This is a genomic window from Vibrio sp. 10N.286.48.F5 (assembly GCF_041469785.1).
Lineage (GTDB): Bacteria > Pseudomonadota > Gammaproteobacteria > Enterobacterales > Vibrionaceae > Vibrio > Vibrio crassostreae_C.
The window spans coordinates 1-57,671 of the sequence record NZ_JBFRLG010000032.1 but is presented as its reverse complement, the minus strand read 5'-3'; the positions used below and the strand labels follow the sequence as shown (position 1 = coordinate 57,671).

Below are 57,671 nucleotides of genomic sequence, written 5' to 3'. Positions count from 1 at the left end.
CTCGTTGAGCAGTTTTTAGATGCTATGTGGATGGAGCGAGGATTATCGGAGAATACGCTTGTCTCGTACCGTACCGATTTGTCCAAGTTATTAGCGTGGATGGAAAAGAACAATTACCGCCTCGACTTCATTAGCCTTTCAGGTTTACAGGATTATCAAGGCTGGTTAGCCGACGCCGATTTTAAGCAGACCTCTCGTGCCCGTATGTTGTCGGCGATTCGTCGCTTGTTCCAATATTTGCACCGCGAGAAAATCAGAGGCGATGATCCAAGTGCCTTGTTGATCAGCCCGAAGCTGCCGCAACGCTTGCCGAAAGATTTGAGCGAAGAACAGGTTGATGCTTTGCTCGATGCGCCAGATCCGAACGATCCGATTGAGCTTCGCGATAAGGCGATGCTTGAGTTACTCTATGCAACCGGTTTGCGTGTGACAGAACTGGTTAGCTTGACGATGGAAAACATCAGCCTAAGACAGGGCGTGGTGCGTGTTATTGGTAAGGGTGGCAAAGAGCGCTTAGTACCAATGGGCGAAAATGCGGTGGATTGGATAGAGACTTTTATTGAACAAGGTCGTCCACATCTACTTGGCGAAAACAGTTCTGATGTGGTTTTTCCGAGTAAACGCGCCAAGCAAATGACCCGTCAGACGTTCTGGTATCGTATTAAGCACTACTCGGTCGTCGCTGGGATCGATACAGAGCTGTTGTCACCACACGTATTGAGACACGCTTTTGCGACGCATTTACTGAACTATGGCGCAGATCTCAGGGTCGTACAGATGTTACTTGGGCATAGTGACTTATCGACAACCCAAATTTATACTCACGTGGCGACTGAAAGGCTGAAGCAAATTCACGCACAGCATCACCCACGTGCTTAAATCCATTTATTTTTAAGGTGAACTTAATGAGCGTATTACGCCGTCTTCCTCTACTAGCGCTTCCTCTTATGATTACTGCATGTAATGCATCAGAAGCGAAAGTAGAAACAACATCAACAGCCGTAGAAGCTGCTCCAGCTCAAGCTATTGATACAGCTGCGTTAACTAAGCGTTTTGAAAAAATCGGTATTAAGGTCGATAAGATTGTGCCTTCGGATATCGATGGTCTTTTAGAAGTTCAAACCAACAGCGGCATTATCTTTTCTTCTCCAGAGGGCGATCACTTTCTAGCCGGCACTCTTTACTCTTTGGATGAAAACGGAAAGTTCAGTGATGTTTTGGCTGAGCGTCAAGCTCCGCTGAATGCTGAAAAAGTGGCAGCGATGTCGGATACGGTTATTGAATACAAAGCCGATAACGAAAAGTATGTTGTGACGGTATTTACTGACATTACGTGCGGCTACTGTGTTCGTCTGCACAGCCAAATGCAAGGCTACAACGATTTGGGTATCACCGTTCGTTACATGGCTTACCCACGCCAAGGTGCGACAGGGCAAGTTGCCGATCAAATGGCAGCAATCTGGGCGTCAGATGATCCAAAAACAGCGATGCATGACGCTAAAGTAAACCGTCAAATGCCAGCGTCTGGTAAAGACCTAGCAGAGCAAAAGCAGATCATTGCTAAACAATACCAACTGGGTCGTGAGCTTGGCATCAATGGCACACCGGCTATCGTGCTAGCAAGTGGTGAGTTGGTGAGTGGTTACTTACCGCCAGCACAACTTCTTCAACGTTTAGAGCAATAATCTCGTTTTCTGTATTGCCAATTTATCCCCCATGTTTTTGATTTAAGGAGTGGCCTGATTGATATCGGGCCCATTTTTATATGATAGAGATCCAACGCCGTCCTGAGGTCGACATTTCAGTCTTACCTGCTCACTTACCTGACTTGTTAAAGCGCATTTATGTGAGTCGTGGAATCGACAGTGCCGACCAACTAGAGACAGCAGCGAAAGGCTTGCACTCTTATCAAAAACTGGGCGGCATTGATGCTGCGGTTGAGCTGTTGTTCAAAGCTATTCAGCAGCAAAAACGCATCATCATTGTTGGTGACTTTGATGCCGATGGCGCGACCAGCTCGGCGCTGTCTGTTTTAGCGTTACGTATGCTCGGCAGCTCTAACGTCGACTATCTGGTACCAAACCGTTTTGAAGATGGTTATGGCTTGAGCCCTGAGGTTGTTGAACAGGCAATCGAGCTTGGTGCTGAAGTGATCATGACGGTCGACAACGGTGTATCTTCAATTGAAGGTGTTCGCTTTGCTAAAGAGAAAGGGCTAGAGGTTCTGGTTACCGATCATCACTTGCCGGGCAATGAACTGCCAATGGTCGATGCTATGGTTAACCCAAACCTTGAAAGTTGTGCTTTTCCTTCGAAAGCCCTAGCGGGGGTTGGTGTCGCTTTTTACCTGATGATGGCATTGTGTGTTCACATGCGTAAATTGGGTTGGTTTGCAGAGCGCGGCATGACAGAACCTAAGTTGATGGAACTGATTGACCTTGTGGCGCTGGGTACGGTTGCCGACGTGGTTCCACTCGATGAAAACAACCGAATTTTAGTTCATCAAGGTTTGCAACGTATTCGTGCGGGTAAAGCTCGTCCGGGCATTCAAGCCTTGATCGAAATTGCTAAGCGAGACGCTAAGCGTTTGGTGGCGTCTGACTTTGGCTTTGCTCTTGGTCCTCGTATCAATGCAGCTGGTCGATTAGACGACATGTCTTTTGGTGTTGAGCTGCTAATGAGTAACAACATCCATGCGGCTCGTCGAATGGCGAGTGAGTTAGATGGCTTGAACCAAACACGTAAAGAGATCGAAGAGGGTATGAAGCAAGAAGCGATGGCTTTTTGTGAGCGCCTTGAATTTGGTAAAGACGACCTACCTTCTGGCTTAGCCCTGTTCCAACGTGATTGGCACCAAGGTGTGATTGGTATTTTGGCTTCGCGTATCAAAGACAAATACCACCGCCCAGTGATTGCGTTTGCAGATGGCGGCGAAGGCAGTATCAAAGGTTCATGTCGTTCAATTCCGGGTCTGCACATGCGTGACGCATTGGACCGAATTGATACTCAAAACCCTGGCTTGATTCTTAAATTTGGTGGCCACGCAATGGCGGCTGGTTTAACCATCATGGAAAAGGACTTTGAACGCTTCAGCAAGCTGTTCAATGATGTGGTGAAGAATGAACTTGGAGAAACAGCACTGAAGGGCATTATCTTGTCTGATGGTGAGCTGTTACCAGAAGAGTTCTCGATGCACACCGCTGAAACGCTGCGTTCAGGTGGCCCGTGGGGACAAGCTTTCCCTGAGCCAATCTTCGATGGTGAGTTTAAAGTGCTGCACCAAAAGCTGGTGGGTGAAAAGCACCTTAAGCTGATGCTTGAGCCGCTCTACAAAGGCCACCCAACCAATGTGATGATTGATGGTATTGCCTTTAACGTCGACCTACGTCGCTGGCCTGATGCATCAGTAAAAACCGTTCATCTTGCATTTAAGCTCGATATCAACGAATTTCGCGGCAACCAATCGTTGCAGCTGATGATTGATCATATCGAAGCCAAATAGTGATTTTGGGCTCAATAATGCTCATCATATAGTGCCAAATTCAACAAGCTCTGTTCAAAAACAGGGCTTGTTTTCCTTCCTGCCCTTACAAAATTTACGTGTTTTTTATGCCTGTCAATTTTATATCCCATTAAGTTGTTGAATCTTGGTTCACCACTCTAAAAAATTCTGTATCTCCGTCACACTTTTGAGTACAATTCTTCGGTTAAATTCTACTCATAAATGATGAGCTAAAATGTTTGAAATCAATCCTATAAAAAACCGTCTGCAGGATGTGTCTGAGCGCACAAATATCCTGAGGGGGTATCTTTGACTATGACGCTAAGAAAGAGCGTCTAGAAGAAGTAAACGCAGAATTAGAACAACCGGATGTATGGAACGAACCTGAGCGTGCTCAAGCGCTAGGTAAAGAACGTTCTGCATTGGAAGCGGTAGTAGAAACGATCGACCAACTTGACCAAGGTGTTGAGGATGTTGATGGCCTATTAGAGCTTGCGGTTGAAGAAGAAGATCAAGAAACGTTCGATGAAATTGAACCAGAACTGGCCGAGCTTGAAGCTAAGCTAGAGAAGCTGGAATTCCGTCGTATGTTCTCTGGTGATCACGATGCATCAGATTGCTACATCGATTTACAGTCAGGTTCGGGCGGTACAGAAGCTCAAGACTGGACTTCAATGATGTTGCGCATGTACTTACGTTGGGCAGATTCGAAAGGCTTCAAGACTGAAGTTATCGAAGTGTCGGATGGTGATGTTGCTGGCCTTAAAGGCGCAACGGTACGTATTTCTGGTGAGTATGCTTACGGTTGGTTACGCACAGAGACTGGTGTTCACCGTCTAGTTCGTAAGTCACCATTTGATTCAAGTGGTCGTCGTCATACTTCATTTGCATCTGCGTTTATCTATCCTGAGATTGATGACAACATTACGATCGACATTAATCCTTCTGACCTACGTATTGACGTATACCGTGCCTCTGGCGCTGGTGGTCAGCACGTAAACACCACGGAATCAGCGGTACGTATTACTCACGTTCCGACTAACACTGTGGTTCAGTGTCAGAATGACCGTTCGCAGCATAAGAACAAAGATCAAGCGATGAAGCAGCTACGTGCTAAGCTTTTTGAACTTGAGATTCAAAAACAAAATGCTGAAAAACAAGCGAGCGAAGAGACGAAATCAGACATCGGTTGGGGCAGTCAAATCCGCTCTTACGTGCTGGATGATTCTCGTATCAAAGATTTACGCACCGGCATCGAAAACCGTAATACTCAAGCGGTTCTTGACGGTGACTTAGACAAGTTTATTGAAGCTAGCCTGAAATCAGGTCTGTAAGCTTTATCAACTATTAAGCTTTACCAATAATATTGGTAAAAATGCCTATATTTGCAAAAATATAGCGGTCCAAATTTTAAAAGCAGGGTACATCTCTAATGACTGATGCTGTTCAAAACGAAAACGCACAAGAAGCTTCTTCACCTGAAGAGAACAAACTAATCGCTGAGCGCCGCAGCAAGCTGGATCACATCCGCCAAAACTGCAAAGCTAACGGTCACCCAAATGACTTCCGTCGTGAGCACCTAGCTGGCGATCTTCAAGCGGAATTCGGTGAGAAGACTAAGGAAGAGCTAGAAGAGCTTAACCACATCGTTGCGATCGCTGGTCGTGTTATGGCGAAGCGTGGTCCATTCCTTGCGATTCAAGAAACTTCTGGTCGTATCCAAGCATACGCAGCGAAAGACGTTCAAAAAGTACTGAAAGAGAAGTACCAAGGCCTAGATATCGGTGACATCATCGGTGTTAAAGGTGCGCTTCACAAATCAGGTAAAGGCGACCTTTACGTGAACATGGAAGAGTTTGAACTGCTGACTAAAGCACTTCGTCCTCTACCAGAGAAGTTCCACGGTCTAACTGATCAAGAAATGCGTTACCGTCAGCGTTACGTTGACCTAATCGTGAACGAAGATTCTCGCAATGCATTCATCGTGCGTTCTAAGCTTGTATCTTCAATCCGTAACTTCATGAGCGCGAAAGGCTACCTAGAAGTTGAAACGCCAATGATGCACGTGATCCCGGGTGGCGCAACTGCACGTCCGTTCATCACTCATCACAATGCACTAGACATCGACATGTACCTACGTGTTGCACCAGAGCTTTACCTTAAGCGTCTAGTGGTGGGTGGTTTTGACCGTGTATTCGAGATCAACCGTAACTTCCGTAACGAAGGTCTATCTCCACGTCACAACCCAGAATTCACAATGATGGAATTCTACCAAGCGTACTCTGACTACAAAGACCTTATGGATCTGACAGAAGAGATGTTAAGCACGGCAGCAATGGACGTTCTTGGTTCTACTTCTATGCCTTACGGTGACGAAACGGTTGAGTTCGGTGGCACTTACGCTCGCATGAGCATGTTCGATGCAATCAAACACTACAACCCTGAGCACGCTGAGATTCAAGCGCTAACAGAAGCAGACCTACAAGACCGTGAAAAGATGGTTGCTATCGCAAAATCTGTACACGTAGACGTAGAAACGTTCTGGACATGTGGTCAGCTTCTAGAAGAGATCTTTGGTGAAACGGCTGAGCCTCAGCTAATTCAACCAACGTTCATCACTGGCTACCCAGCGGACATCTCTCCTCTAGCTCGTCGTAGCGATGACAACCCGTTCTTCACAGACCGTTTTGAGTTCTTCATCGGTGGCCGTGAAGTTGCGAATGGTTTCTCTGAGCTTAACGATGCACAAGACCAAGACGAGCGTTTCAAAGCGCAAGTTAACGCGAAAGACGCGGGTGATGACGAAGCGATGTACTACGATGCAGACTACATTACTGCACTAGAGCACGGCCTACCGCCAACAGCGGGTCAAGGTATCGGTATCGACCGTCTAGCAATGCTATTTACAAACACGCACACAATCCGTGACGTGATCTTGTTCCCGGCAATGCGTCCACAGGCGTAATTCTCGCTTATAGGGCGTAACAGCCTATGTAATTAAAAAGCCACCTTCGGGTGGCTTTTTCTGTTTTGGGGCTTCAAAACCTAGTCTGTACCGCACTCTTGATTCGAAAAATCGTTATTTCTGACATAGTCTTACTATTGAGACATAAAATCTAAGATAGTCTCACTACTATACGTCTCTGCGCTGAATACGCTCTCGCGGCATTTTGTCGAACGATGAAGCAGTGACTCGTATTAGTCTGATTTAAATAAAAATAGAATAAGGAAGAAGGATGGGAACTCAATTTAAGATGGATTCCTTACCAGGTTCTCTTATCGTCGTTGGTGGTGCGTACGAACCCTGGTTATCAGTGTTAGAACAAGTGGGTTGGCAGTGTACCCAGTGTGCAGATTTACGAAAAGCCGATGCCTTGATTGCTGATATTGGCCCATGTATTGGTATTGTCGATCTTAGTCATGATGAGTTCAGTCTCAACGGTATTGCTAACCTTGTGAGCAATAACAAGCAGGTGAGATGGCTCGCCTTTATCCGTGAATCTCAATTAAGCTCTGATACGATCTGCCAGTTTATCGTCAACTTCTGTATCGACTTTTTCACGGCACCAATCCCAGATGCTCAATTGCTGAGTACCATTGGTCACCAACTGGGTATGCTTAAGCTTGAGCAGAAGGTATGGCCAAACTACGGCATCAATAACAACATGGGACTGCTAGGCGATTCTGTGGCCGTGAAGCGCTTGAGAGACCAAGTAAAGCGTATTGGGCCGACTGATGTCAGTATCTTGATTTATGGCGAGAGTGGGGCTGGTAAAGAGACGATTGCACGCTCGATTCATCAAAATTCGTCGCGAGCACAGAAACCATTTTTAACGGTTAACTGTCGTGCCTTGTCTGAAATGAGAATAGAGGCCGAGGTGTTTGGCATATCAGCACAGTCAGCGACTGCGCCTTGTATGTTGGAAGAAGCCGATGGCGGAACCATCTTGCTTAATGATGTTTTAGCGATGCCACGCAATCAACAACTGAACCTGTTGCGCTTTCTACAAGAAGGTAAGATTGAAACTGCGAATGGACCTAAATCTGTCGATGTGCGTATTCTGGCCGCGAACTCCTCTGATATCGAGAAGGCGTTGATCGAGGGCGACTTCAATGAAGAGCTTTATCACTATATCAATGTTCTGCGTATTCATGTTCCAAGCTTAAAAGAACGTGTGAGCGATATTTCAGTACTGGCGAATCATTTTCTGCGTGAGTACTCGAAAGAGTTTAATGCTCAAGCGAAGAGCTTCTCAGACGATGCTATCCGTTCGATGAATCGATACCATTGGCCTGGAAATGTGCGTGAGCTGATGAATCAGATTAAGCGTGTTGTGTTGATGTCTGATGCTGTGATCATTGAGGATCACCAACTGGATTTACCGAAGCAGAATGATGAACGCCGAAGCTTGAAGAGTATTCGAGAGCGCTCAGAGCGCGATGCGTTGTTAATTGTTTTGGAATCTTACGGTGGTCAGGTTTCGTTGGCAGCTAAGGAGCTCGGTGTATCACGAGCGACGATGTACCGCTTGCTGAATAAACACAGCCTAATCTCTGAAGGGGTTGTTTAGACTCTTTTCTAAGTAGATTTATTCAGTCACCGTAAATTAAAGGCCACGTATCTACGTGGCTTTTTTGTTTCTGAGGGATAGTCCGTTGTTTTCTAGCTCAGCACTAAGAGAGATATGCTGTGATTTTATATAATCATAGTGAATATGTTATATGTAAATGAATATGCAACTGATATTTCAGGCGAATGCATTGTTTTAAAAATGTTAACCAATTATCGGTTGAATAATATACTCACTTGGTTAGACTTTAACCGTGAAAGCAACGATTTAACAAAGACTTGTCTGCTTTTACTTCCCCATTTCTTTTTGGATTTTTTAGTTAGCTTGGAGGCGCAAATGAAACATTTCGATTTTATACAGCATATTTGCGCGTCGTTTGATCCGTGTACTGACATGGTGACTGATATGTCACATACATCAGCCATGGCCGATCGAAACACCCAAGATAAACCTAACTAATAGATCCGTACCCTTATTTGGCTGCGGAAAAATAGCAGCTAAGTGAGAAGCCCTCATACTATTTAACACGCTATTTTTCCTCAGTTTATTTTACAACTGGAGAGTTATTATGCGTCACTCAGTATACTTAAAACTAGCAACAGTCCTTATCCGTGCAGACCTTCGTCGTGAAGAACGTGAATGGCAACGAAAAGTTCGTCGTAGTTCATACGATCTACCATGGAACAATACTCATTTATTGAGAGATATTGGCCTTGAAGCCGATGGTCGACCAATTGGTTTTTCTGAACCTGAAGTCGTTACGATTGAACGTCGAGTTCGTCACCTTCGTCGAGTCTTAAGCGCGCGAATACCGACGTAATCTTGTGGGGTGATAGCGCCTTTCACCCCTTAAGATAAATATCAGCGATAGTTGTGGCGTCGGAAGTGCAAGCTTTTGAACTAGAACTGGCCAAAAAAGAGAAGCACTTGCTTCTCTTTTTTGCTTTTTTAAGCCGTTATGTGTGCTTTTTTAAGTCGTTATCTAGTAAAGAAAAAGAGTTCTACTACGCTTTATAGAGCAAGGGAGGCTGGCTATGCAAAAGCATCAATTAGACATGTGGTTACATGGAGAGCACAAAGACTCGTATCAAACACCAAAGGTATACGTTATTGGCTGTTCCGATATCTCGGAATATCTATTAGCAGTGGAATATAAACACAAGCTAGAACCGGTAAAGCAAGACGGTGAGCCGCTTCACTTTGGATCCTTGGATCAAGTGAAAGAAGAGTTACTCCGGCTCGGCTTTGAAAAGGCGTATCTTCGCTTACACAACGCCTATGATGAGTTTGGTAATGAGCCAAGCCAAAGCTACTGTGATATTGAACTGGCGCTCAAACCTCATTAGAACTCGTTTCTTACTACCGACGGTTGATAACACACTGATCATCCTATCTTTGAAGTGCGTTAAGCGACCTATGCGTAGTGTGTCGTCAGCAATTTGTGGGTGAATTGAGTTCTTAGGTAAAAACCACGCGGTTTAGTCTTGATGGGCTTTCCACTTGCACCGTAGGCTTCCGTTAACACTCGGCTGTTGGCGGCTTTTGGTCGTAGATGCAGCGCTTCACCGTGCCTTGCTGTTATTTGTTCAACATTGCCTAACACGATCAATTCCATCAGTTCTTCCCAATCCCTTTTTAGAAGCTCGTTTTCAGCCTCGCTTGGTGTCCATAGCAAAGGGGATCCTACATGCCTCTCTGCTAGCGGGATCTCTCTTTCTCCCTCGACAGGGATCCACAACACCTTAGACAGCTTGTTTCGAACGTGGCTGGTTTCCCAAGTTATGCCTTGCACACCCATCAAAGGAGCAACACACACAAAGGTGGTTTCGAGTGGCTTGCCAGAGTAGCTAATCGGAATGCTTTTTAGCTCGATACCGAGCTTGGCAAAATCTTGTTCTGGCTTACTGCCTGCAGGTGCACCCAAGTGCCATTCCAATAGCTGCCCAACCCAGCCTTTATCACGCTTAAGGTCGTTTGGCATCACCATCTCAGCTTCGTCAGCGAGCTCTTTAAAGGTCATTCCGGCGATGGCATACGCGCGCTCTAACAGCTCTTGTTGTGTTTGTGGTTCTGGTTTCATAATAAAAGGCATGATCAAAAAAATGATTTTATCAGAAGTTATCACCAAATGACGACTGGTTAAGAAATGATCTCCTTGCGAGAGAAGGGATCAAATTCAGGGTTATCCACAGGACATAAAGGTAATTAATTGAAATATTAATTTAGTGGATAAATAAACAGGGGTTTATGGTGGATAAAATGCTTGCCAAATGGGGTTCAAAATGAATCTTTCACTTAGTAGTGTGGATAAACATCGGAGTGGTTGATCTTTAACCATGTCAGGTTTTTGAAAGATCTTTTACATTTCTAATGTTTTTTAAAACTAGAATGTTATTTTAATTTACTGATTTATATAATAATAAAATTATTTTGACTGATTTGTTGTTTTTGGTGTTGATGAATCTATGGATTAAAAAAAACGATTGCGGGTAATTCTTCACATAGTTATTCACAGAAAAGGTGAATAAATGTGGTCTATGTCTCACTATTGTGTGGGTAACTAGAATTTGAGCAAAACTTATCCATATTCCTAGTTATTATTCATAAATATAGCGCTTATCACGTCACTAAGTTTGCTCCGATTGGGGATATGTGGAAAAATCAGAGTAATTAAAAATTTAGATAGAGGTTGGCCAGTGATAGATGGCGATGGTTACCGATTAAATGTTGGTATTGTAATCTGTAACAACCATGGTCAGGTCTTCTGGGCTAAACGATACGGGCAACATTCATGGCAATTCCCTCAAGGGGGAATAGATGAAGGTGAGACTCCGGAACAGGCAATGTACCGCGAGTTGTATGAAGAGGTTGGCCTTACTAAAAAGGATGTAAAGATCGTCGCGACAAGTCGTCATTGGTTACGCTACAAGCTACCCAAACGACTGGTTCGGTGGGATTCTAAACCTGTCTGTATTGGACAAAAACAGAAGTGGTTCCTTTTGCGCTTAGATTGCGATGAATCGCATATCAATATGCAGCGTGGAAGTACACCTGAGTTTGATGGTTGGCGTTGGGTGAGTTACTGGTACCCTGTTCGACAAGTTGTTTCTTTCAAGCGAGATGTTTACCGTCGAGCGATGAAAGAGTTCGCATCTTTAGCAATGCCGTTTAAAGAGCGAAAAATAAAAGGAAAGCGCAAATTGCGTAGAGGTTAAGCATGCTCAGTCAACTAAGGGAAATAGTTGAACACGTATCAAGAGTTGAAGATGTGTCGACGGCTCTTGATATTTTGGTTAAAGAGACATGCAGTGCGATGCAGACGGAATGTTGCACCGTGTATTTGGCAAATAATGATATGCAGCGCCTTGAGTTGATGGCAACTCAAGGCCTGATCTTCAAAGGCAATAGCATTCACATTGGTTTTGACGAAGGTCTGGTTGGCCTTGTTAAAAGAAGTGCTGAACCTATCAACCTTGCACAAGCGTCTGCTCACCCTGCTTATAAGTTTTTTCCAGAGCTTGGAGAAAACGTCTATCACTCTTTTCTCGGTACTCCGATTATCCACCGCAAGCAAGTGCTCGGTGTATTGGTCATTCAACAGAAGACCCCACGTTTATTTAGTGAGATGGAAGAATCCTTCCTTGTCACGCTCTCTGCACAACTTGCCGTTATTGTGGCGCACGCCCAAACTCAAGGCCATTGGCTGTTAGAGCAACAGAAGCTACCGGCTACTAAAGGTATTGCAGCTTCATCGGGCGTGGCGATTGGTGACTTATGGTGGGACAACACTCAGCCTGAACTCACCGATGTTTATCCTGCTTCGACGCTCAATATAGAGAGAGAGCATGAGTTGTTGGCGGTAGCGGTTGAAAACGCCCTCAATGACTTTAAGCGCATGCGAAAGCGCTTAGATAGCGAAATCAATAAAGATGCGTTGGCGATCTTTGACCTGTTTACTCACTTACTCAACGATCCTATGCTGCGTAAGGATCTAAAAAGCCAAATCCAGAAAGGCGATAAAGCCGATTGGGCACTAAGACAGGTTGTAGAGAGTTATTCTAATCGCTTTGCTCGTATGTCGGACGTGTATCTTCGTGAGAGAGCACAAGACATCCGAGAGCTCGGACAAAGGCTGCTCTATTTCCTCCACAACTCTGAACATGAACTTCGCACGTTAGATAAGCCGATTATCCTAGTGGTTCGTGAGTTAACCGCTTCGGTATTAGCGTCTATTCCCAAAGAAAAGCTCTTAGCGGTGATTTCCTTGGAAGGGGCGGCGAACTCGCACGCAGCGATTTTATCTCGAGCGCTTGGCATACCTTCCGTCATGGGGGTAAACCTCAACCTAGCTCAAGCTAATGGCAAGCGAGCGATTGTTGATGGGTATAGCGGTGAGATCTTTATTGAGCCGACTAAAAGCCTGCTCAAAGAGTATCGAGGGCTGATTCTAGAAGAGAGTGAGCTCTCCTCTATGGTCAATCGCGAGCTGTACCTACCGGCAAAAACGCAAGACAACAAGCAAGTCGAGATTCTGCTTAATGCGGGTTTAAGTGCAGACACTAACATCGCTATCAACCAAGGCGTTGATGGCGTAGGGCTGTATCGAACTGAAATTTCTTTCTTGTTGCAGCAAAGATTCCCGTCAGAGGATGAACAATTCAAGCAGTATCGTTCTGTACTGGCAAGCTACCCAGAGAAACAAGTGGTGATGCGTACACTCGATATCGGTGGTGATAAGGCCTTACCGTATTTTCCTATCGAAGAGGACAATCCATTCCTTGGTTGGCGTGGTATTCGGTTTACGCTCGATCATCCTGACATCTTTATTATTCAGTTACGTGCCATGCTACGTGCGAGCTGTGAAAGCCATAACTTGAGTATTTTGCTGCCGATGATCTCTGGTGCACAGGAGTTGGATGACGCGCTACAGTTGATTGAACAAGCGTATGATGAAGTGCATGAGCTTGATAACCGAGTGCGTATGCCTCGCGTTGGTATCATGATTGAAGTGCCATCCATGCTGTACATACTGCCGCTGATTGCGCATAAGGTCGACTTTGTTTCAGTCGGTACCAACGACTTAACCCAATATTTATTAGCGGTTGATCGGAACAATTCACGAGTATCCGATGTCTATGAATCAATGCACCCTGCGGTGATCATGGCATTAAAACAAATTCATGATACTTGTAAGCAATATCAATTACCTGTTTGTATTTGTGGCGAGTTAGCCGGTGACCCGATGGGCGCGCTGCTATTGATTGGATTGGGGTATGAGACGTTAAGTATGAATACCTCGAATGTCGCAAGAACCAAATATTTGATTCGTCAATCGAACTTGGCTGAATTACAGGATTTGGCAAATAAGGCACTTTCAAAACCGTATGGTAGTGACATCTATAGTATGATGCTGAACTATTTCGAAGAGCGTGAATTTACAGGCTTCATTCGAGCAGGTAAAAAATAGGATTTAACGTGTCATATGAACTGATAGGCTTGTTAGCGGGCCTTGGTGCTATTGTTGGTGTTTTAGCAGGCTTGCTAGGCATTGGTGGTGGTTTGCTGGTTGTTCCTGCCTTACTGTTTTTGCTTCCTAAAGCGGGTATCCCCCAAGAGTTTGCGATGCAAATGGCATTGGCTACTTCGCTATCAACCATCATCGTTACGTCGGGATCGTCTGCGATTAACCATCTAAAGTTGGGTAACGTAGAGATGTTTGTCGTTAAATGGTTGATGCCAGGTGTGGTGATAGGTGGCTTCCTCGGCTCTTTCGTGGCCGATGTAATTCCAGCTCAATACTTACCAAAAGTCTTTGGTGTGATTGTTTTGGTGTTGGCGTTGCAAATGCTATTGTCGATTCGCTCCAAGAGCCAAAAATCGATGCCGGGTTCAGCTAAAACCGTGTTGTGTGGCGGCGGGATTGGTTTGGTATCAAGCTTAGCGGGCATTGGCGGTGGGTCTTTATCGGTACCTTTCCTTAACCATCACGGTGTGGAAATGCGTAAAGCCGTCGGCTCATCTTCGGTATGCGGTTGTGTTATCGCGATTTCGGGAATGCTAGGTTTCATTTGGCATGGATCTTCTGTCGATGATCTTCCTGCGTATAGCTTGGGTTATGTTTATCTACCGGCTTTGATCGCGATATCTTGTACCTCAGTTTTGACCACTCGAGTGGGTGCGAAACTGGCCACTCAATTGCCAACCCCTGTGCTGAAGAAATTCTTTGCGGTATTTTTAATGTTTATAGCAGCCACAATGCTGCTGTAGTGTCTTTTCTGTTAGTCATTGAGCTAACCGTTAATCAATTTAGATAGAGAGCCAAGTATGTCTCAGGGTTTTATCGAATTCCCAAATATCGATCCTGTTCTTATTGAACTAGGACCAATCTCAGTTCGTTGGTACGGCCTAATGTACCTTGTCGGTTTTATGTTTGCTCTTTGGTTAGCAAATCGCCGAGCTGATCAACCGGGTAGTGGTTGGACTCGAGAGCAAGTATCAGACTTACTGTTTGCTGGCTTTCTAGGTGTGGTGTTGGGTGGTCGTATTGGCTACGTACTTTTCTACAACTTTGACCTTTTCCTAGCAGACCCACTGTACCTATTTAAGGTATGGACTGGCGGTATGTCTTTCCACGGTGGCTTGCTGGGTGTTATCACCGCAATGTTCTGGTATGCGAAAAAGAATGGTCGCACCTTCTTTGGCGTGGCAGACATGATTGCACCACTCGTCCCATTTGGTTTAGGTATGGGCCGTCTAGGTAACTTCATGAACAGCGAGCTTTGGGGCCGTGTGACTGATGTGCCATGGGCGATTGTGTTCCCTAACGGTGGTCCACTTCCTCGTCACCCATCTCAACTTTACGAGATGGCGCTTGAAGGTATCGTGCTGTTCTTCATCTTGAACTGGTTTATCAAAAAGCCGCGTCCTCTTGGTTCTGTATCAGGGTTATTCCTAGCTGGATATGGTACATTCCGCTTCTTAGTAGAATACGTACGTGAACCTGATGCTCACCTAGGTTTGTTCGGTGGGTTTATCTCTATGGGACAAATTTTGTCACTGCCAATGGTTATCATCGGTGTGCTGATGATGGTGTGGGCATACAAGCGTGGTCACTACAAAGACGAATTACCACAACAAACGAAGTAAGGAATTGGTGTGAAACAGTATTTAGATCTCTGTCAGCGTATCGTTGATGACGGTACTTGGATTGAAAATGAACGCACGGGCAAGCGTTGCCTAACCGTGATCAATGCTGACCTTGAATATGATGTTGGTAATAACCAATTCCCACTGGTAACAACGCGTAAGAGTTTTTGGAAAGCCGCAGTTGCTGAGCTGCTTGGCTATATCCGTGGTTACGACAATGCTGAAGATTTTCGTAAGCTAGGGACTAAAACTTGGGATGCGAATTCTAACCTGAATGAAGCATGGCTGAATAACCCTTACCGCAAGGGTGAAGATGACATGGGCCGTGTTTATGGCGTTCAAGGACGTGCATGGGCAAAACCTGACGGCGGTCATATCGACCAACTGAAGAAGATTGTTGATGATCTAACTAACGGTATTGATGACCGCGGCGAGATCTTAAACTTCTACAACCCAGGTGAGTTCCACATGGGATGTTTGCGTCCGTGTATGTACAGCCATCACTTCTCACTACTTGGTGATACTCTGTACCTAAACAGCACTCAGCGCTCTTGCGATGTACCCCTAGGCCTGAACTTCAACATGGTTCAAGTGTATGTCTTCCTAGCTATCATGGCGCAAATCACGGGTAAGAAAGCTGGCGTGGCTTACCATAAGCTAGTAAATGCTCATATTTACGAAGATCAACTTGCACCTATGCGTGATATCCAGTTAAAGCGTGAGCCGTTAGCTGGCCCAACATTCCATATCAATCCTCAGATTAAGTCTCTAGAAGATTTGGAAACATGGGTAACGATGGATGACTTCTGGGTTGAAGGTTACGAATGCCACGAAGCGATTAAGTACCCATTCTCGGTTTAATCTCACTCGCTTTGTTTGATTGAAAGGCTGCCTCTGTGCAGCCTTTTTTGTATCTAAGTTACAGTGACGAGTAATCGAGATTCGAAGAGCAGAGAAATCATATGCTGTGTGATGCTTTATGTTACTCGTATACTCTCAACGCGCATTGGCTCTTTCTCTTCGATACTCGCTTACACGAATCCCGTATCTGCTCTTAAAAAGAAAAAGCCCGCAACCTAGGAGGTAGCGGGCTTTGCTATAAGCGATGTTTATTTTGCTATTAAGCGGTAAGAGCTAACACGCTACCAGGCAGTACAAGGAATACCGCAACAAGGTAACCAGCCACTACAGCTTTGTTCTTCACAGCCATGTCTGAAATCATGTCTGCCGCTTTAACTGGAAGTTCACGTAGGAACGGGATACCGAAGATGAATACCGTTGACATGATGTTGAACACCAAGTGTACTAGAGCAATTTGTAGTGCGAATACTGCGAACTCACCAGACACTGCTGTAGCTGCAAGTAGAGCCGTAATACATGTACCGATGTTTGCACCCAGAGTGAATGGGTAAACGTCACGTACTTTAAGAACACCTGAACCTACTAGTGGAACCATCAAGCTTGTTGTCGTAGAAGAAGACTGAACAAGGATAGTCACGATAGAGCCAGAAGCGATACCGTGGATTGGACCACGACCGATTGCGTTCTTTAGAATCTCACGAGCACGACCAACCATTAGGCTCTTCATCAGCTTACCCATTACAGTAATAGCTACGAAGATAGTTGCGATACCTAGAGCGATAAGCATGATGCCGCCAACAGTGTCGCCAAACGTTGATAGTGGTTCTTTAATCGCACTTACAACAGGCTTAGTGATTGGCTTGATGAAGTTAAGACCACCCATGCTCATATCACCTGTTGCTAGCATCGGTGATACTAACCAGTGAGAAATTTTCTCTAGAATTCCAAACGCCATCTCTAGTGGTAGGAAGATAGCAACGGCTAATAGGTTAAAGAAGTCGTGGATTGTCGCACTTGCGAATGCACGTTTGAACTCTTCTTTACAACGAACGTGACCAAGGCTAACTAGCGTATTGGTTACCGTAGTACCAATGTTAGCACCCATGATCATAGGAATTGCTAGCTCAACAGGTAAACCACCTGCCACAAGGCCAACGATAATTGAAGTAACTGTACTTGATGATTGAATAAGCGCTGTTGCTACTAAACCAATCATTAAGCCTGCAACTGGGTGTGAAGCAAATTCGAAAAGAACCTTTGCTTGCTCGCCTGTTGCCCATTTGAAGCCTGTACCAACCATTGAAACTGAAAGTAATAGTAGGTAAAGCATGAATGCCAAGTTAGCCCAGCGTAGCCAACGAGTAGTGCTCGAGATAGGCGCTGCTGCAGTAGTAGCTTGGTTCATAATGTTTTCTCCATTGGACCGTTTAAGTCTGTGTTTGGTCTGTTTGTTTAATCTGAGCGTGATGTTAGAGGGGAAATATTTCAGTAATATTACATTTTGGTTTAGGTGCGACTTTTTTGTGATGATTTACTCTTTAAATATTCCAATTGCTAATGTGGTTGTTTTAAGTTGTTGTTTTAAATTGTTTTTTAATGGAAATTCTATAGGTGATATAGATCTTAAAAGTTAGAAAAAAATTGAAAATAATCGATGAAATATTACATTATGAAATCAGACACTTCGAAAAAATAAGTGGTAAATCTATGTTTGGTTAGGTTTTTTCGAGTTTGTTGAGTGGCGGTGTCATATTTGATATAAAAGGGTATCTACTCTTTTATTACGGCACATCTATGTCGCATCTCAACTACAACCATCTGTATTACTTCTGGATGGTTTGCAAGCAAGGCTCTGTTACTAAAGCTGCAGAAGCCCTATTCCTAACACCACAAACGGTAACGGGGCAGATAAAAGCCTTAGAAGAACGCATGGATGGCAAGTTGACCAAGCGTAATGGCCGAAGTGTTGAGCCTACAGAGCTTGGGCAACTGGTCTTTAAATATGCCGATCGTATGTTTGGCCTGAGTTACGAGATGCTGGACATCGTGAATTACAGCCAGCACTCCAATATTCTGTTTGATGTTGGCGTCGCGGATGCGCTCTCTAAAAGACTCGTCAGTAAGATACTGATGTCGACCATCCCTCCAGATAACAGCATTCACTTGCGCTGTTTTGAATCGACCCATGAAATGCTACTTGAGCAACTCTCTCAACATAAGCTCGATATGATTTTGTCTGACTGTCCGGTGGACTCTAGTCAAAGCCCGGGCCTGTTCAGTAAAAAGCTGGGTGAGAGTGGAATGAGCTTTTTTAGTTCAGGTCAGGTTGAAGGGGTTAATTTCCCTGCTGTATTGGAGCAAAGAAAGCTTTTGATCCCTGGCAGCCGAACCTCAATGGGTCGTAAAGTGCTGCAATGGTTTGATAGACAAGGGCTTAAGCCAGATATTTTAGGTGAGTTTGATGATGCCGCATTGATGAAGGCTTTTGCTCGTTACCATCATGACGTAATATTTTTAGCACCGACGATTTATATGTCTGAAGTGGAAGACGACACATCACTGCAACTATTAGGCGGTATTGAAGAGTTAAAAGAGGAGTACTACGTCATATTTGCTGAGAGGATGATCCAACATCCAGCAGTAAAAAACGTATGTGACGCAGATTTTAGCAAATTGTTCGAGTGAGATAGTTTGTTAATGAATTGATATCGATTATCATAACTCCGCAATATGCCGGAAATACTGATAGCCCGTAGTTGGCGTAAAGGTTGTAGGGAGCCAAACTATGAACTTAAAAGAGATGGAGAAGAACTCAGCACAAGCTGTGATTCTACTCAAAGCCATGGCTAACGAGCGTCGCTTACAGATTTTGTGCCTATTACATGGCACTGAACTGTCGGTTGGGGAGTTGTGTGGCAAGTTGGAACTGAGTCAGTCTGCTTTATCTCAACATCTTGCTTGGTTGAGAAGAGATGGTTTGGTCGAAACTCGCAAAGAAGCTCAAACTGTGTATTACACATTGAGTAGTGAAGAAGTAAAAGCGATGATTAACCTACTGCATGGTATTTACTGCAAGTAGCTTATTGCTGGTGGGAGGGGGATTTCTTATCAGCGATAGAATGACACAAGGAAGTGTTAGCATTTCACATTGAACGTTAGTGTTTACCTATCTACCTACCTATCTATCTACCTATCTACGTACCAATTTGCTTCTCTATTTATTTTTCTGATTGTTTGTTTTATCTATCTGCTTAAATTGTTTATCGGTCAGAAAAACGGCTGTTAGCACGTAAAATAAAAGCGTTACTCAAAATTTAGATATAAAAAAACCGGCCTAGGCCGGTTTTTTTCGTTTTGCGTTGTAATCAAATTTCTATTAAAGAGCTTTGATTGCAGCAGCGAAACGAGACTTATGACGTGCAGCTTTATTCTTATGAATAAGGCCTTTAGTCGCCATACGGTCAAGAAGTGGTGTAACTTCTACAAGAGCAGCAGTTGCAGCTTCTTTATCACCAGCTGCGATAGCTGCGATAGTCTTTTTCATGTAAGTGCGCATCATAGAACGACGGCTAGCATTGTGCTGGCGACGTTTCTCAGCTTGGATAGCGCGCTTCTTAGCAGATTTACTGTTTGCCAAGGGTCTAACTCCCAAAAACTTAGTTCGGTGACAATTTAAGGGCGAGGACTATCCCTCATTAGCGCTTAATTGTCAAATGATTTGTGCAAAAACCAATCGTAGCCAAACAAACTTTGGTATGGAAAGGTCATCGCGGTTAAGATGGCGGGGATTCTAACAGCATTTTTAGACCAATGCTAATAAATATGCTTCTTAGGACAGGATAGTATTTATCCTCGCTTGAAAGTAATCAACCAGTGTCAGAGGTTTCTGTGAGTAAACGACTATTAAAGTCAGGCCTTATTGTCAGCGCCATGACTTTTGTTTCCCGTGTATTGGGGCTAGTACGTGATGTAGTAGTAGCAAATTTGATGGGGGCAGGAGCGAGTGCCGACGTATTTTTCTTCGCTAATAAAATTCCTAATTTCTTACGTCGACTTTTTGCAGAGGGTGCGTTTTCTCAAGCGTTTGTTCCTGTATTAACGGAATATCACGCCGCAGGTGATAAAGATAAGACACGAGATTTAATTGCTAAGGTGTCGGGTACGCTCGGGGTTTTAGTTTCTATTGTCACCGTTATCGGGGTATTGGGCTCTGGCGTGATCACCGCGATGTTTGGTGCGGGTTGGTTTATCGACTGGCTAAATGATGGTCCATCAGCGCCAAAGTTTGAGTTGGCGAGCTTTATGCTCAAGATTACCTTTCCTTATTTATGGTTTATTACCTTCGTTGCTTTATCTGGTGCCATTCTTAATACATTAGGTAAGTTTGCGGTCTCTTCTTTTACGCCTGTGTTCTTGAACGTGATGATCATAGGCGCTGCGTGGTTTATCTCACCTAATTTAGATCAACCAGAAATTGGTTTGGCGATTGGTGTGTTTCTTGGTGGCTTAGTCCAATTCCTTTTCCAAATGCCTTTCTTGATCAAAGCGGGTGTATTGGTTAAGCCGAAGTGGGGCTGGAGAGATCCAGGTGTGGTTAAGATCCGCACATTAATGATCCCTGCTTTGTTCGGTGTGTCGGTCAGCCAAATCAACTTATTGTTTGATACCTTTATTGCCAGCTTCCTCGCAACAGGCTCTATCAGTTGGTTGTACTACTCAGACCGACTGCTTGAATTTCCTCTCGGTTTATTCGGTATCGCGATTGCGACTGTGATTCTTCCTGCTTTGTCTCGTAAACACGTAGATGCTCAAGGGGAAGGGTTCGCGCATACCATGGATTGGGGCGTGCGCATGGTGTTGCTGCTTGGTATTCCTGCGATGTTAGGTCTTATCGTTTTAGCTAAACCCATGTTGATGGTGCTATTTATGCGTGGTGAGTTCTCTCCACACGATGTACAGCAAGCATCGATGTCATTGGTAGCTTACGCATCAGGCTTGCTTAATTTCATGCTGATTAAAGTTTTAGCTCCGGGCTATTACTCTCGCCAAGATACCAAAACACCGGTTAAGTACGGCATTATCGCTATGGTGACCAATATGGTGTTTAACGCGATCTTTGCTTATTTTTATGGCTATGTGGGTTTGGCGATTGCGACGGCACTGTCTGCCTTTGTGAATATGGCCTTGTTATATCGAGGATTGCACCTTGCGGGTGTGTATCAATTAACTAAGACAACCTTGTTGTTCAGTGCCAAATTAATTATCTCAGGTGTGGTGATGGTAGCGGCTATTTTATGGCAGCTGGATAATATGCAACATTGGCTTGAATGGAGCTTTAGCCAGAGAGCGCTGACATTAACTGGCTTGATTGGACTTGGTGGCTTTGTTTATATTGTTTCGGTACTGATTTTAGGTATCCGAGTAAAACATTTAAAAGCAGCGACAGATTAATACTGATTAGTATATAATCCGTCGGTTTCACACAATAAATGATGCAAATAACAGGTTTTAGCTGATCATAATGGAACTGATCCGAGGTATACACAATATTAAAGCGCAGCATCATGGCTGTGTATTAACCATAGGTAACTTCGATGGTGTTCATTTAGGACATCAAGAGGTTTTGAGTCAGGTTTCTAAACAAGCTGCAGCATTAGGGCTACCTTCTGTTGTTATGACGTTTGAACCGCAGCCTATGGAGCTGTTTGCCCGAGATAGAGCACCAGCACGTTTAACTCGTTTACGAGACAAATACGTGCAACTGAGTAAGCTAGATATCAGTCGCTTATTGTGTGTTAATTTTAATCAGTATTTTGCAAGTTTATCCGCGGAAGCATTCATTAAGGATCTTTTGGTTGATAAGCTTGGTGTGAAGTTCTTGGTGGTTGGTGACGATTTTTGCTTTGGTAAAGGTCGTACCGGTAATTTCGCTATGCTCAAAGAGGCGGGCGAGAAGTACGGTTTTGAGGTGGTCAGCACCCAAAGCTATTGCTTAAACCAATTACGAGTAAGCAGTACTGAGATACGAAATGCATTAGCGGTCGATGACTTGGCTGCAAGTGCTACCATGTTAGGACGTGATTACAGTATTAGTGGTCGAGTGTCCCATGGTCGAAAACTAGGGAGAACTATCGGTTTCCCTACCGCTAATATTCCATTAAAGCGTTGTGTTTCTCCTGTATCGGGGGTGTATGTTGTTGAAGCATTGGATATCGACGGTGTTCCTGTCGGTGGTGTTGCTAATATTGGACAACGACCAACAGTTAATGGGGTAAGGCAGCAATTGGAAGTGCATTTTTTTGACTTTAAAGCCAATTTATATGGTAAACAGTTAGAAGTACGACTTTTGCACAAACTGCGCGACGAGATAAAATTTGAATCGTTCGACGCACTAAAGAATCAAATAGAATTGGATGCTGAAGCCGCAAGGGTGTGGCTGCTTCAGCTAAAGAATTAATCGGATGATTCCACCGATTAACATAATGTCTAACTTCGCCCAATATAACGGAATTAAGAATCGATGAGTGATTATAAAGATACCCTGAACTTACCAGAAACAGGGTTCCCAATGCGCGGCAATCTGGCAAATCGTGAGCCAGAAATGCTGAAGCGTTGGTACAAAGAAGATCTTTACGGCGAAATCCGTAAGGCAAAGAAAGGTAAAAAATCTTTCGTACTGCATGATGGCCCTCCATACGCGAACGGCGACATTCACATTGGCCACGCGCTGAATAAGATTCTTAAAGACATTATTATCAAATCTAAGACCCTTTCTGGTTTTGATGCACCGTACATCCCTGGTTGGGACTGTCACGGTCTTCCAATCGAGCTAATGGTTGAGAAGAAGAAAGGTAAGCCTGGTCAGAAGATTTCGGCGGCTGAATTCCGCGAAGAGTGTCGAAAGTACGCTGCGGGTCAAGTTGAAGGTCAGAAAGAGAGCTTCAAACGTCTTGGCATCATGGGCGAGTGGGACAAACCTTATCGCACTATGGATTTTGGCACAGAAGCGAACATCATTCGTTCTCTTGGCAAAATCGCAGACAAAGGTCACCTTCTTAAAGGTTTCAAACCCGTTCACTGGTGTACTGATTGTGGTTCTGCTCTGGCTGAAGCTGAAGTTGAATACAAAGATAAAGTTTCTCCATCTATCGATGTGAAATTTACAGCAGCTGACGAAGCGGCGCTTCTAGAGAAATTTACTCTAGCTGAAGGTCATGCGGGTCAAGGCGAAATTTCTATCGTTATCTGGACAACAACACCATGGACTCTGCCTGCTAACCGCGCAGTATGTCTACGTGATGATCTTGAATACGTGCTTATCCAAGTTGAAGCTAATGGCGACCAGCCTGCTCAACGTATCGTTGTTGCTTCTGAACTAGCAAAAGACGTAATGGATCGTGCAGGTATCGAGCACTTCCACAACCTTGGTTTTGCTACAGGTGCTGATCTTGAGCTTTCTCAGTTCAACCACCCGTTCTACGACTTTACTGTTCCTGCAGTTCTTGGCGATCACGTAACAACAGATTCAGGTACTGGTGTGGTTCACACTGCGCCTGGTCACGGTCAAGAAGATTTCGTGGTTGGTAAAAAGTACAACCTAGAAATCGCTAACCCAGTTGGTTCTAACGGCGTTTACCTGCCAGATACAGAGCTATTTGCTGGTCAGCACGTATTCAAAGCGAACGACTCTGTTTTAGAAGTTCTAAAAGAGAAAGGTGCACTTCTGCATCACCACGCTTACGAGCACAGCTACCCACACTGTTGGAGACACAAAACTCCAATCATCTTCCGCGCAACACCACAATGGTTCATCTCTATGGATCAAGCTGGCCTACGTGCTAAAGCACTAGAGTCAATCAAGAGTGTTGAGTGGTTGCCTGAATGGGGTCAAAGCCGTATCGAAGGCATGGTTGAAGGTCGTCCTGAGTGGTGTATCTCTCGTCAACGTACTTGGGGTGTGCCAATTGCTTTGTTTGTTCATAAAGAAACAGCAGAACTTCACCCAGAAAGCCCAGCGCTTATTGAAAAAGTTGCGAAGCTAGTTGAAGAGAAAGGCATTCAAGCTTGGTGGGATGTAGACGCTGCTGAACTTATGGGCGCAGAAGACGCTGATAAGTACGAAAAAGTAATGGATACGTTAGACGTATGGTTCGACTCAGGTGTTACGCACTTCTCTGTTGTTGATTCTCGTGAAGAGTACAACTTCCCGAACGAAGAGCGCACTCACAGTGCTGATCTTTACCTTGAAGGTTCAGACCAACACCGTGGTTGGTTCCAGTCTTCTCTAATTTCATCTATCGCGATGAAAGACGAAGCACCGTACAAGCAAGTACTAACGCACGGTTTCGTAGTGGATGGTAACGGCCGTAAGATGTCTAAATCTATCGGTAACGTTGTTGCTCCTAAAGACGTAACCAACAAGCTAGGTGCAGATATCCTGCGTCTATGGGTTGCTTCTACAGACTACACGGGTGAAGTTGCGGTTTCTGATGAAATCCTGAAGCGTTCAGCGGATGCTTACCGTCGTATTCGTAACACGGCTCGTTTCTTCCTAGCGAACTTGAACGGTTTCAACCCTGAAACTGACCTAGTTCCTGCTGAAGAGATGGTTGCACTTGATCGCTGGGCTGTTGGCCGTGCTCAAGCTGCACAAGAAGAGATTGTTAAAGCATACGGCGAGTACAACACTCACGGTGTGACTCAACGTCTAATGCAGTTCTGTTCTATCGAAATGGGTTCTTTCTACCTAGACGTAATCAAAGACCGTCAGTACACAGCGAAGCAGGGCAGCCATGCTCAACGTAGCTGTCAAACGGCGCTTTACTACATCGTAGAAGCTCTAGTTCGTTGGATGGCACCTATCATGTCGTTCACTGCAGATGAAATTTGGAACGAAATGCCAAGCTCTTTACCAACTGGAGAGCAGCGCGACACGTTCGTATTCACAGGTGAGTGGTTCGAAGGTCTATTTGGTCTTGCAGAAGGCGAAGAGCTAAGCAACGAATTCTGGACTGAAATCCAGTCTGTTCGTGGCGCAGTGAACAAGCTTCTTGAAGATGCTCGTAAAGAGAAAACGATCGGTGGTGCACTGCAAGCTGAAGTTACTCTATACGCTGACGATGCACTAGCGGCTAAAATCAACAAGCTAGAAGATGAGCTACGTTTCGTACTTATCACCTCTGCAGCTGTTGTTAAGCCACTGAGCGAGAAGTCTGATGCAGCGCAAGCGACAGACGTTGCTGGTCTATTCGTTGAAGTTGCGGCTACTGAAGCTGAGAAGTGTGACCGTTGCTGGCACCACACTCCAGATGTAGGCACTATCGAAGGTCACGAGAAAGTTTGTGGTCGTTGTGTGTCGAACATCGACGGTGAAGGCGAAGTGCGTAAGTTCGCATAACGACTCAGAGAAAGACTGAACTTTTTGTAAAAATCATAGCCCCAGTATCAACTGGGGTTATTTTTAGTTATAGGAAATGTGTTTAACCAAGTTGGTAATCAAGGTCACGTAAGGTGACTAACAATGAATACCAACTTCGTAAATACTAGGAATAGAAATGAGTGAAGTTTCGTTAAAACAATCTGGTGTACGTTGGTTATGGCTGGCTCTATTGGTCTTCTTGGCTGATATCGGCATTAAACTCTTTGTCATGGACAATATGGGTTATGGTTGGGCAAACCGTATTGAGGTGCTGCCATTCTTTAACTTTTTGTACGTGCATAACTACGGTGCAGCGTTTAGCTTCTTGAGTGATCAAAGTGGTTGGCAGCGTTGGTTATTTACGGGTATCGCATTTGCGGTAACAGGTATGCTGACGTACTGGATGAGCAAACTACCAGCAACAGAGAAGTGGAATAACATTGCTTATGCGATCATCATTGGTGGTGCAGTAGGTAATGTGTTTGACCGAGTCGTACATGGCTTTGTTGTCGATTACTTAGACTTCTACTGGGGCACTTACCACTGGCCTGCATTTAACTTAGCGGATATGGGAATCTGTATCGGTGCTGCGATGATCATCTTAGATGGTTTCCGTAAGAAAGACGAAAGCAAATAGCTTGCTTCAAAGTCAGTCTATGACTCACAGAATAGAATAGCCCTAAGCGCTGTCGGTTGATTCCGACGGCGCTTTTTTTTATGCTTCAGTCAACAAGGAAGCAAAGCACAGCGCATCCTCAAATAATAAAGAAGTCTAAGGAAAGTAACGTGGCAGCAATTAAAAATGATTCAGCAGTAACTCTACATTTTACGATTAAAATGAAGGATGGTTCAGTTGCCGATAGTACGGAGAACATGGGCAAACCAGCGAAGTTCGTCATGGGTGATGGCAGCCTAAGTGAGAACTTTGGAGCGTGCTTACTTGGACTTGAAGCCGGCACTGAAAAGTCTATCGAACTGAAGGCGGAAGACGCGTTTGGTATGCCAAACCCAGATCATATTCACTATATGGATCGTGCTAAGTTTGTTGGCGACTCTGAAGTTGAAGTGGGCACTATCATGGCATTTTCAGGTCCTGACGGTATGGAAATTCCAGGTATTATTACTGAGATCGCAGGTGATTCAGTGACGGTTGATTTTAATCACCCACTCGCTGGTCAAGACGTTAGCTTTGACGTCAATATCTTAACGGTAGAATAACTCTCTTAACGTTAGAATAGCTGTCTTCACGCTAGAATAAGATAGCCTTACAGCTGTGATCTCACCCAGAGCTTCACTGTCTAGACGCTTCACTGTAGAATGCGAACCTCGCTGACGGCGAACTCTATAGAAGCAACCTTAGTACCGCGGTAAATGATGAGCAATGAAATGAAAATAATGTTAGCTAACCCTCGTGGCTTTTGTGCCGGTGTCGATCGTGCGATCAGCATCGTAGAGCGTGCACTCGAAATGTATCAGCCACCGATCTATGTTCGCCATGAAGTGGTACACAACCGCTTTGTTGTTGAGGGGCTCAAGCAGCGTGGTGCTATTTTTGTCGAAGAACTGAGTGAGGTGCCAGACGACAACATCGTGATCTTTTCGGCTCACGGTGTTTCTCAAGCGGTTCGTAAAGAAGCGAAAGAGCGTGAGTTAACGGTATTTGATGCGACGTGTCCTTTGGTGACTAAAGTTCATATGGAGGTTGCTCGTGCGAGCCGCAAACATATGGAAGTGGTACTGATTGGCCACGCAGGTCACCCTGAAGTGGAAGGCACTATGGGTCAGTACGCGAGCCAAACTGGTGGTATGTACTTGGTTGAAAGACCAGAGGACGTACAGAACCTCGTGGTGAATGATCCAAGTAACCTGCACTATGTTAGCCAAACTACGCTATCAGTAGATGAAACTGCAGATGTGATTGAAGAGCTACGTCGAGTGTTCCCTGAGATTCAAGGCCCACGTAAAGACGACATCTGTTACGCGACTCAAAACCGTCAAGACGCTGTGCGTGAGATGGCGAATGACGTTGATGTGGTGATAGTGGTTGGTTCTAAGAACTCATCGAATTCAACTCGTCTAAAAGAGCTAGCTGAGAAACTAGGCACACCAGGCTACCTAACTGACTGTCCTGAAGACATTCAAACCGAGTGGGTTGAAGGGAAAAAGAAAATCGGTGTAACAGCCGGTGCTTCTGCTCCTGAAGAGCTGGTAAACCAAATTCTAGATCGTATTCGTGAGCTAGGTGCGACTGACGTTGAAGAGATTCAAGGTCGTGAAGAGAACATGTTCTTTGAAGTACCAAAAGAGCTACAGATTAAGCAAGTCGACTAATCTCTATTGATTGGTGACAAGATCGATGCGTAACACTATCGATTTGCAAACACTATTGATTTGTAAACAGCAGGAAGCCAACGTTGATACGTTGGCTTTTTTGATCGTGCTTTGGAACAAGGCGTCTAATTCTAACGCGTTACTGGAGACCGAGTTGCTCTTTTAAAGTCTTTAAATAACGACGACTCACCGGGACTTCAAAGCCAGTCAGGGTAATGATCTCTGCTAATCCATTTTCTAGCAGTTTGATCTCTTGGATCGATTTTATGTTGATCAAATACTGTCGATGACAGCGGATCAAATCGGTCTTTTCTTCCAAGATCTTTAGTGTTAACTGTGAGGTTGCGGTTTGCGATGAGCTACGAACATGCACACCACTGATATCGGAATAGGCGCACTCTACCGTTTGGCTTGCCATGATCACAATGCGGTTATGACCAATACATGGGATTTGCTCTAAGTGACAGGGAGCAATCGCTGAGATGTTCTGTTCTGGTGCTTTCTGATTTTGTTTGATGACCTTATTCAGGCGACAAACGCTCTTGTTTAATCGACAAGGCTCGACTGGCTTAAGTAGGTAATCAAAAGCGTTATCTTCAAAGGCTTGAATCGCATATTGGTCGTAGGCGGTGACGAATACCACGTAGGGCATGGTATCTGGGTCAAGCATGCTTAACAGCTCAATCCCAGTAACCTGCGGCATTTGGATATCCAAATACACGACATCAGGCTTGAGTAGGTTGATCTGTTTCAGTCCTTCGATCGCGTTACTCGCTTGGCCTATGATTTCCACTTCTCCGGTTTCGGTCAGCAGCTCAATCAGCTCTTCGCGAGCAAAAAGCTCATCATCGATAACTAGTGCCTTTAACATCCTACAATCTTCATCTTGGTTCTATCCCTGCTTGGTTCACGCTTATCTTTTAAATGTCTGCTTCTAAATGTTTCAACTCGGAGCGATCCGTCTCCGAAAATACCATTATTTGAGTATAGGTATGATAAAGCTCATTCGAGTAAATTGCTGTGGTTGAGATTCTATTTTTAGTGCTGAATCTTGTCCAAAGAAATTAGTGAGTCGTTTATCAACAATTTCCATCCCTAATCCTACATGATCTTGAGATGGCTTCTGATAATTACCTGCATTGTCTTCAACGGTTAACTTGAACCCACCCTCGAAAGCCTCGCTAGAGATCTTTACTTTACCGCCTTCCAACATATTAGATATCCCATGTTTGATGGCGTTTTCTACCAGCGGTTGCAGGGTAAAGCTCGGCAATTGAGATTCATATAACTGCGGGTCGATATCCCATTCCACTTCTAGTCGATCGGTAAAGCGTGCTTTCTCTATGGTCAGGTAAGCGTTGACGTGTGCCAGTTCGTCTTTGAGCTTCACGGTGTTGATGTTCTGCTTTAGGTTGCTTCTAAAGAAGTGAGACAGGTGTTGAATCAACTCTCGAGCTTTATCTGGGTCACGACGTGTTACTGCGCTGATAGTATTAAGCGCATTGAACAAGAAGTGCGGGTTCACTTGAGCGTGCAGCAGTTTGATTTCTGCTTGTGTCAGTAGCGTTTGCTGCTGCTGGTAGTTGCTAAATAGGATCTGGCTCGATAATAGTTGAGCGATACCTTCACCCATCGACATATTGATAGTTGAGAATAGTTTCAGCTTTGGCTCATAGAGCTTGATGGTGCCGACCACTTCGTTACCCGCGCGCAATGGAATAATCAACGCAGAACCCAATTTACAATCCTGCGACAAGGAGCATTGGTATGGGTTCTCTTTGCCATCAAGGTAGATGATGTCGTTCTGTTCCATCGAAGTGAGCGTGCTTTGCGATGAAATCGGGGTGTTCGGAATATGGTGTTCATCACCAATACCAACGAACGCGAGGATTTTCTCTCGGTCGGTAATCGCTACCGCCCCTACGTTGGTCTCTTCATAAACGATACGTACGATTTTTTGTGCGTTATCGGAATTGAACCCACCATGCAAAATACCCACCGAACGTTCGGCAATGGTCAGTGCGCGGCGTGAGAAGGTAGCCGAGTACTTTTCGAAGATGGTTTTTCTGTCTTGGATGATGCTCATGAACAGTGCTGCACCGACCGAGTTAGCGATGATCATTGGCGCCGCAATATCGGAGACCAGAGCATAGGATTGTTCGAAGGGTTTTGCGACCGCCAGCAGAATCAGCATCTGAATGATCTCTGCAAACAGGGTTACCGAGAAAACCACTAACGGATTAAACAGTTGGCTGGCTTTGTTCTTTCTCACGAGATAAACGTGTAACAGGCCGCCAATCAAGCCTTCTGCTGTGGTTGAAATCGCACAAGCCAAGTCTGTGAAGCCGCCTAATGAGTAACGGTGAATTCCACCAGTAAAGCCGACGGCAAAGCCAACGACAGGGCCGCCAAACAGACCTCCCATTACCGCACCCATCGCACGCGTGTTGGCGATGGCATCATTAATCTGCAGTCCGAAATAGGTACCCATAATGCAGAACAGGGAGAACAGAACGTAGCAGCTGATCTTATGGCCTAAGCGTGAAGAGATGCTCAACAAAGGGAGAATCAGTGGGGTTTTACTCAGCATGTAAGCAATCACTAAGTAGACGCAGGTTTGTTGCAGCAGAGAGAGAATGAGTTCCATATTTTCACCTATTGAGACGCTTGTTAAGTGTAAAGCTCATTGCTTGGTAACGGTAGCTTTGCTTGTGTTTTCGTAGGTTATATTCGCTTCCCAGAGTCGAAAGCACTAACGCCTGAAAACACTAAAGCCCATCACAGTGGACGGGCTTTAGTCTTAGATTCCACGAATCACTGAGTGATTACGGGAGCAAGCGAAGTTGTGTTTGGCTGTTCTTTTATCTCTTTCTATGAAGATTGGTCTCTTGTTCCCAAGAGCCTTAAAGAACTAGGCTGTTTTGGTGACGCCTTTTGCTTCTTTCTCTTCTTCATCAGCTAGGTCGATATCGCCTTTGCCTTTTGAAATTTTAATAACGTAAGCCGCAACACCTAGCGCACTCACCACACCAATGATGGTTGAGATTTGCATTGGTAGACCGAAGCCCAGTTGGCTGTTGTTCAGGATGAATGTGATACACACAGACGTCATGAAGATAGCTGGAACTGTTGTTACCCAGTGCAGTTTGTTGTGGCGAAGTAGGTAAGCTGAAGCTGTCCACAGCATCATTACGGCTGTTGATTGGTTAGCAAAACCGAAGTAGCGCCAGATGATACCGAAATCAACTTGAGTCAGGATGCCACCGATAACGAACAGTGGTAACGCCATTAGTAGACGGTTACGCAGTGTTTTCTGTTCCATGTTGAAGTATTCAGCAAGGATAAGACGGCTTGAACGGAACGCTGTGTCACCAGAAGTGATTGGTAGGATAACCACGCCAAGGAAAGCAAGGATACCGCCAAATACACCCAGTAGACCAAATGAAGCGCTGTATACTACGTTACCTGGGCCGCCGTTTGCAATTGCGTCAGACAGAGACTCAACCGAACCGAAGAAAGACAGAGCAAGTGCACACCAGATTAGAGCGATGATGCCTTCACCAATCATTGCGCCGTAGAATACGAAGCGACCGTTCTTCTCGTTTTCCATACAACGCGCCATCAGAGGAGACTGAGTGGCGTGGAAGCCAGAGATAGCACCACATGCGATAGTGATGAAGAGAGCAGGCCAAAGTGGTAGGTCATTCGGGTTCATGTTGGTGAACATGTCGCTGATCTCAAAGCCCCCCATGATTTGGTGTTCGTCAGATAGACCAATCGCAGTGATTAGGCCAACAGACATAAAGATAAGCAGTGCACCGAACAGTGGGTAGAAGCGACCAATGATTTTATCGACAGGGACAATCGTTGCGATGATGTAGTAAGCAAAGATGATAACAACCATCGTAGTTGCAGACATCGCGAAATCAGTTTGGTCGTTCACTAGGTTAGTGATCATACCTGCTGGAGCAGATACGAATACCACACCAACAAGAAGCAGTAGAACAATGGCAAAGATGTTCATAAAGTGTTTTGCGCCATTGCCTAGGTAACGTCCAGTGATGGTTGGAACCGAAGCTCCGCCATTACGGATAGATAACATACCTGAGAAGTAGTCGTGTACTGCACCTGCGAAGATACAACCTAGAACGATCCAAAGCATTGCTGCTGGACCATAAAGGGCACCCATGATAGGGCCGAAGATTGGACCTACACCTGCGATGTTAAGCAGCTGAACTAGGTAAACCTTTGGTGTCGACATTGGAACGTAGTCCACGCCATCTTGCTTAGTGTGAGCAGGTGTTTGGCGTTTTTCATTGATACCGAAAATCTTCTCGATAAAGGTACCGTAAATAAAGTAGCCACCAATGAGTGCTGCGACACAGGTAAGAAACCACATCATAATTTGTTATCCCTGAATGTATTAATTAAGTCAGGGTGTATATTAAAGGAGTCGATGAGAAGAAACTTCCGCTACGAGAGTGAGTGGTCGAATAGCCAATTTAGCGGTGTTATAACTGATTTAGTGGTTTGTTCACTGTGCTGAGTGGCCGATATTTCTATCGAGAGGCCTATTAGCTCTATAGAGAGGTTGTTTGAGTTGGCTTAACGGCGACTATTGATTCTGAGTGGTCGGAATGAACCTAAAGTGGCGAACATTAGACAATAAGTGGACATCGATAGGCGTTCAGCGGAGAATCACCACAAAGGCAGCGCTTCGTCAGAAAGTGGTGAAGTAACAATATAAAGGATTGAAATGAAAAAAATAATCGTACTATTCGCCGTGGCATTTAGCCTTGCAGGATGCAGCGCCAATGTTCAAGATTTAGCAGCTGAAGGCAATTGGCAAGAGATTGGCTATCGTGATGGTATCAAAGGCCACACTCAGCGTTCGTATTCAGAGATGACTGAGCTTGGCGCAGTCGATCAAGCGAGTTACACAGAAGGTTATCACCTAGGTGTGACTGAATATTGTAATCCGAACCATGCTTATCAGATTGGTTTATCTGGTCAGGTGTATGAAGGCGTGTGTTCTGGTACGGAAGACGCTCAACGTTTCCGTATGGAATGGCAACGCGGCTGGGACGAGTTCTCAAACGACTACTAAGCCCAAGCTAGCGATGAAAAATTAAAACTAAAAAAGACCAGTACCGCGTGTGTACTGGTCTTTTTGTCGGTAGCCGGAGTAACACTCAACAGCAGAGTCTAGGTTACTGGTTATTCTCTACAGCTTTTCTTAAAAAGCCGTTTTGCTTATCAAGCTGAGCCTTGGCTAACTCTAAATCTAGCCCTGTTAGAATCATCAAAATAGATAACTTCACATCGTAATCAGTCGCTTTAAGTGTCGACACCGCCAGTGCTTTATCGCACTCCGTTGCTTGGATAACGATACGAGCGGCGCGGGCAACCAACTTTTCATTGGTCGCTTTTACGTCGACCATAAGGTTTTGGTAGCTCTTACCAATGCGAATCATGCTGGCAGTGGTCAGCATATTAAGCACCAGCTTTTGTGCTGTACCTGATTTGAGTCGTGTTGAACCAGTCAATGCTTCTGGGCCAACCACCGGGCTAATTGCGATTTGAGCGATTTCAGCAATTGGAGAGTCAGGGTTACAAGATAATGCAACCGTTACTGCGCCAAGCTGATTGGCATAGTTGAGTGCACCAATCACGTAAGGTGTGCGACCGCTCGCAGCAATACCTACCACGACATCATTTTCTGAAAACTGAATCGCTTTCAGATCTTCAATGCCGAGAGTTAGCGAGTCTTCTGCACCTTCTTTGGCTTTTAAAATCGCCTCTGGTCCGCCTGCAATTAAGCCGATAACCATTTTGTCCGAAACACCGAAAGTCGGTGGGCATTCTGAGGCGTCTAACACACCTAATCGACCACTGGTGCCTGCGCCCATATAAATCAGTCGACCACCGTTTTGAAAGACATGAGCAATTTTATCGACCGCTTTCGCGATCTGTGGCAGTTCCGCTTCAATCGCCAGCGGGACTTGCTTGTCTTGTTGGTTAATCTTTTCAACCACTTCGAGAGAGGTGAGCAGATCAATATCCATAGTGTCAGGGTTTCTCCCCTCCGAAACGAGGTGCGAGAGCGCTGATATGAGAGCGTCGTTACTCATAATGATCCTTAAATGGTGATTCTAAAATGATGGTTCTAAAGTTGTTTAGTCAGCACGATAGAGAACGCCTAGAGAGGCCGCTCTGCTTGCGCCAGTCACTTCTGGTAAATTGCTTGGCAGTTGATGAATATGACGTTGAGCAAGCCACGCAAAAGCCATCGCTTCCATGTAATCGGCGTCCACGCCTTTACTGGTGGTTGAGTCAACCTCCCAACTTGGAAGCAGTTCAGACAGCCTCTTCATCAACAATGGATTTCGTGTACCACCGCCACACACATACAGTGCAGGCTGGTCACCCAAGCGATAAGTCTCCACTTCATTGGCTATCGTCAATGCGGTGTATTCACAAAGCGTGCGCTGAACATCTTCTACTGCAAGATCTTTAAATTCTGTTAATTGTTGCTCTAGCCAAGGTAGGTTGAATAGTTCTCTACCAGTACTTTTCGGTGGCATTTGAGATAGATAAGACTCATTTAACAACTGTTCGAGTAAAGCTTGATTGAGTTGACCTTTTAGCGCAAATTGCGCATCACGGTCAAACTTCTCACCCGTGTGTTTATCAACCCAAGCGTCCATCAACATATTGCCCGGACCTGTATCATAACCAAGCGTTGGCTGATTAGGGCGCAGCACTGAAATATTCGAGATACCACCAATATTCAACACCACAACCGAGCTGTCTTGCGGGTGGAAAATCGTATGGTGGAAGGCGGGGACTAATGGCGCACCTTGTCCGCCTAATGCCATGTCTTTACGTCGAAAATCGGCAACCGTTTGAATCTGTGTTTTAGCGGCAATGATGTTGGCATCACCCAACTGCATGGTAAATGGCGAATCGCCTGTTGGCTGGTGGAACACTGTTTGACCATGATTACCTATCGCAGTTACAGAAGGTGCTGGTGTGCCTGACTTTTCGAGAAGTTGCAGAACCGCATCAGCAAACAGATGGCCAAGCTGGTGGTCGAGTTCGCCAATGGCAATCAAATCGGTTTTCTGACCAATACAGACTTCAAGTAGACGCGCTTTGAGATCATCAGGCATTGGGAACTCATCATGAGCAAGCAATATTATACGTGTATCTTCAATCGACACTAAGGCCGTATCAACACCGTCCATACTCGTCCCTGACATCACACCGATATACAGTTCTTTATGATCCATTCCTAAGCTCTTGCACTGCATTCTTAAAGTCTTCCACAGATTGGTTTAAAAACATTGTAAAGCAAATTTAAAGAGAATAACCTCGGGAAGTTTATGAAATTAGGTTTAATAAGGGATAAATATGGGACCGTTGTGGGTTGATGTTGCAGGCTACGAACTGACTGCGGAAGACAAAGAAATTTTAGAGCACCCAACTGTTGGTGGTCTCATCTTATTTGCTCGAAACTACCACGATAGCAAACAGTTATCGGCGTTAAACAAAGAAATTCGCAAGGTAGCGAAACGTCCTATTTTGATTGGTGTCGATCAAGAAGGTGGCCGAGTTCAGCGCTTCCGCGATGGCTTTTCAATTATCCCAGCTGCTCAAGAATTCGCGACTAAGAATAATGGCGAACAGTTAGCAGAACAAGCGGGTTGGTTGATGGCGGCAGAATTGATTGCCCATGATATCGATCTGAGCTTTGCGCCAGTATTAGACAAAGGCCACGAGTGTAAAGCGATTGGTAGCCGAGCGTTTGGTGAAGATATTGATACCATTGTTCGTCATAGCAGCGCTTTCATCAAAGGCATGAAGTCGGTTGGCATGGCGACGACAGGCAAGCACTTCCCTGGACATGGTGGCGTGATTGCTGACTCACACTTAGAGACGCCATATGACCCTAGATACGACATCTTCGAAACAGATATGGCAATCTTCAAGGCGCAAATTGAAGCTGGAATATTGGATGCCATGATGCCAGCTCACGTGGTTTTCTCTCACTATGATGATCAACCTGCGAGTGGTTCACAGTATTGGCTACAGAAAGTATTGAAGCAGCAGCTTGGGTTTAAAGGCTTGGTATTCTCTGACGATTTAACGATGGAAGGCGCTGCCATAATGGGTGGACCAGCCGACAGAGCGAAAGCGGCCTTGAATGCAGGTTGTGACATGGTGTTGATGTGTAATAAACGAGATGCACAAATTGAAGCTCTGGATCACTTAGCGATTCAAGATGTGCCTTTAGCCAACTCGTTGCTTAAAAAACACAGCTTTGATTTGTCGACACTTCACTCGGATGCTAGGTGGAAAGAGACTTCAGAGACGATCAAGCGAATGCTAGGCAGTGAGTGATAAATAAACACATTATAATTTTAGATAAGGCGATATGATAAATATCGCCTTTTTTTGTATCTACGATCCATGGTTTAAACCTATTTATCTCTTAGAGTGAGCTAAAGTCATAGTGTAAATATTAATTTACATCGAATGTTTTTTATTGTTTACACTTGCAATCGTTTTTTTAGCTGTTATTGTGTTTTTAAAGATTGTTAGCCCAAATGGAAATGTTGGGTGTAAAAATAAATATACAGGTTGAGTTATGCAGAAAAGTGAATTAAGCAATGTCAATATCATCGACGAACAGGTACTGATTACTCCTGAGGAGTTAAAAGCAAAACTGCCTTTGAGTGATAATGCTCGTCGTTTCATTCAAGAGTCTCGTCAAACTATCGCAAACATCATTCATAAGAAAGATCATCGCATGCTTGTTGTATGTGGCCCATGTTCTATCCATGACATTGAAGCTGCGAAAGAGTACGCGAAACGCCTAAAAGCCTTATCTGAGCAACTTAGCGATCAACTGTATATTGTTATGCGTGTTTACTTTGAGAAACCTCGTACCACTGTCGGTTGGAAAGGTTTGATCAATGACCCACATCTAGACGGCACTTTCGATATTGAGCATGGTCTGCATGTTGGTCGTGAACTACTTGTTGAACTCGCTGAGATGGAAATCCCACTAGCGACTGAAGCATTAGACCCAATTAGCCCGCAATACCTAGCAGATACCTTCAGCTGGGCGGCTATTGGCGCTCGTACGACTGAATCTCAAACTCACCGTGAGATGGCAAGTGGTCTTTCAATGCCAATCGGTTTTAAAAACGGCACCGATGGCAACCTAGGCACTGCAATCAACGCAATGCAGGCGGCTTCTTCTAGCCACCGTTTCATGGGTATCAGCCGCGAAGGTCAGGTTGCACTACTAACAACGCAAGGTAACCCAAATGGTCACGTGATTTTACGTGGCGGTAAGCAGACGAACTACGATTCAGTATCGGTACACGAATGTGAGCAAGAGCTGGGTAAATCTGGTTTAGAGGCAGCGCTAATGGTCGACTGTAGCCACGCGAACTCTCGTAAAGATTTCCGTCGCCAACCTTTAGTTGCAGAAGATGTGATTCACCAAATTCGTGAAGGCAACAAGTCGATTATCGGCCTGATGATTGAAAGCCATATTAACGAAGGAAACCAATCTTCGGATATACCTCTCAATGAGATGAAATACGGCGTTTCTATTACCGACGCGTGTATCAATTGGGATTCAACTGAGGCACTATTAAAACATGCACATACGGAATTAGTCCCGTTCTTAGAGAACCGCTTGAAAGGTTAGTCAGAGTTTAAATTTAAGTGCCTCATCTAATGAGGCATTTTAAGATTCTGTTGCTAGCGAACCTGCATGATTGTGGGCTTATAGATTGGCACGGGCTTATAGATTAGTAAGGAATAAAATGGCCGTTGAACTGAACGAATTACGCGACCAAATCGATGCTGTCGATAAACAAATGTTGGATTTACTGGCTCAACGCCTTGCTCTAGTAGAGAAAGTAGGCGAAGTAAAAAGTGAACATGGTTTACCTATTTATGTACCAGAGCGTGAAGCTGCGATGCTGGCATCTCGTCGTCAAGAAGCTGAGAAAATAGGGGTTCCACCACAGTTAATCGAAGATATTTTGCGTCGTACTATGCGTGAGTCTTATGCCAGCGAGAAAGATTCTGGCTTTAAGTGTCTTAACCCAGAGTTACGTTCAGTGGTTATCGTTGGTGGTAATGGTCAACTTGGTGGCTTGTTTGGTCGTATGTTCAAACTGTCTGGCTACGAAGTAAAAATCCTTGGCAGCCAAGATTGGGATAAGGCCGACGAAATCTTAGATAATGCTGGGCTTGTGGTTGTTACGGTTCCAATTCACCTAACGGAAGGTGTGATTGCGAAGCTAGGTAATCTACCAAGCGATTGTATTCTATGTGATTTGACGTCAATTAAATCTAAACCTCTACAAGCAATGATGAACATGCATCAAGGCCCAGTAGTTGGATTGCACCCAATGTTTGGTCCTGATGTTCCTAGCCTTGCTAAGCAGGTGATTGTTTACAGTGATGGTCGTGGTTCTGAAAGTTACCAATGGCTACTGAATCAATTTGGTATTTGGGGCGCGAGCCTTTGCCAGATGGATGCAGCTGAACACGATCACGGCATGACCTTGATTCAAGCACTTCGTCACTTCACCTCTTTTGCTTACGGCTTGCACCTGAGTAAAGAGAACCCGAACATTGATCAACTTCTGAAACTAAGCTCGCCAATCTACCGACTTGAGATTGCGATGGTTGGTCGTCTGTTTGCTCAAGACCCGAACTTGTACGGCGATATCATTCTTTCTTCGGATGAGAATATTGAGATGATTCGACGCTTCCATAGCTGTTTCGGAGAAGCGTTAGAAATTCTAGATGGCAAAGATAAGGCTAAGTTTGTTGAGAGCTTCAACCAAGTGAGTGATTGGTTTGGTGACTACTCACAACAATTTTTACAAGAGAGCCAAAGCCTGTTAAAACAAGCACATGACTCGATTCATCGCGGTTAATAGTGTGGTTTGAAAAATAAAAAAGAGCGACCATTTGGTCGCTCTTTTTGTTTGTGTTGAATGCCGATATTGCATCTGGCCTATAGTAGGCGAAATGCATTTGGATCATCATGGGCCAAACGAACAAACCTAGTTAGTCACGATAGGCTCTTTGTTATTCTCGTTCGAGACTCGGTTATCATCGCTGGATACTGTGTCGATAGTTGAACTGATGTAAGGCACGTTAGTTAGGTTGATCTGCAAGCGAACCACGTTATCAATCAGCTGAACGAGTGGGCCCCATTTCACCTTTTTCTCTTTCTCAAACACGTAATTGAAGTTTTCTGGTGTCCAATCCATCAAGTATTGAGGGTTCAATGAGCGACCAAGGAAGCGTACTTCATAATGCAGATGTGGCCCAGTTGAGTTACCTGAGTTACCACAGCTCGCAATCACATCACCTTTACTGACAAACTGACCGCTGCGAACTTTGAATTTTTGCAGATGCGCGTAAGAGCTCATGAAGCCAAATGAATGGCGCATGGTGATAAAGTTACCAAAGCCTTTCTTGCTTGGGCGTACGGTTTCAATCACACCATCTGCCGGTGCTAAGATATCTTCACCACGCTTACAAGTAAGGTCGATACCAGTATGGTTGTGGCGTTTGCCTGTAATTGGGTTAGTACGGCGACCGTATGAAGACGAGATGCGTTGATAAGCCATCGGACTATCATTAGGAATTAAGCGGAACATGGTAGCTCTTACCGCGGAATCGACGGCTGCAGCATCAATACGGTCTTCTAGTGAAACCTCATCGGTGTGTAACTCTTCATCAGCCAGGCCTAGAACGGATTCCACATCGAATACACGCTTACCCAGTAATTGAATCGTACCTTCTTTCTCAGTTAAGGCTTGAGATAGGTTGTGGTTGGTTTCAACTTGTTCCGCGTATAAGAACTCGGTCTGCTCTTTTTCAACAATCAGAGTTTCAATTAACTGTTGTGCATCACCGGCTTGTGCAGCTAGCTTGTTTTTACTCTCAAGGTGCATGTAGGTTGCACCACCAATCAACATCGGTACTGAGAGCAGGGTTGTCATGCATAAGAGTACGGCTTTTCGACCGAAGTAAAACGTCTGTTCCCCCTGACTGGAGGGAATAGTAATGGATAGTTTTTTAGACATGGTTCTGTATTAACTAAATGCTTCTAATAGAAAAAGGGTAATGGAGATGTCACTTACTACCTAAGTCGGTAAGGTGTTCAATCTCTCTATAAAGCAGGTCATCGTCACCAACATTAAGCTCAACAAGGCGCTTAAGGTGGCTGATACTATCAATATCTAAATGCTCTATGCGTAAACGCATTGAGGTATTGATGGTAGAGACTATCGTTGCTTCTAACTGAATATTGATATCACTGTTTTCGAGTTTAAAGCTCACTTGAACAGGGACATCATGGCTAAGTTGTTTTGATTCATTGCATTGAATGAGTAAACCATGGAGTGATAAGTCTTGCACTGAGCCTGATACCTTTACTTGTCCTTGTGAGATCTCAGTCGGGACTTGATAAATAACTCGTGAAAATTGACGTCTTTCAACCATAAGTAATCTCTCTATATCGATGCATTACACGTAAGCCAGATATATCAAAGGCCGCTATTATCGCGGCCTTTGTTCAAAATACAAGCTTATTTACTTAGCTATACGCTTGTACTTGATACGGTGCGGCTCTGCCGCTTGTGCGCCTAGAGTCTGCTTAAGCCACTCAGTGTACTCAGTATAGTTACCTTCGTAGAAGTTAACTTGACCTTCATCACGGTAGTCTAAGATATGGGTCGCAATACGGTCAAGGAACCAACGGTCATGCGAGATAACCATTGCACAGCCCGGGAATTCAAGCAGTGCTTCTTCAAGAGCACGTAGCGTTTCAACGTCAAGGTCGTTGGTAGGCTCATCGAGTAGCAGTACGTTACCGCCCGCTTTTAGCAGTTTCGCTAAGTGAACACGGTTACGTTCACCACCAGAAAGCTCACCGATGATCTTCTGTTGGTCGTTGCCTTTAAAGTTGAAACGAGAACAGTAAGCACGCGCAGGGATTTCGAAGTTGTTGATCTTAATGATATCAGCGCCTTCAGAGATCTCTTGGAATACTGTCTTAGTGTCGTCCATGCTGTCACGGAACTGATCAACAGAAGCAAGCTTAACGGTTTCGCCTAGTTCAACTGTACCTGAATCTGGCTGTTCTGCACCGCTTAGCATCTTGAATAGTGTTGATTTACCTGCACCGTTGGCACCAACGATACCGACGATTGCGCCCTTAGGCATGCTGAACGATAGGTCGTCGATAAGAACGCGATCACCAAACGATTTAGTCAGGTTGTTCACTTCAAGAACTTTATCACCTAGACGCTCACCTGGCGGGATGAACAGTTCGTTGGTTTCGTTACGCTTCTGGTATTGGCCAGTTGTCAATTCTTCAAAACGAGCCATACGAGCTTTAGACTTAGCTTGACGGCCTTTAGGGTTTTGACGAACCCATTCAAGTTCTTTCTCGATTGTCTTTTGACGTGCGCTTTCGCCCGCTTTTTCTTGCTTAAGACGCTCGTCTTTTTGCTCTAGCCAAGACGTGTAGTTACCTTCCCATGGGATACCTTCACCACGGTCAAGTTCTAGAATCCAGCCAGCTGCGTTGTCTAGGAAGTAACGGTCGTGGGTAATCGCCACAACAGTACCACTGTAATCAACAAGGAAGTGCTCAAGCCATGCTACTGATTCTGCATCCAAGTGGTTGGTTGGTTCATCAAGAAGCAGCATGTCTGGCTTTTCAAGAAGTAGACGACAGATAGCAACACGACGACGCTCACCACCTGATAGGAATTCAATTTTCGCATCCCACTCAGGAAGACGAAGTGCATCAGCAGCACGCTCTAGAGCAGTCTCTAAGTTGTGACCGTCTTTTGCTTGAATCAGAGCTTCTAGTTCGCCTTGCTCTTTTGCCAGTGCATCGAAGTCTGCATCTGGTTCTGCGTAAGCTGCGTAAACCGCATCAATACGCTTAAGTGCGTCAGCAACGTCAGAAACCGCTTCTTCTACGATTTCACGAACAGTTTTTGATTCGTCTAGCACAGGCTCTTGTGGTAGATAACCTACTTTAAGGCCTTGTTGTGCACGTGCTTCACCATCAATATCAGTATCAATACCAGCCATGATACGTAGTAGGGTAGATTTACCTGAACCATTTAGACCCAAAACACCGATTTTAGCGCCAGGAAAAAAGCTAAGAGAAATGTCTTTAAGAATTTGACGCTTAGGTGGAACAGTTTTGCTCACCCGAGACATGGTATATACGTATTCAGCCATTGCCGATCGATCCTAATTATTGTTCAAAATTGTCTGCTATTTTATACCAATATCCTCAAAGATGTTACTCCTAGGGCAGAAAAGCCACTCTTGAACTAATCCTTACCTATTATTGTCACATTGGTCATTAAAACTATATTTAATGGGCTTCTGAGGCGAAGTGTTAAATATTAATAATATTTACACTCAAATCCTTTACATTTGATGTGATGTCGGGCGTAAATAGACTTCACGTATTCATACACGCACTAAGGAAAGAGCGAATGTTTTTCCGCATTGGTAATACGAAAATTGCTGTGGCTGCATCGGCAATTTTGTCTTCGGTTTCACTGGCTCCGGTCGCTATGGCTAGCAATGCATCCGAGCTTGAAATGCAGCGTGACGTTTATGATAAAGCGCAAGAGGTTTTAGACAGCCGTGATCTAAAAGCTTACTCCGCGCTGCGTAACAAAATTCAAACATACCCTTTAACACCTTACACCGATTATCGGGCCTTTCTGATTGGCTTAGGTGATCGCACACCTGCTGAGGTCGATGCTTTCATTGAAGAGAACAAGGCATTGCCTTTCTCCAATCGAATGCGCGTACCTTATTTGGACTCATTGGCTTCTCAAAAACAGTGGAAGACGATCCTTGAGTTTCAAACCAAAGAGCCTGTCGGTGAAAAATACCAATGTATTTATTATCGAGCGCATTACGAGCAAGGTAACCAAGAGCTTGCCTTTAAAGGAGCTAAACAACTTTGGTTGAGTGGTAGTGGTGTTGATGACGCTTGTGACCCTTTATTTAAAAGCTGGGATCAAGCTGGGCTAAGAACTGATGAGCTGATTCTGGATAGAATGCTGCTAGCGTTCGAGGGCCGTAACGGTAAGTTAATGAGCTATCTGATTAAGCAATTGGATCATGATGAGTCAATTGCTCAAGCGAAGCAGATGAAGGCGTTGTACAACAAGCCTGAAAATGTACTCGCGTTTGCTAAAAAACATCCAGCGAATGAATTCTACCAAGCTCAAACCGAGTTTGCTTTCGAGAAGCTAGCAAGGAAATCATCAAGCAGTGCTCAAAAGGTGTTTGATGATGTCATCAAGGCTCAGAAGTTTTCGAAAGAGCAATCTCAAGAGCTCGCTGATTACCTAACGTTTCGTCTGATCAACACCGACTCTGAAGAGTTAATGGTGTGGCGCGACAAAATGCTCGCGAGTTCATCAAAGCAAGTTCTGCTGGAACGACGTGCTCGCTTAGCAATTCAACATGCCGATTGGACGGGTTTGAAAGAGTGGATAGCGCGCTTGGATGATAAACATCAGGCTTCGCTTCGTTGGCAATATTGGCAGGGCAGAGCTGAAATCGCGACGGGCGATACTGACAAAGGCAATAAGCGACTGTCAGATATCTTGGGTCAGCGTAATTTCTACAGTGTGGCTGCGGCTAAGCAGTTAGGTAAGCCAGTTCAATATCCAACATCGACACTTAAATACAATGCTGAAACAGTGAAGCCATTCGACACCTCTTTGGTGCGTATTGGTGAACTGATTGACCGAGACAAAATTGCGGCAGCGAAAAGTGAATGGCGCTGGTTACTGACCAATGCAGATAAAGAGCAAAAAGAGATGCTTGCCGCTTACGCTGCGACACAGCGTTGGAATCACTTTACCGTAACAGCGAGTATCTCTGCGAAGATGTGGGATAACATTGCGCTGCGCTTCCCTGTAGCTCATAAGTGGTGGTTTAACTTCTACGCTGAAAAGCACGATCTCGATCCAATCACTATGATGTCTTTAGCAAGACAAGAGAGTGCGATGGATTCAGAAGCTCGCTCTCCAGTTGGCGCGCGTGGCATTATGCAAATTATGCCCAAGACGGCGCAATACACAGCGAACAAACATAAGATTAAGTATCAGGGCAGCGATGATCTTTATGATGTCGGCAAAAACATTGAGATTGGCAGTCACTACTTAGATGGTTTACTCGCTCAATATGATGACAACCGTATCTTTGCGTTTGCGGCTTATAATGCTGGACCTAGCCGTGTGAAACAGTGGCGTTCACGCAGCGATGAAAAGCTCGATGCCTTTGCATTTATCGAAATGATCCCATTCAAAGAGACACGTGGCTACGTTCAGAATATCTTGATGTTTGAGACCTACTATCGAGATATCTTGGGTGAGAAAGGGACGTTTTTAGCGCCCCATGAGGCAAAAACGAAATACTAAGCCTTCGGCATTTGGCCCGAAACTGAGTAAGAATAAAGGCAGTGAGTGCTAACCATTTCCACTTACTGCCTTTTTACATTGGATCGCATCAAGTGTTTCGGTATAAAGTGTTAAACGATTTCAATCGTTAAGCGACTCTTTAAAGTCAGAATTTAAAAGTAAGTGTAGAGATATGGCATCACAACCTGAATATGATAATTGGCAACAACTGATGGACTTGGTAAAGACGGCTGTCGAAAAAGATCAGCACGAGCTGTTGTTGACTATGATGATGACACCAGACGAGCGAGATGCTCTGGTTGCTCGAATTAATATCTTCTGTGAGCTGATGAAAGGCGATATGTCTCAACGACAGGTGAGTCAAATGCTGGGCGTAGGCGTAGCGACGATAACCAGAGGCTCAAATGAGCTAAAGGCCAAATCTGAGCAAGAGAAAGTCGTGATCGCCGACCTATTGCTAAAGTAATAATGGAATTAAGCTATCACGCGATAGTATGAATACGAATTCGATAAAAAACGCTAACTGGATGTTAGCGTTTTTTGTTTCTGAAGATTGTTATTGGAATCTTTTGAAGTTTAAGGAAGCCTCAAATACTAAATAGGAAAGTGTTCAGGATTCACAAATGGGATCAGAGCCAAAATTAAAGCTTGATGATAGACCGAACTGCGTGACAATTGGTTATGTGTCAGTAGGCCAATGGCACCACCTTTCTGTTTGATATTGTCGGTACCAAACACTTCATCCATCACATCCCCTAACTCGTTTGCATGCTCTAGTTTCTCAAGCACGGCTGGTGGCAGCATCAGACTTGCTGAACGAGACTCGCCACGTTGGCCATTCGTTTCGATCACCATCCAGGCAAAGGTGACGTTTGTTTCTATTCCCGCTTCTAGACCAACATAGAAGTCTGCATCAGGCTGAGCTTGAGTTGCGTTGTGAACTCGATTCACGGCACCTTGATAGGTTTCATCATTGCTCATCGGTTGATCGGCGACACCACTAGGGACGCTGATGCCTTGGAAATCAAATTCAGTATCAGGAAAAGCAGATAAGAACGCACTTTTAACGGCGTTGATTTTAGCTGGGTTCAGCGATGCGATGATTACAGATTTCATGTGTCGGATTCTTTTTGTTGTCGATTAGATTGAGTTGATGTTGTCGGTACCAGTCACTCAATTCTTCTAGTGGCATGGGTTTACCAAAGTAATAGCCTTGCAGCATATCGCACTGTGCATCCTGTAACCACTGGTGCATGCCTTGAGTTTCAATCCCTTCGGCGGTGACCTTTTTCCCTTGAGCATGACACAACCCGATAACCGGTTTTACGATGTTCTGGTTATTGGTCTCAATCAAGGTATCCAAAAACGCTTTATCCAATTTAATTTTCTGAGTTGGATACTGCACCAGTTGAGTGATAGAGGTGTAACCGGAACCAAAATCATCAATCGCAAGTCGATAGCCCATGCATGCCAGTTCGTTCAGCAATGGAAAACCTTCTGAATTTGAGTAAAAGGTTTCAGTGATTTCAAAATCGATTAGGCTTGGTGGAATTCGATTTAACTCCGCGTGTTCTTTAATGAAACCCGCAAGATGAGTGGTTTCAATGCCAGCAGAAGATAGGTTGATCGACAATTGAATTGAGTGATCAAATTGAGCCTGAAGTCGATGGAATGAAGCAAACGCATTCTGTATTACCCAGCGGTCAACATGTTCAAACAGCCCGGTTTGTTCGGCTATTGGAATGAACTCATCAGGTGGAACTAAACCAAGTTGTTTCGAATCCCAGCGCAATAAAACCTCAACACCAATAATATGGGCTCCGGTTGAATCCATATAGGGCATATAGACGAGTCTAAATTCGTCATCAAAGTTCTTGTCTCTGAGTGCTCGCTCGATGTTTGCTTGGCGTTGAATTACTTTGTCTAAATCTCTTGAATAGTCAGCAAATTGGTTTTTACCGGCACGCTTGGCTTGGTACATCGCGGTATCCGCGTTGGACAGAAGCTTCTCGATTGAGTTGCCATCATTAGGGTAGGTCGCAATACCAATACTGACCGTGATCGGAAAGCTGCCTGATTCGGTGACAAAGCCTTTTTGCAGTGGAGTGAGCAAATCGTTCGAGAATCGATGCGCGACATTTCCTCGGTGACTAGGAGCGTTAATGTAGACAACGAACTCGTCTCCAGAAAGTCGGGCTGGCATACAATGAGCGTCGAATTCCTCTTTATAATGACGACAAATATCTGAAATACGCTGAGCAAAAGAAACCAGAATCGAGTCGCCGATTTGATGCCCGTATTTGTCGTTCACAAACTTGAAGTTGTCCAAGTCAAAATAGAGAACCCAGGTTTCGGTATTCGAACTCGGTTTTGGCAACGATTGCTGAACGAAGGTTTGAAACTGATGCCTATTGGCTATTTGGGTTAACTGATCATTTTCGGCCAAGAGCTTGGTCTGTTGGTAGGTGTTATCTAACTCTTGGTACATGTCATAAAAACGCTGTGATAGGCGGCCAAGCTCATCACGAGTGCCCAAGCGTTCGATGTTCTTACGTTGTTTTTTTTCGACTTGCTGTAGCTGTCGATCGAGCCGCGTTATTGGAGTAATCACAGTGCGAGACAGAAGCATGAGTAGAAGAGCGACAGTCACAAACGCAGACAGGGCAAACGACAAACTCAGCTTGTTCCAAATTGAATCGAGCTTGTTTTCTAATAGGAATTGCGCCGGATCGACCGTGGCGTACAGTTCTGGAGCAAGCTTGACTGAGTGGGTGACATCATTTTCCAAAGAAACCGCTATGGATGTGAAGAATAAACTGGTTTGGTAGTCGAACTCTATCTGTTTTCTCAGCGCATTAAATTTGTCGAGAGAGACAGAGACAACAACAAAGAACACATCGTCGGGTTGATTGTTAACGGTTGGGAAAATCGCTTTTCTATCTACCTTGTCATAGTGAACCAACATCCCTTCGCCTTGGGAGTTTTGAATATAGTTGGTACTCGATGTTGCTAAGGTGTCTTGATAGTGCAGGTCAACATACTCCAATATCTTACTGTCAATCTGAGTGCGTGAGTCATTGCTATTATCCGCGTAATAACGCAGTTTTCGATCACCATTAAGAAGCGCTAAACCTGTATAGCTTTCATCGTCATCTTGCAGGAAATGAATGGCTTCTCGAAGATTACTGACCAGTTCAAGATCGCGAGATAGATTTTGATCAGTGAGAAAATAACGCTTCACCATATCACTCTGGGTCAAGGTGTAAGAGTAGCTATTGAGGAACGAACGAGATTGGCGAAAGTATCCGGCTAGTTTTTCCATGTTCAGTTGAAGTGCGTTGTCTTCGCGTTTGATGAAACTGCTTTTTTGCGTCGAATAAATAATATAGCTAGAAGCCGCGGTACTGATCAGTATCACAGGGGCTATTAGTAGTAAGATTTTAGTACTTAGCTTCATAGTTAATGACAACACTATTTATAAATTAAGCGCATAAGTTTATGTTACTTAATGCTTACTCGCTATTAATTATACGTAGTTCGATGATTTCCTGTGAAGGGGGTAAGGTTTTGTCTTTATTGATAAAAAAAGCCACTAATGAGTTTTTGTTAGAAAGGCTCAAGTAGTGGAGAGAGTAAGCGTGCCGAATGTGCGAAACAAGTGAATTGTGTTTCAGGCATGCTAGGGTGAGTTTTCTTAGCGAGAATAGTACTCGACTAGAGGGTGATTTAAGTATTTGGCCTGCTGTAGGCCAAATACTTATGTTAGCTAAAAGCTGATACTCACTTTCAGCTATGACAACTTAACTTGAGTCGCTTTGATGTTCTCACTTGGGTAGCAACCCAACACCTTAAGGTGGCGAGTAATGGCTGTTAGTTCCGTTATCGCTTGTTGCATATTATCTGAATCCAGATGCGCCTCTAAATCGACATAGAACATCTCTTCCCAAGGGTTACCCATGATAGGACGAGATTCTAGCTTAGTCATGTTGATGCCTAAGCGTTGCAGGATCAGTAGTGTTTCTACCAAAGAACCCGCCTCTTGAGATGTCGACATGATGAGCGTTGTTTTCGCTGGTATTTGAGTCGATACTTCAACAGGCTTACGCGCCACAACGATGAAACGAGTGTGGTTCTCTGTTTGGTTTGCAATATTGCTCTGGATTGGCTGTAGTCCATAAAGCTTACCGCTCGATGCATTACCAATAGCAGCTACGTCATTACCACCCAATTCTTTAACTTTTTTCATTGCATCAGCGGTGCTTGCGCAAGACTCAAGGTTGACACCCTTAAGGCGGCTCAAGAACTCACTGCATTGTTGATGAGGTTGTGGGTGCGAGTAGAGTGTTTTGATGTCTTCTAAACGGATATCACTTTTAGCAACAAGGCAGTGCTCAATCGGTTGAGAAAGTTCGCCAACAATGTATAGAGTCGTATGCTGTAACAGGTCGTAGACCTCGTTAATTGACCCTGAACTGGTGTTCTCAATCGGCAGGACACCGTAGTCGGCATGGCCAGACTCTACTGTTGATGCGACTTCTTTGAAGTGATTACAGTTCAGCTCAATCAATTCCATATTCTTGCGGCTGAAGTATTCGCGGCTCGCAAGGTGAGAATACGATCCCTTAGAACCTAAGAATGCAACGCGAGCCAATGGTTTACGGCTTTGCGGGTTCGCTAGGTTTTGTAAGTATGACTGTTGTAGTAAAACGGAATCTTCGATGATGGTGTGAAACAGCTTGGTAATGTACTGCGCATCAAGTTCGTATTTATCTTTGCCGTTGTTGATCAGCTTAACTAATAGTTGTTGTTCTCGTACTGCATCACGAACTGGTTTTGATGTCTCTACTTTGCTTTTAGCGACTTCGATACTTAGCTTGCGACGCTCTGAAAGTAACTTCAGGAGTTCGTCGTCTAAATCATTAAGACGAAGGCGGATATCATCCAGTGAAATTGAGCGGTCAGTCATAAATGTGTCCTTATAAAAAAGCCTCCCTAGTGTGGGAGGCTTCTTGTTCGTTTTTGACTTGTTTTTCTAAAACGACTTAGCCTCCGATTTACGGAAGAAAAAAGAAGTCAAAAATAAACAAAGATTGAGTGTGCATAAAAAGTGATTGTTTTATGAATGTTTAAACACAATAAGCAAGCGAGCTACGAGCGTCAAGCAAAAAAATAGCGCCCTGAGGCGCTATTTTTTAATCTGTTCTCTTTCCTTATTCTACTTCAGCTTCTAGCTCTTCGATTTCAGGCTTTTCAGCGCGGCGCGCTTCTGGTTTATGGCGTAGCTTGTTGAGTTGACGCTCTAGTTTTTGTTCTACTTCGTTGATCGCTACGTAGAGGTCGTCATGGATTGATGAAGCAACAAGTTGGCCTTTTGGTACGGTTAGTACCGCTTCAAATTTCTTCTTCTTGTTTGGTTCTTCGCTAAAGCTCGCTTGGCAGCCAATGATGTCTACTTGCCATTTATCTAGCTTTTTAAATTTGCTTTCTATGTGATCACGGATTGCAGAGGTAATGTCGATGTTTTTACCAGTGATGTTCATTTTCATAGAAGTTTTCCTCTGTTGTATCCCTCATGGGTTAACTTCAGATTACGACTTTTAGGAATAAAGAATGTGATCTAGATCTTGTTTTGGTTGGGTGGGATAAGCATTAAAATCAAATGTGATCTTACGCAAGTCTTAGTATCTTTTTGGCGAAAAATGCTTGTTATCCTTATGAAAAACGATAACTTGGAGGCAAGGCTTCGCTAAAAATTAAATCAGTTTTTAGGGGTGTCCTACAGCCTATGGAAAGTACTTGATTGAAATTTACTCAATAGTGTTTTGTGATATAGGTCTTGTAATATAGGTCGCTACATAAGCTTCTTCAGAATTAGATAAACAAAAGCCGCATAAGTATTCTTATGCGGCTTTTGTGTTTTTTAGCTTTACCTAATACCTTTGGCTCCCCAGCTCTGGGATGGAGGCGATCCTAGTCGTTAGTGTTCAGTAATCTCGCTGTGCCGTCCTCTCGGATAGCATTGATAGCTTGTAATTGTTTATAGATTACGAAGTAACGATTGATGTTGGCAACATAGGTTACGGGTTCTTTACTCGCGTATTTGCGAGTGATGATTTCTACGTTTTTAAACCAGATGTTTGGGTTGTAACCTTTCTGCTTGGCAATGCTCCTCATCTTTCTGATCTTAGCAGGACCAGCGTTGTAAGAAGCCAAGGTAAAGTAGATTTGATTGTCGGGTGATATTGCCGGGTCGTCAAAATATCGGTCTTTGATAAAGCGCATATACTTCACACCCGCATGGATGTTGTTATCCACCTTATGGATGTTCTTGATGTTGACGTTTTTATCTTTGGCGGTACTCGGTAATACCTGCATCACACCAATAGCCCCGCGATGAGAAATCCGGCTCTGATCCAGTCCTGATTCTTGGAAACCTTGAGCTGACATCATCAAAGGATCAAATTCATACTTGCTCGAATACTTTTCAAAGACATCTGAGAGTTTAGCTACTCGGTCTACTTTATTGGGGTTGAGTGCTCGGCCTAACCAGCGAGTATTGTCGATGTATTTCTGGTAGATGACATTCCCAAGCAGGGTGCCTGTTCGTGCGGTCTTGACGTATTTGTTTATCTCTTTCTTCAGTTGAGGGCTGTCTTTTCTTAAAGCCCAAGCAATACGACCATTTTCTCGTAAAGGTAAGTCGTTATGGACTTGAATGTTTTCCATTACATCGATCCAGAGCTTGGCTTTATGGTTATCCAGAATTGTGCCTTGTATATAACCTTGGTTAACCAGTTCTATCAGCTCGTAGTCTTGTAATGACTCCTCGATAAAGTGGACATGCAGTGGTGGTAAACCTAGCTCGTTAAGCTCCTTATTAACTCTTTGTACACTCTCGAAGTAACTCGAGCTTGCTCGTATCCACACCTCTTTGCCACTCAATTGCTTGATTTCGGTGATAGGTTCGGCCTTTTTCCCTGTGATAATGAGTTCTTTACCATCTTTAATCATCGGATCCGAAAAATCGATGGTTCGTAATCGTTTATCGGTGATCGTTAGGTTAGCGACAGCGACATCACCATAGCCAGACTCTAAAGAGGGAAGTAGATCATCTCGTTGCACGGGGATGATTTGAACATTGAGATAGGGATGTTTCTTACGAAGGCTTTTCTCAAAGTGGTAGAGCATTTCTGCCACGATGCCTTTTGGCTTGCCATCCTCGATGTAATAGAAACCAAGATCGGCAGACACTAGCACTCTAACCGTTCCTTTGGTTTTGAGCACATCCAAGTCACCCATGTAAGGCTTATTGCTTAATGGAGACAGTTCTAATGCGTAGGATAAGTGGCTAAATAGCGATATCCAGATAAATAATAACAACCTACTCACATCCACACTCCATGTTGATGTTTTGTTAAAAGTTATCTTTTGAAGATACCGTGTATTATGCGATCCATCAAGTTTGCGATATGTAGATGAAAAAAAGCGCGCTAGTAAATTAGCGCGCTTTTAGGATTGAGATGTAAGAGGTTTGATTAAGGTAGTGGGTTTAACTCAATCAACTTTTCTGTTCTTAACACAGCGTCATCTAGGCCGAGTTGTTGATAAGCTTTTAGCTGGATATCTAAAGACTTACGCGCAGCAATGGTGTCTGGGTAAGTTTTTTGCAGCTCTTGCGTTCTGTTGATCGCAGCAATCCAAGCTTCGCGGCGTAGGTAGAAATCAGCGGTTGCTAAGTCATACTCTGCTAGGCGGTTCTTAAGTGCGAACATGCGTTTTTGTGCATCTTCAGCATAAGGGCTACTAGGGAAACGTTCGAGTAGTCGCTTGAAGTCAGCAAACGCAAGTTTCACTGGTTCAGGATCTCGGTCACTACGGTCGATATTAAAAATATCGTGCATGAAGTTTCGGTCTTGCGCCATGTGCGTTAAGCCGCGCATGTAAAGAACCCAGTCTTGTTTCTCATGCGTTGGGTTCAAACGTAGGAAACGTGAAATGGTAGCGAGGCCAAGTGCCAAGTCATCATTTTTGTAGTAAGCGTAAATCAGATCGAGCTGTACTTGCTCAGAATAGGCGCCGAATGGGTAACGTGAGTCTAGGGCTTCTAGCTTTTCTATTGCTGAAAGCCAGCTACCGCTCTGCAGTGATTCTTGAGCGTCAGAGTAGAGAACCGATGGTGGTACATCTGGCACTATCTCTTCACTACTTGAACAACCAACCAAGAGTGATACGGCTAATAGACCCGATAAAGTAAGGTGTTTCATGTCAGGCGTCGATTCCTTGAATTAAATATTTCGTAAGCTTCCGTTACTTTCTAACCAGTAACAGATACAATGATGCAATTATTCTATTTTATCCATACTAATGGGTATTAGTCTCACGGTTTTTAAAAAAGTTCGATATGGCTCAGCAGATCACATTAACAGACACAGTAAAAAGCAGCCAGTTAGGTCAACGTTTAGACCAAGCTGTCGCTGAACTATTTACCGATTTTTCTCGCTCTCGCATTAAAGAGTGGCTTCTTGACGGCAAAATCCAAGTGGATGGCGAAGTTATTACAAAGCCGCGCGTTAAGGTTTTGGGCGGTGAAGAGATCATCTTGCAAGCTGAACTTGCAGATGAAGAGCGCTGGGAAGCACAAGATATTCCTCTAAACATTGTCTACGAAGATGATGACTTATTGGTTATCAATAAGCCTCGCGATCTGGTTGTACACCCAGGCGCAGGCACACCGGATGGAACCATACTAAACGCATTGCTTTTCCATTACCCACAGATTGCAGAAGTGCCTCGTGCAGGTATTGTGCACCGTCTTGATAAAGACACAACAGGTCTTATGGTTGTGGCTAAAACGGTTCCAGCTCAAACTCGTCTTGTGCGTGCTCTTGCTAAGCGTCGTATTACTCGTGAATATGAAGCAATTGCAATTGGCAAAATGACCGCTGGTGGTGTGGTAGAGAAAGGCATTAGCCGTCATGCAACTAAGCGTACCTTGATGGATGTAAATGAATTAGGAAAGCCAGCGGTAACTCACTACCGTGTTGCTGAGCACTTCCGCGAGCATACTCGTATTCGTCTACGCCTAGAAACGGGTCGTACTCACCAAATTCGTGTTCACATGTCATACCTTCAGCATCCGCTGCTAGGTGACGTTGCATACGGTGGTCGTGCTCGTATTCCAAAAGGTGCATCTGAAGAACTAACAACAATGATTCGTTCTTTTGATCGCCAAGCACTGCACGCCGTTATGCTTAAATTTGTTCACCCAATTACAGGTGAAGAAGTTGAGTTCCACGCTCCTGTGCCAAATGACATGGTCGTGATGGCTGAAGCGTTACGTGTTGATGCGCGCGAAAACTTGGAAGACGACATTTAATCATGTCGATGATCATCCCTAACTGGAATGCACCAAAAAACGTGAAAGCATTTGCTTCGACACGTTTTGATGGTTTTTCTACTGGTGCGTATCAAGGATTAAACCTAGGTACGCATGTTGGGGATGATGCTTCGCTTGTTGAAAACAACAGAGCCTGGCTTAAGCAACACGCTAATATGCCTGCCGCTCCGGTATGGCTACATCAAACTCACTCAACAGATGTCGTTACGGTTTTACACCCTACGGCAGATATTCTTGATGCTGACGGTGCATTTACCACAGCTAAAGATGTTGTTTGTTCTGCGATGACAGCCGATTGCTTACCTGTAATCCTTACTGATACCAAAGGCACTCAAGTTGCTGCAGTTCATGCTGGTTGGCGTGGTCTTGCTGGTGGCATTCTTGAAAATGCCGTCGCAAAGTTTTCAAACTTAGGTTCAGAGAATAAGATCATTGCTTGGCTTGGTCCTGCAATAGGCAAACAAGCTTTTGAAGTAGGCGATGATGTGTTGGAAGCTTTCGTTAGTTTTGACTCTCAAGCTAAGCTCGCATTTGAAGCCAAAGCTGAACCAGGCAAATGGCTAGCGAATATGTCTCAGCTTGCAACGCAACGACTGAACAAAGTTGGTGTAACTTCTGTGACAGACTCTAATCTATGTACCTTCGCTGATGCCGATGCGTTCTATTCTTATCGTCGTGATGGTATTACTGGACGCCAAGCTACTTTTATTTGGTTAGAGTAACCTTTAACTAGTGCAACCAGTCATCCAGCTCATTTATATTTTTATAACAGCTCTATTCTTCATTCTTATCCCTTGAAAATCCGCGTTACCGTATCCATCTTCTAACCATAAGATAAACATATCTAAGAGTAGGAAGGTTGGCATGCGTCTCGATCGATTCACTAGTAAATTCCAAATTGCGATATCTGATGCTCAGTCGCTCGCATTAGGTCGTGATCACCAATATATAGAGCCTGTGCACCTAATGGTGTCTTTGCTTAATCAAGATGGTAGTGCAATTCGTCCATTGCTCACCATGCTGAATATTGATGTGGTTCAATTGCGTTCAAAGCTAAGCGAAATATTAGACCGTGTACCGAAAGTAAGTGGTATCGGTGGTGATGTTCAACTGTCGAATGCAATGGGTACTTTGTTTAACCTATGTGACAAGGTCGCACAAAAGCGTCAAGACACATACATTTCTTCGGAAGTCTTCCTACTTGCCGCAATTGAAGATAAAGGCCCTTTAGGTAACCTGCTTAAAGAGCTAGGTCTTACTGAGCAAAAATTATCTCAAGCTATCGAGCAGGTTCGTGGCGGTCAAAAAGTTGATGACCCAAATGCCGAAGACCGACGCCAAGCGTTAGAGAAGTTCACCATCGATCTGACTGAAAGAGCGGAGCAAGGCAAGCTGGATCCGGTAATTGGCCGAGATGACGAAATCCGCCGTACTATCCAAGTACTTCAGCGTCGTACTAAGAACAACCCAGTCATTATCGGTGAACCTGGTGTTGGTAAGACAGCTATCGTTGAAGGCTTGGCTCAGCGCATTATTAACAATGAAGTGCCAGAAGGTTTAAGAGGCCGACGCGTACTTTCATTAGACATGGGTGCTTTGGTAGCTGGCGCTAAATATCGTGGTGAGTTTGAAGAGCGTTTGAAGTCAGTCCTCAATGAATTGTCTAAAGAAGAGGGCAATATCATTCTCTTCATCGATGAAATTCATACTATGGTCGGCGCTGGTAAAGGTGAAGGCTCTATGGATGCCGGTAACATGCTAAAACCAGCGTTGGCTCGTGGTGAACTCCACTGTGTTGGCGCAACGACTCTTGATGAATACCGTCAATACATAGAGAAAGATCCAGCGTTAGAGCGCCGCTTCCAAAAAGTGCTTGTCGATGAACCAACGGTTGAAGACACGGTGGCGATTCTTCGTGGTTTGAAAGAGCGCTATGAACTTCATCATCATGTAGAAATTACCGACCCAGCAATCGTGGCTGCAGCAACACTATCTCATCGATACGTTTCTGATCGTCAACTGCCGGATAAAGCGATTGATCTGATTGATGAAGCGGCTTCGAGTATCCGTATGCAGATCGACTCAAAACCTGAGTCGCTAGATAAGCTCGAGCGTAAAATCATTCAATTGAAGATCGAGCAGCAAGCTCTTACCAATGAAAATGATGAAGCCAGTGAAAAACGCCTTCGAACATTACAAGAAGAGCTTTCTGACAAAGAACGAGATTTCGCAGAGCTTGAAGAAGTGTGGAATGCAGAGAAAGCCGCGCTTTCTGGCACGCAACACATCAAGTCAGAGCTAGAACAAGCTCGTATGGATATGGATTTTGCGAGACGTGCTGGTGATCTTAACCGAATGTCTGAATTGCAATACGGTCGAATCCCAGAATTAGAGAAGCAGTTAGATCTTGCGACTCAAGCTGAAATGCAAGAAATGACGCTGCTGCGTAATAAGGTCACTGATGCAGAAATTGCAGACGTGCTATCGAAGCAAACAGGCATCCCTGTTTCTAAAATGCTAGAAGCCGAGAAAGAGAAGCTTCTTAAAATGGAAGGTGTTCTACATAAGCGAGTTATTGGCCAAGCGGAAGCAGTCGAAGTGGTATCGAATGCGATTCGTCGTAGCCGTGCAGGTTTATCTGATCCAAACAAGCCGATTGGATCTTTCTTATTCCTTGGTCCAACTGGCGTTGGTAAAACGGAGTTGTGTAAAACACTCGCGAACTTCATGTTTGATAGTGACGATGCAATGGTGCGTATCGACATGTCTGAGTTTATGGAGAAACACTCTGTTGCTCGTTTGGTTGGTGCTCCTCCGGGTTACGTTGGATATGAAGAAGGTGGTTACTTAACAGAAGCAGTGCGTCGCAAGCCTTATTCAGTGATTTTGCTAGATGAAGTAGAGAAAGCGCATCCTGATGTTTTCAATATCTTATTGCAGGTGCTTGATGATGGACGCTTAACTGATGGACAAGGTCGTACAGTCGATTTTAGAAACACGGTAGTGATCATGACATCCAACCTTGGCTCTTCGAGAATTCAAGAGAACTTCAATACGCTCGACTACCAAGGAATAAAGAATGAAGTGATGGAAGTGGTAGGTAAACATTTCCGTCCTGAGTTTTTGAACCGAGTTGATGAAAGCGTGGTGTTCCATCCATTGGGTCAAGAGCACATTCAGTCGATAGCCGCTATTCAGCTTGAGCACCTTAAGAAGAGAATGGAAGACAATGGTTATGAGCTTGAAGTTTCGGATAAAGCACTCAAGTTAATTTCTCAAGTTGGTTTTGATCCAGTATATGGTGCACGACCTTTGAAAAGAGCGATTCAACAAAGTGTCGAGAACCCGTTAGCGAAAGCGATACTGGCAGGAAAAATTAATCCAGATAAGAAAGTGCAGCTATTAGTAAACAACGACCGCATTATTGCTCACCAATAGTTGAAGTAAGAACGGTAGGTACGATTGGCCGAAATTAAGGCTTAATCGTACCTATTTTAAACGCTTTGTGTGAATAGTGTTCGAACGGTCGCCGGTGGCGGCTTTTTTTCGTTTTTAGCCTTGTACAAAGGATTATTCTCTCTATAATGCGCCTCCGTTGCCAAGGATAACCAAGCGGTTTGAACTGAGTAACAAGACGGTGATAAGCATTTAAGATGCTTTGAAAAATTAGCTGGAAAAAGTGTTTGACACTGGAATCTAATCCGCTAGAATGACCGTCCACTTCGAGAGGCTCCTTACTAAAAGGAAGGCTCAACAAGTAAAGCTCTTTAACAATTTAAACCTATCAATCTGTGTGGGCACTCGTTGATGAATATCAAAACGTTTTATCGTTAGATAAAACAGATTCTTCGGAATCAAAATTGATTTCAATGAACTGAGTGACCAATACGTTTAACTACTTGTAGTTATTCGGCACAGTCAATTC

47 protein-coding genes and 1 other annotated feature (1 of these 48 running past the window's edge) are annotated in these 57,671 nt (G+C 44.4%); of the genes, 30 read left to right on the top strand and 17 right to left on the bottom strand.

Annotation, left to right across the window (positions count from 1 at the left end):
* From xerD to AB4185_RS17800, 8 genes are all read left to right on the top strand, one after another.
* A protein-coding gene (gene xerD, locus AB4185_RS17835; RefSeq protein WP_017059327.1) for a site-specific tyrosine recombinase XerD crosses the window boundary here: on the top strand, positions 1-879 show its 3' portion. 36 nt of this gene lie to the left of the window's left edge; 879 of the gene's 915 nt are visible here — the last part of the coding sequence; its start codon lies off the left edge, out of view; the stop codon is at positions 877-879.
* A gap of 26 nt (positions 880-905) precedes the next feature.
* Positions 906-1,685 (top strand): thioredoxin fold domain-containing protein, encoded by a 780-nt coding sequence (locus tag AB4185_RS17830; protein WP_017062874.1) that lies wholly within the window; start codon positions 906-908, stop codon positions 1,683-1,685.
* An 80-nt stretch (positions 1,686-1,765) separates the two neighbouring features.
* Positions 1,766-3,502, top strand: coding sequence for a single-stranded-DNA-specific exonuclease RecJ (recJ, locus tag AB4185_RS17825; protein WP_017059329.1), 1,737 nt, complete (start codon positions 1,766-1,768; stop codon positions 3,500-3,502).
* A gap of 235 nt (positions 3,503-3,737) precedes the next feature.
* A protein-coding gene (prfB, locus tag AB4185_RS17820; protein ID WP_100208942.1) for a peptide chain release factor 2 occupies positions 3,738-4,836 on the top strand; the annotation gives its coding sequence in 2 pieces (ribosomal slippage) (positions 3,738-3,812 and positions 3,814-4,836; 1,098 coding nt in all).
* Positions 4,837-4,934: 98 nt separating this feature from the next.
* Positions 4,935-6,467 (top strand): lysine--tRNA ligase, encoded by a 1,533-nt coding sequence (gene lysS, locus AB4185_RS17815; protein ID WP_017059330.1) that lies wholly within the window; start codon positions 4,935-4,937, stop codon positions 6,465-6,467.
* Positions 6,468-6,738: 271 nt separating this feature from the next.
* Positions 6,739-8,073 (top strand): cyclic-di-GMP-binding transcriptional regulator VpsR, encoded by a 1,335-nt coding sequence (gene vpsR, locus AB4185_RS17810; protein WP_017062873.1) that lies wholly within the window; start codon positions 6,739-6,741, stop codon positions 8,071-8,073.
* 568 nt (positions 8,074-8,641) lie between these two features.
* Positions 8,642-8,893: a hypothetical protein gene (locus AB4185_RS17805; RefSeq protein WP_004735015.1), complete on the top strand. Its 252-nt coding sequence runs from the start codon at positions 8,642-8,644 to the stop codon at positions 8,891-8,893.
* A gap of 214 nt (positions 8,894-9,107) precedes the next feature.
* Positions 9,108-9,419: a DUF6482 family protein gene (locus AB4185_RS17800; RefSeq protein WP_004735016.1), complete on the top strand. Its 312-nt coding sequence runs from the start codon at positions 9,108-9,110 to the stop codon at positions 9,417-9,419.
* Positions 9,420-9,487: 68 nt separating this feature from the next.
* Here the strand turns inward: AB4185_RS17800 and mutH are convergent, their stop codons facing one another.
* Positions 9,488-10,153, bottom strand: coding sequence for a DNA mismatch repair endonuclease MutH (mutH, locus tag AB4185_RS17795; RefSeq protein ID WP_102332791.1), 666 nt, complete (start codon positions 10,151-10,153; stop codon positions 9,488-9,490).
* Positions 10,154-10,769: 616 nt separating this feature from the next.
* On the opposite strand from mutH, the gene rppH reads away from it, so the two are divergent.
* From rppH to AB4185_RS17770, 5 genes are read left to right on the top strand one after another with little or no spacing between them, the layout of a single operon-like run.
* Entirely contained in the window at positions 10,770-11,288 is a 519-nt protein-coding gene (gene rppH, locus AB4185_RS17790; RefSeq protein ID WP_017059335.1) for an RNA pyrophosphohydrolase, read from the top strand.
* Positions 11,289-11,290: 2 nt separating this feature from the next.
* Positions 11,291-13,540 (top strand): phosphoenolpyruvate--protein phosphotransferase, encoded by a 2,250-nt coding sequence (ptsP, locus tag AB4185_RS17785; protein ID WP_017059336.1) that lies wholly within the window; start codon positions 11,291-11,293, stop codon positions 13,538-13,540.
* Positions 13,541-13,548: 8 nt separating this feature from the next.
* Positions 13,549-14,340 carry a sulfite exporter TauE/SafE family protein gene (locus AB4185_RS17780; RefSeq protein WP_017059337.1) on the top strand — a complete coding sequence of 264 codons (792 nt, stop codon included), beginning with the start codon at positions 13,549-13,551 and terminating at the stop codon, positions 14,338-14,340.
* Positions 14,341-14,397: 57 nt separating this feature from the next.
* Complete coding sequence (gene lgt, locus AB4185_RS17775) at positions 14,398-15,219, top strand: prolipoprotein diacylglyceryl transferase (RefSeq protein ID WP_017059338.1); 822 nt, start codon at positions 14,398-14,400, stop codon at positions 15,217-15,219.
* Positions 15,220-15,228: 9 nt separating this feature from the next.
* Positions 15,229-16,080 (top strand): thymidylate synthase, encoded by an 852-nt coding sequence (locus tag AB4185_RS17770; protein WP_017059339.1) that lies wholly within the window; start codon positions 15,229-15,231, stop codon positions 16,078-16,080.
* Positions 16,081-16,339: 259 nt separating this feature from the next.
* Here the strand turns inward: AB4185_RS17770 and AB4185_RS17765 are convergent, their stop codons facing one another.
* Positions 16,340-17,485: a Na/Pi symporter gene (locus AB4185_RS17765; protein ID WP_017059340.1), complete on the bottom strand. Its 1,146-nt coding sequence runs from the start codon at positions 17,483-17,485 to the stop codon at positions 16,340-16,342.
* Positions 17,486-17,874: 389 nt separating this feature from the next.
* Here AB4185_RS17765 and nhaR point away from each other — a divergent pair, with 389 nt between their 5' ends.
* Both nhaR and AB4185_RS17755 read left to right on the top strand, forming a co-directional pair.
* Complete coding sequence (nhaR, locus tag AB4185_RS17760; RefSeq protein ID WP_017059341.1) at positions 17,875-18,765, top strand: transcriptional activator NhaR; 891 nt, start codon at positions 17,875-17,877, stop codon at positions 18,763-18,765.
* A 100-nt stretch (positions 18,766-18,865) separates the two neighbouring features.
* A complete protein-coding gene (locus AB4185_RS17755; protein WP_004735028.1) occupies positions 18,866-19,159 on the top strand; it encodes a metalloregulator ArsR/SmtB family transcription factor in 294 nt (97 codons plus the stop codon).
* 297 nt (positions 19,160-19,456) lie between these two features.
* On the opposite strand, the gene rpsT is transcribed toward AB4185_RS17755, so the two are convergent.
* Complete coding sequence (gene rpsT, locus AB4185_RS17750) at positions 19,457-19,717, bottom strand: 30S ribosomal protein S20 (RefSeq protein WP_004739529.1); 261 nt, start codon at positions 19,715-19,717, stop codon at positions 19,457-19,459.
* Positions 19,718-19,968: 251 nt separating this feature from the next.
* Between rpsT and murJ the strand changes: the two genes are divergently transcribed.
* From murJ to ispH, 6 genes are all read left to right on the top strand, one after another.
* Positions 19,969-21,531, top strand: a complete 1,563-nt coding sequence (gene murJ, locus AB4185_RS17745) for a murein biosynthesis integral membrane protein MurJ (protein ID WP_048606849.1) — start codon at positions 19,969-19,971, stop codon at positions 21,529-21,531.
* A 70-nt stretch (positions 21,532-21,601) separates the two neighbouring features.
* Positions 21,602-22,537: a bifunctional riboflavin kinase/FAD synthetase gene (ribF, locus tag AB4185_RS17740; RefSeq protein WP_017062867.1), complete on the top strand. Its 936-nt coding sequence runs from the start codon at positions 21,602-21,604 to the stop codon at positions 22,535-22,537.
* Between the two features lie 63 nt (positions 22,538-22,600).
* Complete coding sequence (gene ileS / locus AB4185_RS17735; protein ID WP_017059344.1) at positions 22,601-25,477, top strand: isoleucine--tRNA ligase; 2,877 nt, start codon at positions 22,601-22,603, stop codon at positions 25,475-25,477.
* Between the two features lie 157 nt (positions 25,478-25,634).
* Entirely contained in the window at positions 25,635-26,135 is a 501-nt protein-coding gene (gene lspA, locus AB4185_RS17730) for a signal peptidase II (protein WP_004739521.1), read from the top strand.
* Positions 26,136-26,284: 149 nt separating this feature from the next.
* Positions 26,285-26,716 (top strand): FKBP-type peptidyl-prolyl cis-trans isomerase, encoded by a 432-nt coding sequence (gene fkpB / locus AB4185_RS17725; RefSeq protein ID WP_372135714.1) that lies wholly within the window; start codon positions 26,285-26,287, stop codon positions 26,714-26,716.
* A gap of 156 nt (positions 26,717-26,872) precedes the next feature.
* Positions 26,873-27,829: a 4-hydroxy-3-methylbut-2-enyl diphosphate reductase gene (gene ispH, locus AB4185_RS17720; RefSeq protein ID WP_029235087.1), complete on the top strand. Its 957-nt coding sequence runs from the start codon at positions 26,873-26,875 to the stop codon at positions 27,827-27,829.
* 139 nt (positions 27,830-27,968) lie between these two features.
* Here ispH and btsR read toward each other — a convergent pair whose 3' ends face one another.
* The 3 genes from btsR to AB4185_RS17705 all read right to left on the bottom strand — a co-directional run bounded on the left by btsR (position 27,969) and on the right by AB4185_RS17705 (position 32,231).
* A complete protein-coding gene (gene btsR / locus AB4185_RS17715; RefSeq protein ID WP_017070063.1) occupies positions 27,969-28,700 on the bottom strand; it encodes a two-component system response regulator BtsR in 732 nt (243 codons plus the stop codon).
* Between the two features lie 105 nt (positions 28,701-28,805).
* A complete protein-coding gene (locus AB4185_RS17710; protein ID WP_371724419.1) occupies positions 28,806-30,476 on the bottom strand; it encodes a LytS/YhcK type 5TM receptor domain-containing protein in 1,671 nt (556 codons plus the stop codon).
* 264 nt (positions 30,477-30,740) lie between these two features.
* Positions 30,741-32,231, bottom strand: coding sequence for a carbon starvation protein A (locus tag AB4185_RS17705; protein WP_017062863.1), 1,491 nt, complete (start codon positions 32,229-32,231; stop codon positions 30,741-30,743).
* A gap of 354 nt (positions 32,232-32,585) precedes the next feature.
* Here AB4185_RS17705 and AB4185_RS17700 point away from each other — a divergent pair, with 354 nt between their 5' ends.
* Positions 32,586-32,936, top strand: coding sequence for a DUF2799 domain-containing protein (locus AB4185_RS17700; RefSeq protein ID WP_017059350.1), 351 nt, complete (start codon positions 32,586-32,588; stop codon positions 32,934-32,936).
* A gap of 103 nt (positions 32,937-33,039) precedes the next feature.
* On the opposite strand, the gene murQ is transcribed toward AB4185_RS17700, so the two are convergent.
* A complete protein-coding gene (murQ, locus tag AB4185_RS17695) occupies positions 33,040-33,960 on the bottom strand; it encodes an N-acetylmuramic acid 6-phosphate etherase (RefSeq protein WP_032545650.1) in 921 nt (306 codons plus the stop codon).
* 45 nt (positions 33,961-34,005) lie between these two features.
* Positions 34,006-35,121 (bottom strand): anhydro-N-acetylmuramic acid kinase, encoded by a 1,116-nt coding sequence (locus AB4185_RS17690; protein WP_065584725.1) that lies wholly within the window; start codon positions 35,119-35,121, stop codon positions 34,006-34,008.
* 121 nt (positions 35,122-35,242) lie between these two features.
* On the opposite strand from AB4185_RS17690, the gene nagZ reads away from it, so the two are divergent.
* From nagZ to tyrA, 3 genes are all read left to right on the top strand, one after another.
* The gene (gene nagZ / locus AB4185_RS17685) at positions 35,243-36,232 is read left to right on the top strand and encodes a beta-N-acetylhexosaminidase (RefSeq protein ID WP_372135713.1); all 990 of its coding nucleotides are present in this window, start codon (positions 35,243-35,245) and stop codon (positions 36,230-36,232) included.
* Between the two features lie 247 nt (positions 36,233-36,479).
* Positions 36,480-37,553 carry a 3-deoxy-7-phosphoheptulonate synthase gene (locus tag AB4185_RS17680; protein ID WP_017059354.1) on the top strand — a complete coding sequence of 358 codons (1,074 nt, stop codon included), beginning with the start codon at positions 36,480-36,482 and terminating at the stop codon, positions 37,551-37,553.
* Positions 37,554-37,671: 118 nt separating this feature from the next.
* Entirely contained in the window at positions 37,672-38,799 is a 1,128-nt protein-coding gene (tyrA, locus tag AB4185_RS17675) for a bifunctional chorismate mutase/prephenate dehydrogenase (protein ID WP_017056144.1), read from the top strand.
* A gap of 129 nt (positions 38,800-38,928) precedes the next feature.
* Here tyrA and AB4185_RS17670 read toward each other — a convergent pair whose 3' ends face one another.
* From AB4185_RS17670 to ettA, 3 genes are all read right to left on the bottom strand, one after another.
* Positions 38,929-39,960, bottom strand: coding sequence for a M23 family metallopeptidase (locus tag AB4185_RS17670; protein WP_372135712.1), 1,032 nt, complete (start codon positions 39,958-39,960; stop codon positions 38,929-38,931).
* A 49-nt stretch (positions 39,961-40,009) separates the two neighbouring features.
* Positions 40,010-40,378 carry a PilZ domain-containing protein gene (locus AB4185_RS17665; protein ID WP_372135711.1) on the bottom strand — a complete coding sequence of 123 codons (369 nt, stop codon included), beginning with the start codon at positions 40,376-40,378 and terminating at the stop codon, positions 40,010-40,012.
* Positions 40,379-40,468: 90 nt separating this feature from the next.
* The gene (ettA, locus tag AB4185_RS17660) at positions 40,469-42,136 is read right to left on the bottom strand and encodes an energy-dependent translational throttle protein EttA (protein WP_017056147.1); all 1,668 of its coding nucleotides are present in this window, start codon (positions 42,134-42,136) and stop codon (positions 40,469-40,471) included.
* A 263-nt stretch (positions 42,137-42,399) separates the two neighbouring features.
* On the opposite strand from ettA, the gene sltY reads away from it, so the two are divergent.
* Positions 42,400-44,349: a murein transglycosylase gene (gene sltY / locus AB4185_RS17655; protein ID WP_372135710.1), complete on the top strand. Its 1,950-nt coding sequence runs from the start codon at positions 42,400-42,402 to the stop codon at positions 44,347-44,349.
* Positions 44,350-44,521: 172 nt separating this feature from the next.
* Positions 44,522-44,815: a trp operon repressor gene (trpR, locus tag AB4185_RS17650; protein WP_017059358.1), complete on the top strand. Its 294-nt coding sequence runs from the start codon at positions 44,522-44,524 to the stop codon at positions 44,813-44,815.
* Between the two features lie 128 nt (positions 44,816-44,943).
* Here the strand turns inward: trpR and yjjX are convergent, their stop codons facing one another.
* The 6 genes from yjjX to AB4185_RS17620 all read right to left on the bottom strand — a co-directional run bounded on the left by yjjX (position 44,944) and on the right by AB4185_RS17620 (position 52,613).
* Positions 44,944-45,465 carry an inosine/xanthosine triphosphatase gene (gene yjjX, locus AB4185_RS17645; protein ID WP_017062855.1) on the bottom strand — a complete coding sequence of 174 codons (522 nt, stop codon included), beginning with the start codon at positions 45,463-45,465 and terminating at the stop codon, positions 44,944-44,946.
* Positions 45,428-47,806 (bottom strand): bifunctional diguanylate cyclase/phosphodiesterase, encoded by a 2,379-nt coding sequence (locus tag AB4185_RS17640; protein WP_102428688.1) that lies wholly within the window; start codon positions 47,804-47,806, stop codon positions 45,428-45,430. The genes yjjX and AB4185_RS17640 overlap by 38 nt, the downstream gene beginning before the upstream one ends.
* Positions 47,807-48,139: 333 nt before the next feature.
* A complete protein-coding gene (gene pheA, locus AB4185_RS17635) occupies positions 48,140-49,315 on the bottom strand; it encodes a prephenate dehydratase (RefSeq protein WP_017059361.1) in 1,176 nt (391 codons plus the stop codon).
* Positions 49,316-49,327: 12 nt separating this feature from the next.
* Positions 49,328-49,449 (bottom strand) — a sequence feature (Phe leader region).
* Between the two features lie 110 nt (positions 49,450-49,559).
* Complete coding sequence (gene hpf, locus AB4185_RS17630) at positions 49,560-49,895, bottom strand: ribosome hibernation-promoting factor, HPF/YfiA family (protein ID WP_004735034.1); 336 nt, start codon at positions 49,893-49,895, stop codon at positions 49,560-49,562.
* Positions 49,896-50,319: 424 nt separating this feature from the next.
* The gene (locus tag AB4185_RS17625) at positions 50,320-51,744 is read right to left on the bottom strand and encodes a transporter substrate-binding domain-containing protein (protein WP_372135709.1); all 1,425 of its coding nucleotides are present in this window, start codon (positions 51,742-51,744) and stop codon (positions 50,320-50,322) included.
* Between the two features lie 140 nt (positions 51,745-51,884).
* A complete protein-coding gene (locus AB4185_RS17620) occupies positions 51,885-52,613 on the bottom strand; it encodes an outer membrane protein assembly factor BamD (protein WP_017059363.1) in 729 nt (242 codons plus the stop codon).
* Positions 52,614-52,750: 137 nt separating this feature from the next.
* On the opposite strand from AB4185_RS17620, the gene rluD reads away from it, so the two are divergent.
* The 3 genes from rluD to clpB all read left to right on the top strand — a co-directional run bounded on the left by rluD (position 52,751) and on the right by clpB (position 57,184).
* The gene (rluD, locus tag AB4185_RS17615) at positions 52,751-53,725 is read left to right on the top strand and encodes a 23S rRNA pseudouridine(1911/1915/1917) synthase RluD (RefSeq protein WP_017059364.1); all 975 of its coding nucleotides are present in this window, start codon (positions 52,751-52,753) and stop codon (positions 53,723-53,725) included.
* Between the two features lie 2 nt (positions 53,726-53,727).
* Positions 53,728-54,468 carry a peptidoglycan editing factor PgeF gene (pgeF, locus tag AB4185_RS17610; protein WP_065584732.1) on the top strand — a complete coding sequence of 247 codons (741 nt, stop codon included), beginning with the start codon at positions 53,728-53,730 and terminating at the stop codon, positions 54,466-54,468.
* Between the two features lie 142 nt (positions 54,469-54,610).
* Positions 54,611-57,184: an ATP-dependent chaperone ClpB gene (gene clpB / locus AB4185_RS17605; protein ID WP_065584733.1), complete on the top strand. Its 2,574-nt coding sequence runs from the start codon at positions 54,611-54,613 to the stop codon at positions 57,182-57,184.
* The last annotated feature ends 487 nt before the right edge of the window (positions 57,185-57,671 follow it).

Bases quoted from the DNA above. Each gene is read 5' to 3' on its own strand.
- AB4185_RS17830 (WP_017062874.1), top strand. From the start codon at position 906: ATGAGCGTATTACGCCGTCTTCCTCTACTAGCGCTTCCTCTTATGATT.
- recJ (WP_017059329.1), top strand. From the start codon at position 1,766: ATGATAGAGATCCAACGCCGTCCTGAGGTCGACATTTCAGTCTTACCT.
- lysS (WP_017059330.1), top strand. From the start codon at position 4,935: ATGACTGATGCTGTTCAAAACGAAAACGCACAAGAAGCTTCTTCACCT.
- vpsR (WP_017062873.1), top strand. From the start codon at position 6,739: ATGGGAACTCAATTTAAGATGGATTCCTTACCAGGTTCTCTTATCGTC.
- AB4185_RS17805 (WP_004735015.1), top strand. From the start codon at position 8,642: ATGCGTCACTCAGTATACTTAAAACTAGCAACAGTCCTTATCCGTGCA.
- AB4185_RS17800 (WP_004735016.1), top strand. From the start codon at position 9,108: ATGCAAAAGCATCAATTAGACATGTGGTTACATGGAGAGCACAAAGAC.
- mutH (WP_102332791.1), bottom strand. From the start codon at position 10,153: ATGAAACCAGAACCACAAACACAACAAGAGCTGTTAGAGCGCGCGTAT.
- ptsP (WP_017059336.1), top strand. From the start codon at position 11,291: ATGCTCAGTCAACTAAGGGAAATAGTTGAACACGTATCAAGAGTTGAA.
- lgt (WP_017059338.1), top strand. From the start codon at position 14,398: ATGTCTCAGGGTTTTATCGAATTCCCAAATATCGATCCTGTTCTTATT.
- AB4185_RS17765 (WP_017059340.1), bottom strand. From the start codon at position 17,485: ATGAACCAAGCTACTACTGCAGCAGCGCCTATCTCGAGCACTACTCGT.
- nhaR (WP_017059341.1), top strand. From the start codon at position 17,875: ATGTCGCATCTCAACTACAACCATCTGTATTACTTCTGGATGGTTTGC.
- AB4185_RS17755 (WP_004735028.1), top strand. From the start codon at position 18,866: ATGAACTTAAAAGAGATGGAGAAGAACTCAGCACAAGCTGTGATTCTA.
- ribF (WP_017062867.1), top strand. From the start codon at position 21,602: ATGGAACTGATCCGAGGTATACACAATATTAAAGCGCAGCATCATGGC.
- ileS (WP_017059344.1), top strand. From the start codon at position 22,601: ATGAGTGATTATAAAGATACCCTGAACTTACCAGAAACAGGGTTCCCA.
- lspA (WP_004739521.1), top strand. From the start codon at position 25,635: ATGAGTGAAGTTTCGTTAAAACAATCTGGTGTACGTTGGTTATGGCTG.
- ispH (WP_029235087.1), top strand. From the start codon at position 26,873: ATGAGCAATGAAATGAAAATAATGTTAGCTAACCCTCGTGGCTTTTGT.
- btsR (WP_017070063.1), bottom strand. From the start codon at position 28,700: ATGTTAAAGGCACTAGTTATCGATGATGAGCTTTTTGCTCGCGAAGAG.
- AB4185_RS17710 (WP_371724419.1), bottom strand. From the start codon at position 30,476: ATGGAACTCATTCTCTCTCTGCTGCAACAAACCTGCGTCTACTTAGTG.
- AB4185_RS17705 (WP_017062863.1), bottom strand. From the start codon at position 32,231: ATGATGTGGTTTCTTACCTGTGTCGCAGCACTCATTGGTGGCTACTTT.
- AB4185_RS17700 (WP_017059350.1), top strand. From the start codon at position 32,586: ATGAAAAAAATAATCGTACTATTCGCCGTGGCATTTAGCCTTGCAGGA.
- murQ (WP_032545650.1), bottom strand. From the start codon at position 33,960: ATGAGTAACGACGCTCTCATATCAGCGCTCTCGCACCTCGTTTCGGAG.
- AB4185_RS17690 (WP_065584725.1), bottom strand. From the start codon at position 35,121: ATGGATCATAAAGAACTGTATATCGGTGTGATGTCAGGGACGAGTATG.
- nagZ (WP_372135713.1), top strand. From the start codon at position 35,243: ATGGGACCGTTGTGGGTTGATGTTGCAGGCTACGAACTGACTGCGGAA.
- AB4185_RS17680 (WP_017059354.1), top strand. From the start codon at position 36,480: ATGCAGAAAAGTGAATTAAGCAATGTCAATATCATCGACGAACAGGTA.
- tyrA (WP_017056144.1), top strand. From the start codon at position 37,672: ATGGCCGTTGAACTGAACGAATTACGCGACCAAATCGATGCTGTCGAT.
- AB4185_RS17670 (WP_372135712.1), bottom strand. From the start codon at position 39,960: ATGTCTAAAAAACTATCCATTACTATTCCCTCCAGTCAGGGGGAACAG.
- AB4185_RS17665 (WP_372135711.1), bottom strand. From the start codon at position 40,378: ATGGTTGAAAGACGTCAATTTTCACGAGTTATTTATCAAGTCCCGACT.
- ettA (WP_017056147.1), bottom strand. From the start codon at position 42,136: ATGGCTGAATACGTATATACCATGTCTCGGGTGAGCAAAACTGTTCCA.
- sltY (WP_372135710.1), top strand. From the start codon at position 42,400: ATGTTTTTCCGCATTGGTAATACGAAAATTGCTGTGGCTGCATCGGCA.
- trpR (WP_017059358.1), top strand. From the start codon at position 44,522: ATGGCATCACAACCTGAATATGATAATTGGCAACAACTGATGGACTTG.
- yjjX (WP_017062855.1), bottom strand. From the start codon at position 45,465: ATGAAATCTGTAATCATCGCATCGCTGAACCCAGCTAAAATCAACGCC.
- AB4185_RS17640 (WP_102428688.1), bottom strand. From the start codon at position 47,806: ATGAAGCTAAGTACTAAAATCTTACTACTAATAGCCCCTGTGATACTG.
- pheA (WP_017059361.1), bottom strand. From the start codon at position 49,315: ATGACTGACCGCTCAATTTCACTGGATGATATCCGCCTTCGTCTTAAT.
- hpf (WP_004735034.1), bottom strand. From the start codon at position 49,895: ATGAAAATGAACATCACTGGTAAAAACATCGACATTACCTCTGCAATC.
- AB4185_RS17620 (WP_017059363.1), bottom strand. From the start codon at position 52,613: ATGAAACACCTTACTTTATCGGGTCTATTAGCCGTATCACTCTTGGTT.
- rluD (WP_017059364.1), top strand. From the start codon at position 52,751: ATGGCTCAGCAGATCACATTAACAGACACAGTAAAAAGCAGCCAGTTA.
- pgeF (WP_065584732.1), top strand. From the start codon at position 53,728: ATGTCGATGATCATCCCTAACTGGAATGCACCAAAAAACGTGAAAGCA.
- clpB (WP_065584733.1), top strand. From the start codon at position 54,611: ATGCGTCTCGATCGATTCACTAGTAAATTCCAAATTGCGATATCTGAT.